The organism is Luteibacter sahnii (assembly GCF_034063545.1).
Lineage (GTDB): Bacteria > Pseudomonadota > Gammaproteobacteria > Xanthomonadales > Rhodanobacteraceae > Luteibacter > Luteibacter sahnii.
This window is the reverse complement of record NZ_JAQLOK010000004.1, coordinates 173,015-229,936: the sequence shown is the minus strand read 5'-3', so window position 1 is coordinate 229,936 and position 56,922 is coordinate 173,015. Positions and strand designations below refer to the sequence as shown.

The 56,922-nt window shown below is 67.8% G+C and carries 50 protein-coding genes and 1 pseudogene (1 of these 51 running past the window's edge); 20 read left to right on the top strand and 31 right to left on the bottom strand.

The window, feature by feature from the left end; all coding sequences use genetic code 11:
- On the bottom strand, positions 1-382 hold the 5' portion of the coding sequence (locus PI246_RS13760; protein ID WP_320551878.1) for a glycoside hydrolase family 3 protein. 2,102 nt of this gene lie to the left of the window's left edge; only the first 382 of its 2,484 coding nucleotides appear in the window; it begins with the start codon at positions 380-382; its stop codon lies beyond the left edge, outside the window.
- Between the two features lie 201 nt (positions 383-583).
- Positions 584-1,606: a LacI family DNA-binding transcriptional regulator gene (locus tag PI246_RS13755; protein ID WP_320551877.1), complete on the bottom strand. Its 1,023-nt coding sequence runs from the start codon at positions 1,604-1,606 to the stop codon at positions 584-586.
- 292 nt (positions 1,607-1,898) lie between these two features.
- On the opposite strand from PI246_RS13755, the gene PI246_RS13750 reads away from it, so the two are divergent.
- The 4 genes from PI246_RS13750 (at position 1,899) to PI246_RS13735 (ending at position 6,991) form a co-directional block, all read left to right on the top strand.
- A complete protein-coding gene (locus PI246_RS13750; RefSeq protein ID WP_320551890.1) occupies positions 1,899-3,329 on the top strand; it encodes an MFS transporter in 1,431 nt (476 codons plus the stop codon).
- Between the two features lie 191 nt (positions 3,330-3,520).
- The gene (locus tag PI246_RS13745) at positions 3,521-5,161 is read left to right on the top strand and encodes a S53 family peptidase (protein WP_320551876.1); all 1,641 of its coding nucleotides are present in this window, start codon (positions 3,521-3,523) and stop codon (positions 5,159-5,161) included.
- A 274-nt stretch (positions 5,162-5,435) separates the two neighbouring features.
- Entirely contained in the window at positions 5,436-6,272 is an 837-nt protein-coding gene (locus PI246_RS13740) for a DUF2167 domain-containing protein (RefSeq protein ID WP_320551875.1), read from the top strand.
- Positions 6,273-6,277: 5 nt separating this feature from the next.
- Positions 6,278-6,991 (top strand): hypothetical protein, encoded by a 714-nt coding sequence (locus PI246_RS13735; RefSeq protein ID WP_320551874.1) that lies wholly within the window; start codon positions 6,278-6,280, stop codon positions 6,989-6,991.
- 14 nt (positions 6,992-7,005) lie between these two features.
- On the opposite strand, the gene PI246_RS13730 is transcribed toward PI246_RS13735, so the two are convergent.
- A complete protein-coding gene (locus PI246_RS13730) occupies positions 7,006-7,398 on the bottom strand; it encodes a VOC family protein (protein WP_320551873.1) in 393 nt (130 codons plus the stop codon).
- Between the two features lie 70 nt (positions 7,399-7,468).
- Complete coding sequence (locus tag PI246_RS13725; protein WP_320551872.1) at positions 7,469-8,257, bottom strand: helix-turn-helix domain-containing protein; 789 nt, start codon at positions 8,255-8,257, stop codon at positions 7,469-7,471.
- Between the two features lie 141 nt (positions 8,258-8,398).
- Between PI246_RS13725 and PI246_RS13720 the strand changes: the two genes are divergently transcribed.
- On the top strand, positions 8,399-8,860 hold the full coding sequence (locus PI246_RS13720; protein ID WP_320551871.1) for a hypothetical protein: 462 nt from the start codon (positions 8,399-8,401) through the stop codon (positions 8,858-8,860).
- A gap of 71 nt (positions 8,861-8,931) precedes the next feature.
- Here the strand turns inward: PI246_RS13720 and PI246_RS13715 are convergent, their stop codons facing one another.
- Entirely contained in the window at positions 8,932-9,144 is a 213-nt protein-coding gene (locus PI246_RS13715) for a hypervirulence associated TUDOR domain-containing protein (RefSeq protein ID WP_320551870.1), read from the bottom strand.
- Between the two features lie 62 nt (positions 9,145-9,206).
- Positions 9,207-9,434 (bottom strand): helix-turn-helix domain-containing protein, encoded by a 228-nt coding sequence (locus PI246_RS13710; protein ID WP_320551889.1) that lies wholly within the window; start codon positions 9,432-9,434, stop codon positions 9,207-9,209.
- Between PI246_RS13710 and PI246_RS13705 the strand changes: the two genes are divergently transcribed.
- Positions 9,433-9,588: a hypothetical protein gene (locus tag PI246_RS13705; protein ID WP_320551869.1), complete on the top strand. Its 156-nt coding sequence runs from the start codon at positions 9,433-9,435 to the stop codon at positions 9,586-9,588. The two genes, PI246_RS13710 and PI246_RS13705, sit on opposite strands and share 2 nt — an antisense overlap.
- Before the next feature lie 4 nt (positions 9,589-9,592).
- Positions 9,593-9,727: pseudogene (locus tag PI246_RS18495) on the top strand (XapX domain-containing protein); the annotation flags it as partial.
- 31 nt (positions 9,728-9,758) lie between these two features.
- Here PI246_RS18495 and PI246_RS13700 read toward each other — a convergent pair.
- Positions 9,759-10,637, bottom strand: coding sequence for a LytTR family DNA-binding domain-containing protein (locus PI246_RS13700; protein WP_320551868.1), 879 nt, complete (start codon positions 10,635-10,637; stop codon positions 9,759-9,761).
- A gap of 138 nt (positions 10,638-10,775) precedes the next feature.
- Here PI246_RS13700 and PI246_RS13695 point away from each other — a divergent pair, with 138 nt between their 5' ends.
- The 3 genes from PI246_RS13695 to PI246_RS13685 all read left to right on the top strand — a co-directional run bounded on the left by PI246_RS13695 (position 10,776) and on the right by PI246_RS13685 (position 13,565).
- The gene (locus tag PI246_RS13695) at positions 10,776-11,996 is read left to right on the top strand and encodes an acyltransferase family protein (RefSeq protein WP_320551867.1); all 1,221 of its coding nucleotides are present in this window, start codon (positions 10,776-10,778) and stop codon (positions 11,994-11,996) included.
- A 77-nt stretch (positions 11,997-12,073) separates the two neighbouring features.
- Entirely contained in the window at positions 12,074-12,865 is a 792-nt protein-coding gene (locus PI246_RS13690) for a hypothetical protein (RefSeq protein WP_320551866.1), read from the top strand.
- Positions 12,866-12,983: 118 nt separating this feature from the next.
- Positions 12,984-13,565: a DUF2878 domain-containing protein gene (locus tag PI246_RS13685; RefSeq protein WP_320551865.1), complete on the top strand. Its 582-nt coding sequence runs from the start codon at positions 12,984-12,986 to the stop codon at positions 13,563-13,565.
- Here the strand turns inward: PI246_RS13685 and PI246_RS13680 are convergent.
- Complete coding sequence (locus PI246_RS13680; RefSeq protein ID WP_320551864.1) at positions 13,534-14,040, bottom strand: hypothetical protein; 507 nt, start codon at positions 14,038-14,040, stop codon at positions 13,534-13,536. The two genes, PI246_RS13685 and PI246_RS13680, sit on opposite strands and share 32 nt — an antisense overlap.
- 267 nt (positions 14,041-14,307) lie before the next feature.
- Between PI246_RS13680 and PI246_RS13675 the strand changes: the two genes are divergently transcribed.
- Positions 14,308-15,468 (top strand): glycosyltransferase family 9 protein, encoded by a 1,161-nt coding sequence (locus tag PI246_RS13675; protein ID WP_320551863.1) that lies wholly within the window; start codon positions 14,308-14,310, stop codon positions 15,466-15,468.
- A 7-nt stretch (positions 15,469-15,475) separates the two neighbouring features.
- Here PI246_RS13675 and PI246_RS13670 read toward each other — a convergent pair whose 3' ends face one another.
- The gene (locus PI246_RS13670) at positions 15,476-16,681 is read right to left on the bottom strand and encodes a DUF2252 family protein (protein WP_320551862.1); all 1,206 of its coding nucleotides are present in this window, start codon (positions 16,679-16,681) and stop codon (positions 15,476-15,478) included.
- Positions 16,682-16,880: 199 nt separating this feature from the next.
- Here PI246_RS13670 and PI246_RS13665 point away from each other — a divergent pair, with 199 nt between their 5' ends.
- Both PI246_RS13665 and PI246_RS13660 read left to right on the top strand, forming a co-directional pair.
- On the top strand, positions 16,881-17,735 hold the full coding sequence (locus PI246_RS13665) for a tetratricopeptide repeat protein (protein WP_320551861.1): 855 nt from the start codon (positions 16,881-16,883) through the stop codon (positions 17,733-17,735).
- Between the two features lie 197 nt (positions 17,736-17,932).
- Positions 17,933-18,802, top strand: coding sequence for an SDR family oxidoreductase (locus PI246_RS13660; RefSeq protein ID WP_320551860.1), 870 nt, complete (start codon positions 17,933-17,935; stop codon positions 18,800-18,802).
- A gap of 88 nt (positions 18,803-18,890) precedes the next feature.
- Here PI246_RS13660 and PI246_RS13655 read toward each other — a convergent pair whose 3' ends face one another.
- The 4 genes from PI246_RS13655 to PI246_RS13640 form a co-directional block, all read right to left on the bottom strand.
- Positions 18,891-20,372, bottom strand: coding sequence for an efflux transporter outer membrane subunit (locus tag PI246_RS13655; RefSeq protein ID WP_320551859.1), 1,482 nt, complete (start codon positions 20,370-20,372; stop codon positions 18,891-18,893).
- Between the two features lie 3 nt (positions 20,373-20,375).
- Positions 20,376-23,471, bottom strand: a complete 3,096-nt coding sequence (locus tag PI246_RS13650; protein ID WP_320551858.1) for an efflux RND transporter permease subunit — start codon at positions 23,469-23,471, stop codon at positions 20,376-20,378.
- A complete protein-coding gene (locus PI246_RS13645; protein ID WP_320551857.1) occupies positions 23,464-24,579 on the bottom strand; it encodes an efflux RND transporter periplasmic adaptor subunit in 1,116 nt (371 codons plus the stop codon). The genes PI246_RS13650 and PI246_RS13645 overlap by 8 nt, the downstream gene beginning before the upstream one ends.
- A 330-nt stretch (positions 24,580-24,909) precedes the next feature.
- Positions 24,910-25,125, bottom strand: a complete 216-nt coding sequence (locus PI246_RS13640) for a hypothetical protein (protein ID WP_320551856.1) — start codon at positions 25,123-25,125, stop codon at positions 24,910-24,912.
- 445 nt (positions 25,126-25,570) lie between these two features.
- Between PI246_RS13640 and PI246_RS13635 the strand changes: the two genes are divergently transcribed.
- Positions 25,571-27,283: a M1 family metallopeptidase gene (locus tag PI246_RS13635; RefSeq protein ID WP_320551855.1), complete on the top strand. Its 1,713-nt coding sequence runs from the start codon at positions 25,571-25,573 to the stop codon at positions 27,281-27,283.
- A 128-nt stretch (positions 27,284-27,411) separates the two neighbouring features.
- Positions 27,412-28,173 (top strand): alpha/beta hydrolase-fold protein, encoded by a 762-nt coding sequence (locus PI246_RS13630; protein WP_320551854.1) that lies wholly within the window; start codon positions 27,412-27,414, stop codon positions 28,171-28,173.
- Between the two features lie 13 nt (positions 28,174-28,186).
- On the opposite strand, the gene PI246_RS13625 is transcribed toward PI246_RS13630, so the two are convergent.
- A complete protein-coding gene (locus tag PI246_RS13625) occupies positions 28,187-29,104 on the bottom strand; it encodes a M14 family metallopeptidase (RefSeq protein ID WP_320551853.1) in 918 nt (305 codons plus the stop codon).
- 144 nt (positions 29,105-29,248) lie between these two features.
- Here PI246_RS13625 and PI246_RS13620 point away from each other — a divergent pair, with 144 nt between their 5' ends.
- Together PI246_RS13620 and PI246_RS13615 are read left to right on the top strand one after the other, a co-directional pair.
- Positions 29,249-29,455 (top strand): DUF2795 domain-containing protein, encoded by a 207-nt coding sequence (locus PI246_RS13620; protein WP_320551852.1) that lies wholly within the window; start codon positions 29,249-29,251, stop codon positions 29,453-29,455.
- Positions 29,456-30,177: 722 nt separating this feature from the next.
- Positions 30,178-31,077 carry a manganese catalase family protein gene (locus PI246_RS13615; protein ID WP_320551851.1) on the top strand — a complete coding sequence of 300 codons (900 nt, stop codon included), beginning with the start codon at positions 30,178-30,180 and terminating at the stop codon, positions 31,075-31,077.
- A 3-nt stretch (positions 31,078-31,080) separates the two neighbouring features.
- Here the strand turns inward: PI246_RS13615 and PI246_RS13610 are convergent, their stop codons facing one another.
- The 7 genes from PI246_RS13610 to PI246_RS13580 are packed head-to-tail and all read right to left on the bottom strand — an operon-like array spanning position 31,081 to position 39,388.
- Positions 31,081-31,878: a methyltransferase domain-containing protein gene (locus tag PI246_RS13610; RefSeq protein WP_320551850.1), complete on the bottom strand. Its 798-nt coding sequence runs from the start codon at positions 31,876-31,878 to the stop codon at positions 31,081-31,083.
- A gap of 9 nt (positions 31,879-31,887) precedes the next feature.
- On the bottom strand, positions 31,888-32,979 hold the full coding sequence (locus PI246_RS13605; protein WP_320551849.1) for a CgeB family protein: 1,092 nt from the start codon (positions 32,977-32,979) through the stop codon (positions 31,888-31,890).
- Positions 32,976-34,079, bottom strand: coding sequence for a CgeB family protein (locus PI246_RS13600; RefSeq protein WP_320551848.1), 1,104 nt, complete (start codon positions 34,077-34,079; stop codon positions 32,976-32,978). Before PI246_RS13600 ends, PI246_RS13605 begins: the two co-directional genes overlap by 4 nt.
- Positions 34,076-35,191 (bottom strand): CgeB family protein, encoded by a 1,116-nt coding sequence (locus tag PI246_RS13595; RefSeq protein ID WP_320551847.1) that lies wholly within the window; start codon positions 35,189-35,191, stop codon positions 34,076-34,078. The genes PI246_RS13600 and PI246_RS13595 overlap by 4 nt, the downstream gene beginning before the upstream one ends.
- Entirely contained in the window at positions 35,179-36,258 is a 1,080-nt protein-coding gene (locus PI246_RS13590) for a glycosyltransferase family 4 protein (RefSeq protein WP_320551846.1), read from the bottom strand. Before PI246_RS13590 ends, PI246_RS13595 begins: the two co-directional genes overlap by 13 nt.
- Positions 36,258-38,276: an NAD-dependent epimerase/dehydratase family protein gene (locus PI246_RS13585; RefSeq protein WP_320551845.1), complete on the bottom strand. Its 2,019-nt coding sequence runs from the start codon at positions 38,274-38,276 to the stop codon at positions 36,258-36,260. Before PI246_RS13585 ends, PI246_RS13590 begins: the two co-directional genes overlap by 1 nt.
- The gene (locus PI246_RS13580) at positions 38,273-39,388 is read right to left on the bottom strand and encodes an NAD-dependent epimerase/dehydratase family protein (protein ID WP_320551844.1); all 1,116 of its coding nucleotides are present in this window, start codon (positions 39,386-39,388) and stop codon (positions 38,273-38,275) included. Before PI246_RS13580 ends, PI246_RS13585 begins: the two co-directional genes overlap by 4 nt.
- Positions 39,389-39,595: 207 nt before the next feature.
- Between PI246_RS13580 and PI246_RS13575 the strand changes: the two genes are divergently transcribed.
- On the top strand, positions 39,596-40,633 hold the full coding sequence (locus PI246_RS13575; RefSeq protein WP_320551843.1) for a UDP-glucuronic acid decarboxylase family protein: 1,038 nt from the start codon (positions 39,596-39,598) through the stop codon (positions 40,631-40,633).
- Here the strand turns inward: PI246_RS13575 and PI246_RS13570 are convergent.
- The 6 genes from PI246_RS13570 to PI246_RS13545 form a co-directional block, all read right to left on the bottom strand.
- Complete coding sequence (locus PI246_RS13570; protein WP_320551842.1) at positions 40,621-41,613, bottom strand: Gfo/Idh/MocA family protein; 993 nt, start codon at positions 41,611-41,613, stop codon at positions 40,621-40,623. The genes PI246_RS13575 and PI246_RS13570 overlap by 13 nt on opposite strands.
- Positions 41,610-42,593: an MDR/zinc-dependent alcohol dehydrogenase-like family protein gene (locus PI246_RS13565; protein WP_320551841.1), complete on the bottom strand. Its 984-nt coding sequence runs from the start codon at positions 42,591-42,593 to the stop codon at positions 41,610-41,612. Before PI246_RS13565 ends, PI246_RS13570 begins: the two co-directional genes overlap by 4 nt.
- A 28-nt stretch (positions 42,594-42,621) precedes the next feature.
- Entirely contained in the window at positions 42,622-43,893 is a 1,272-nt protein-coding gene (locus tag PI246_RS13560) for an NRAMP family divalent metal transporter (RefSeq protein WP_320551840.1), read from the bottom strand.
- A gap of 97 nt (positions 43,894-43,990) precedes the next feature.
- On the bottom strand, positions 43,991-44,353 hold the full coding sequence (locus PI246_RS13555; RefSeq protein ID WP_320551839.1) for a response regulator: 363 nt from the start codon (positions 44,351-44,353) through the stop codon (positions 43,991-43,993).
- Positions 44,350-45,024: a sensor histidine kinase gene (locus PI246_RS13550; protein ID WP_320551838.1), complete on the bottom strand. Its 675-nt coding sequence runs from the start codon at positions 45,022-45,024 to the stop codon at positions 44,350-44,352. The genes PI246_RS13555 and PI246_RS13550 overlap by 4 nt, the downstream gene beginning before the upstream one ends.
- Positions 45,021-46,316 (bottom strand): sigma-54-dependent transcriptional regulator, encoded by a 1,296-nt coding sequence (locus PI246_RS13545; RefSeq protein WP_320551837.1) that lies wholly within the window; start codon positions 46,314-46,316, stop codon positions 45,021-45,023. Before PI246_RS13545 ends, PI246_RS13550 begins: the two co-directional genes overlap by 4 nt.
- A 167-nt stretch (positions 46,317-46,483) precedes the next feature.
- Here PI246_RS13545 and PI246_RS13540 point away from each other — a divergent pair, with 167 nt between their 5' ends.
- Both PI246_RS13540 and PI246_RS13535 read left to right on the top strand, forming a co-directional pair.
- A complete protein-coding gene (locus tag PI246_RS13540; protein WP_320551836.1) occupies positions 46,484-46,753 on the top strand; it encodes a hypothetical protein in 270 nt (89 codons plus the stop codon).
- A gap of 60 nt (positions 46,754-46,813) precedes the next feature.
- Positions 46,814-49,837, top strand: coding sequence for a two-component regulator propeller domain-containing protein (locus tag PI246_RS13535; RefSeq protein WP_320551835.1), 3,024 nt, complete (start codon positions 46,814-46,816; stop codon positions 49,835-49,837).
- 7 nt (positions 49,838-49,844) lie between these two features.
- Here PI246_RS13535 and PI246_RS13530 read toward each other — a convergent pair whose 3' ends face one another.
- The 4 genes from PI246_RS13530 to PI246_RS13515 form a co-directional block, all read right to left on the bottom strand.
- Positions 49,845-51,242: a family 4 glycosyl hydrolase gene (locus tag PI246_RS13530; RefSeq protein WP_407069820.1), complete on the bottom strand. Its 1,398-nt coding sequence runs from the start codon at positions 51,240-51,242 to the stop codon at positions 49,845-49,847.
- A complete protein-coding gene (locus PI246_RS13525) occupies positions 51,232-52,179 on the bottom strand; it encodes a carbohydrate kinase family protein (RefSeq protein ID WP_320551833.1) in 948 nt (315 codons plus the stop codon). Before PI246_RS13525 ends, PI246_RS13530 begins: the two co-directional genes overlap by 11 nt.
- Positions 52,158-53,510, bottom strand: coding sequence for an APC family permease (locus PI246_RS13520; protein ID WP_320551832.1), 1,353 nt, complete (start codon positions 53,508-53,510; stop codon positions 52,158-52,160). The genes PI246_RS13525 and PI246_RS13520 overlap by 22 nt, the downstream gene beginning before the upstream one ends.
- A gap of 91 nt (positions 53,511-53,601) precedes the next feature.
- A complete protein-coding gene (locus PI246_RS13515) occupies positions 53,602-56,355 on the bottom strand; it encodes a TonB-dependent receptor (RefSeq protein WP_407069821.1) in 2,754 nt (917 codons plus the stop codon).
- Positions 56,356-56,922: the final 567 nt, after the last annotated feature.

Here is a 56,922-nt window from a genome sequence, read left to right as displayed (position 1 = left end):
ACAGCGTGCTTCCGACCAGGTTGTTGTGGCCGTGCACGGCATCGATGCCGAACAGCACCGGGATGGCAAGCCGTCCGTGGGAGGTGTCCATGGAGGCGCGGTAAAACGCATCCGACAACGCTTTCCAATCCGAGGCGTCCGGAAACGGATGTCCCGGGGGCTTGGAGTTGCCGCCGGCCAGCACCGAGCCCAATCGGTATTGACGTACATCCTCCGGCGTGACGCTCTTGATGTCGGCCTGGATCATCTGGCCGACCTTGTCTTCGATCGACATCCTGGCCAGCAACGCCTGGATGCGGGATTCGATGGCGGGATCGCGTGGCAGCGGTGACGCCGCTTTCGGCCAGGATTCCGGATGGGCGGTGGCCATATCGTCTGCCATGGCGGGAACGGTCATCAGCAAGGCACCCGTCATCGCGAGCGCTACGGAAAAGCGGCGCGACAAAAGGCCGGACGAAGACGGCGATGACACGGCGAGGCTCCCTGCGTGCGTACCGGCAGGTACGCTCTTGAACGCGGATATTGGCACGAATGACAGCGCTGTCAATTTGCGCTGCAGCAACGCCGTCTCGCGGCGCGCTGGTTACGTGTCCTTGGGCGCCACCCCGGTCGAGCCTCGAACCTGCAAGGAAAACGGTATGTCGACCAGGCGTCCGCTGCCCTGTCCGCGCAAATGCGTCAGAAGCTGCTCGGCGGCAATCTTGCCCATCTCGCGGCTGGGTTGCTGGATCGTGGTCAGGGCCGGCCACAACTGGCGAGACAGGGGCGTGTCGTCGAAGCCACACACCGACACGTCCCGCGGCACCTTCAGCCCATACTCGCCCGCCGCCCACATGACGCCGGTGGCCATGTCGTCGTTGGCGGCGAAGACGGCGGTCGGTCGCTTCCGCAAGGCGAACAGTTGCCGTGCCGCCTCCACGCCCGAGGCGAAGGTAAAGGCGCCCTGCACCACCCATGCCGGATCCTCGGACAGGCCCGCGGCGGCGATGGCCTCGCGGTATCCCGCAAGCCGCCAGCGGCTCGCGCCGTGGTTCGCGATGCCGATCACGTGGGCGATGCGCCGATGGCCCTGTTCGATCAGGTGTTCGACCATCGCGCGCGCCGCCTGCTGTTCGTCCATCGCCACGCCCAGGATCTTGCCGCGCCGGGCGGGCGACACGCTGGCGTACGGCACGCCGAGTTCGCGCAGACGCTTCAGCAAGGGCGCGTAGTCGGTGATGGGTGGCGTCAGCACCACACCGTCGGGATGATGGTCGGCGATCAGGGCGTCGACGCGACGGATGAAGTCGCTGTCGCGCATACGCAGCGGGCGCAGCATCATGCTGTAACGATGCGCGTCGCAGGCTTCCAGCACGCCATCCTGCACCTCGGCCAGATAGGTCGATGCCGGGTTGTCGTTGTTGTCGTAGAGCATGGCGATGACGAACGAGCGATGACCCGCCAGGCTGCGTGCCGACGGATTCGGACGGTAATCCATCGCCTCCATAGCGGCGCGCACGCGCTCGCGCGTGGCATCGGTGACGTTGGCCTCGTCGTTGAGTACGCGTGACACCGTCTTGGGCGATACGCCCGCCTTACGCGCCACATCTTCGAGGCGTACCCGCATGAAATCTCCGCTGTCGTCGCGCTGGCGAGCGACTATGCCGCCAGCGTCGGCCGCTTTTCAAGGGCGGCCTGGGCCGTGGATGCTGCGAATGCAGCATGCGGGATCGTCCCCGCCATGACATAACGGAGGTCGGAGGGACGATCGATGAGCTGCAACCACCACGGCGTGGGCCGGTCACGTGCGGGCTGAGCGCATCCCTGACGCGGGTCGTTACGCCGCGGGGAACGGCGTGCCACGCGCGCTGGCACCGTTGACGAGCCGGCCGGCGCTGTCGTTCTGGCAGATATGGAACATGTGCTTCGGCTTCCTCGGCCTCCAGTTCGGCCTCGCCCTGCAGAACGCGAACGTGAGCCGGATCTTCCAGACGCTGGGCGCGGACGTGAACGACATTCCCGCCCTCTGGATCGCCGCGCCCCTGACCGGGCTGATCGTGCAGCCCATCGTCGGACATTACTCCGATCGCACCTGGAACCGGTTCGGGCGACGGCGACCGTATTTCCTGCTGGGCGCCGTTTTCGCTTCGCTGGCCTTGCTAGGCATGCCCAACTCGCCGTCGTTGTGGATGGCGGTCGGGTTGCTGTGGATCTTGGACGCCTCCATCAACGTGTCGATGGAACCGTTTCGCGCCCTGGTCGGCGATCAACTGCCCACCCGGCAGGGTCCGGCGGGCTTTGCCATGCAGAGCTTCTTCATCGGCGTGGGCGCGGTGGTCGCTTCGCTGTCGCCCTGGTGCCTGGCCAAGCTCGGCGTCGCCAACGTTGCGACCAACGGTGGCATCCCGGACACGGTCAGGTACGCCTTTTACCTCGGCGGCGCGGTGCTGCTCGGCGCGGTGCTCTGGACGACGCTGACCACCCGAGAATACACGCCTGTCCAGCTGCGATCCTTCGCGGACGCGGTGCCCGAGAGGCCACCGGCCGACGTGTCGCGCGCGGCCAGGCCTGGGGTATGGCTCATGCTGGCCGGCACGGCGGTGCTGGTGGCGATCGGACACTTCGCCCTGGAAAAGGAGGTCTACCTGTTGGCCGGCGGTCTGATCGCATTCGGCGTGCTGTTGACCTGGCTCAGTCGCACGACGAGCCGTGGGATGCTTCGCGAGATCGTCGGTGACCTCTATGGCATGCCCGACGCCATGCGGCGGCTCGCGGGCGTGCAGCTGTTCTCGTGGTTCGCCCTGTTCGCGATGTGGATCTACGCCACGGCCGGCGTCACCCAGACGATGTACGGCACCTCGGATACGAGCTCGGCGCTCTACAACGAGGGCGCCAACTGGGTCGGCGTGCTGTTCGCCGCTTACAACGGTTTCGGTGCGCTGGCGGCGGCGGTGATCCCCTTCATGGTCCGTCGCTGGGGGTTGCGCACGAGCCATGTCGTGAACCTGTGCCTGGGCGGCGCGGGGCTGCTTTCGTTCGTGTACATCCGCGACCCGCGGTGGCTGCTCGCCTCGATGGTGGGCGTCGGTTTCGCCTGGGCGTCGATTCTGTCGTTGCCGTACGCGATGCTTTCGGACCACTTGCCGACGGCCAAGATGGGCGTCTACATGGGGATCTTCAACGTCTCCATCGTGGTCCCGCAGGTGCTGGCGGCCAGCATGCTCGGGATGCTGCTGCGGCTGTGCTTCCACAACCGGCCGATCTGGGCGTTGGGGCTCGGGGGGATCAGCCTGCTGATGGCGGCGGTATGTACGCTTTATGTGCGCAAGCCGCAGGCCACTCGCAAGTAATAGCGAGTATCGTCAATAACTTGCGTATCACCGAAGCCGCTTTTGCGCAGCTCGCGCGATATCTCGCTGATAGCGTCATGCGACGGTTGCGGCACACGACCCGAGAGGTCGTCAGCACGAGTACGACATACGCGACCGTCGACCGCCGGCATTCGCCGTCGGATTTCCCATTGAGAGGAAGGATGAAGCACATGTCGAAGACATCGAACTGGGCAGGGTTTCTGATGACTCGTAACGTACTCGCGGCAGCGTGCGCCATGGCCGTCATGCCGGGTGCCGCCTTTGCCGCCACCGCATCGCTGGCGTCGACCTGGGCCCCGACCCAGACGCATGCCCTGGCCATGCACACCCAAGACAAGGTCACGGGCCTGACCGCCATCGACCAACCGTTGCACATCGCGGTCGCCCTCAAGCTGCGCGATCGCGACCAGCTCGACGCGTTCGTGGCGGCACGCCGCCAACTGGCCGCCACCGGCGCGCAGCTTGCCGCGCCGATGACCGCGCAACAGGTCCTCGAACGCTATGCCCCGACCGCCGACCGCGCCCAGGCCGTCGCGGACTACCTGGCCAAGGCCGGTTTCTCGAACGTGCAGATCGAGCCGAACCGCCTGCTGGTGACCGCCGACGGCAACGTCGAGGCCGCGCAACGGGCGTTCAACACCACCTTCGTCAACGTCACGCGGAACGGGCGCAGCGCGTACGCCAACGACAAGGACGTGGCGATCCCCGCCAGCCTGCAGGATGACGTGCTCTCGGTCGTGGGCCTGCAGGACGTGCACCAGATGCACACCATGAACGTCCGCGCCGATGCCGCGGCGAAGCCGGCGCTCAAGACGCAGTCGGTCACCGGCCATAACCCGACGACGTTCTCGGCGATCTATGGCGGCAGCGGTGTCCCCACCGCGTCCACGGTGACCGTCGGCATCATCGCCGAGGGCAAGTTGACCCAGACCATCGCCGACCTGAAGACGTTCACCAGCAAGAACGGCCTGAGCACCGTCACCACGCAGATCGTCGGCCCGGGCAGCAGCGACACCAGCGGCATCGGCGAATGGAACCTGGACAGCCAGGACATCATCGGCATGGCCGGCGGCAAGGTCGCCAAGATGATCTTCTACGACGCATCCTCGCTGAGCAATTCGGCCCTCACCAGCATCATCAACACCGCCGTGTCGGCCAACGCGGCAAAGGTCGTCAACGTGTCGCTGGGCGAATGCGAGACCGACACCATGCAGGACGGCTCGATGGCCGCCGACGACCAGTTGTTCCAGACCGCCGAGGCACAAGGGCAGACCTTCTCGATCTCTTCCGGGGACGACGGCGCGGACGAGTGCGGCGACGGTGGCGTCACGCCGAGCTATCCGGCCAGCTCCCCTTACGTGATCGCCGTGGGCGGTACCACGCTCAACACCAGCGGCAGCACCTACACCAGCGAAACCGCGTGGAGCGGCAGCGGTGGCAGCCCGAGCACGGTCGAGCTTCGGCCGAGCTGGCAGACGGCCGTGACCGGTAAGTATCGCGTCGTGCCCGACGTCGCCTTCGACGCCGATCCGAACTCCGGCGCGATCATCATCGTCAACGGCAGCAACGCGCAGTACGGCGGCACCAGCCTCGCGGCTCCGCTGTTCACCGCCTCGTGGGCGCGCCTGCTCGCCGGGCACAGCACGCTCGGTTTCGCCGGCCCGCACATCTACAAGCTTCCCGCGGGCGACTACCACGACGTGACCAGCGGCAACAACGGTGGCTATAGCGCCTCCAGCGGCTACGACTACGTCACCGGCCGGGGCAGCTTCAACCTCGGCACGGTGAACGGCAACATCAGCTCGTACTGAGCCAACGGGCGTCGCGCTTGGTGCGCGGCGCCCTTTCTCGCTCGATGAAGCCGGGGACATGGCCAAACGCCATCGCGACGTACCGGTGACGCTGCAGTAGCACGGGCGCGCGCCGCGCGTGCCAGGCTGCCGCAAGTTCTTGACGAGTTCCCCTGACCCATTCAGACTTTTCGTAGCCGCGCCAGGGGATCTGGCGGCACACCGAGGCACACGAGGTTCGCCCCACCGCGGACGTGTCGCGGCGTGTCTTCTTGCTCGTCATAAGGAACCCACCATGTTGAAGTTCGCCCGCCGTATCGCGGCCCTGGTCGCGTTGTCGTTCGTCGCGCTCGTCGCGCACGCCCAGGACATCAAGGAACTGCCCTGGCAACGCGGTCCCACCGAGGTTCGCCTGGGCGGCGAAGCCACGCTCAAGGTGCCCGAAGGCTACGCCTTTCTCGATCCCGCTGGCACGCGTCGCCTCGACACACTCATGCAGAACCCGTCCAGCGAGGGCGACAGCTACACCCTGGCACCGGACGACCTGGCGTGGTTCGCCTTTTTCACCTATGACGATATCGGCTACGTGAAAGACGACGACACCCTGGATGCCAACGCGTTGCTGTCGTCGGTGACCAAGGACAACGAAGCCTCCAACGAGGAACGACGCAAGAGCCACTGGTCGACCGTAAGTATCGCCGGGTGGAAGACCAAGCCGCAGTACGACACGACGTTCAAGTCGCTGACCTGGGCCTTTATCGTGCGCGACGACCAGACCCACGAGGACACGGTCAACTACAACGCCCGCCTGCTCGGCCGGACCGGCGTCATGAGCGTGGACGTCGTCGCCGACCCGGCCGGCGTCGATTCGGCCATCGCCCAGTTCAAGGACGTGGTGCGCGGCTTCGCCTTCAATCCGGGGCAGTCTTACACGGACTTCCGCGCCGGCGACCGCATCGCCGAATACGGTCTGGGCGCGCTCATCGTCGGCGGCGCCGCGGCGGTCGCGGCCAAGAAGGGGTTTTTCGCGGTGCTGCTGAGCGCACTGGCGGCGGGGTGGAAATTTCTGCTGATGGGCCTGGCCGCGGTCGGGGCGTTCTTCAAGCGACTGGTCGGTCGCGGCAAGCGCTGACGCCGATGCCCGAGCACGCATGGTGGCTGGCCCTTGGCGTGCTCGTCATGTACGCCTACGACGCCGTGCATCTGCTCTACGACAACGAAGTGGTGATGCACGAGGGGGCCGGCGGGCGCTGGACGTTTTCGCTCGGCGCCGACGTGCAGTTCGCGGGGCGTCACGTCTTCCTGCCGCCATGGCTTGCGCCCACGCGGGGACTGTTGCGCCTTCGCTGGACATGGGGACGCCTGCCCAGCGCGCAGCAGCCGTTGCGCGGGCTGCGCGCGTGGCGCGTCGCGATCGCCGCCTGCGCCTGGCCGGTGTGCCTCGTTGCCTGTCTGTTCGCCATGACGCCGGCCGCGGTCTATGCGCCGCTGCCGGTCTTGCTGGCGTGGATCGGTTCGCTCTACCTCGCCATCGCCGTGGCGGTGCGGCGGCTTTGGCGCGTGCGCCGGGTGGCGGGCCTCACCCGCAGGGAGGCCACCGGCATCACGTCGGACGCCCTCTTCTGCCCGCCTTACGCGTTGAACCTCATTCGCAAGCAGGGCGCGCGGGCGGGGGATCGGTTCGATCTCATCGCGGTGGCCCACGCGCTGCTGGATGCGCCTGAACGCAAGCGACTTGCGCAAGCGATCCAGACACGCGTGCAGGGGCGGATGCAGTTGGAAGAGGTCGACAGCGACCGTCACGCGCAGCTCGAGGCGTACGCCGCGTACATCGGACGCGCGCTGGCCTGAGCGATCGAGGGTCGTCAGGCGCCGCCCATGGGTGAGCAGATCTCCACCAGGCAGCCGTTGAGATCGCGCACGTACGCCACCCGCTGCCCCCAGGGCTTACTCTCCACCGCCTTCACGGCCAGCGCCCCTTCGCGCACCGCGTGCGCGAAGCCCTCCTCCGGCGATTCGGTCACCAGACAGATCTCGAACCCCGCGGCCACGTCGCGGCGGCTGTTGGGGCGGATCGCGAGGCCGTTCATGTCGGCCATCGGCTCGCCGGCGAAACCGAGCGTGGTGTCGCCCGTTTCCATTTCCGCGTAAAGGCCGCTCTCGTGGACGAACCGGCGCCGCAATCCGAACGCCTTTTCGTAGAACCCGACGGTGGCCTCGACATCGGGCACGTAGAGGATCGTGTAGCCAAAGCGCATAGGTCTTCTCCCTTGGTGTGGGCGCAGCCTAAACGCCTCGCGATGGTGACGCTTGAAGAAATCGGCCAGCTCAGTCGAGGGGCATCCCAACGAGGACCAAGGGCGGCACACGGCCGGGGGTGAAGCCGCCATGCCGCCGGAATTCACGCGTCATGTGGGCCTGGTCGCTGTAGCCACCCTCGATCGCCGCGTCCACCGGATCGAGCGGCGCCGAGGCCTGGGTCAGAAGGCGCATGGTGCGCTGAAAACGCAGGACGGACGAAAACGCCTTGAACGACAGACCGACGCCGAGGGTCAGGTGTCGCCGCAGGGTACGTATCGGCACATCGGCGATCCGTGACACCTCGTCGAGCCGCAATCGGCCGCCGCTGGCATGGATCAGCCGGAGTGCGTACACGATTGTCGGCGCCGGGCCCAACGCGCACGCCGCGCGTCGGTGGACCACGCCGTGTAGTGCCTCGACCAGCGCGTGAGGGGTCGCCGCCGATCCCAGCCTCGTCGCGTCCTCGCCAAGCAGGCGTTCGAGCGGCGGCCCGCTGAGCGAGTCGTCCACGATCGACGCCGGATCGACGCCAAGGACGGCCCCGCCCCACCCTGGACGAAAACGCACGCCGACAAAACGATCTCCGCGTGCCACGGGTACCTCGGCCCATCGCTGTGACGGACCGACGATGAGCGGCTGGACGTCACGGACCGGCGCGCCGTCGGCGCCGCGGAAGGCGACGATCAGGTCCATCCGGCCGTCGGGGAGCACCACGTGGATGCCATCGGTGGAGGCTGTGAACGTCCACGCCGCTTCGACCGCGGGCGAACGCGGTGCGGCTAACGCGTGCTCGTGATAGTCGGAAGGCCATGGCACGGGCCGTGATTCTGGGTCATCGACGGGGATCGGTCGACAGGCGCCGCCGTTCGCGCGCCGGCATCCTATGCACGGCGATCACGGCCGATAGGTCATATCCCGACCTCACGCATTTCCCGAGCCGTGCCGCTGGAGACCTTCATGAAGCCGTTCGTTTCGTCGTTTGCGATCGCCGCCTCGTTGCTGCTCGGCGCCGGCCTGCCGGCCGTGCATGCCCGCCCAGCGCCCCCCCCGTCGCCCATCGGCATCTACGGTCTCAGGCCCGGCATCTTCGTGGCTGAAGGTACGGACTGCGGCAGTCCGCCCAATGCGGCGATCAAGCAATACGACGGCAAAGGCATCGCGACGGCTCACACGCACGCCTGCGAAGCCAGGGTACTGTCGCGACGGAACACCGCCGACGGCATCGTGTACGACGTGAGCCAGACCTGCATCGACGGGGGCGAAGGCCCGGGCAAGCCCTTCACCGAGAAGCACATGGTACGCGTGCGCGACCCCGAGCACGTCGCGATCACCTCGGACGATGCCACCGTCTATCACTACTGCCCGATTGGCACGCTTCCGCCTGACCTGCGCAGCGCGGTGCGGAAGACGATGCCCTGACGTCTGTCGGGCTCCCACGCCATCCATCGCGCGGCGCGGTCGATGGCGTGGGCCCGCTGAGGCGATGGGGTTTACCGCGTGTGCGACAAGGCGCTCGCCTTGTGCGCAGCCACATGATCGGTCTTGTCGCTCTTGACCTCGTACTGCGGCTCGTCCGAAGACGCCCGGCGCGTGCGGCCCATGAACTCGAAGTCGGCCTTGTGCACCTTGGTCACGGTGCCCGTGACGTGTCCGGCTTCCGAATTCCAACGAACGTGGTCACCTACCTTGAACGACGTGGTCATGGCTTGCTCCGGTTGGGGGGGGCACTCGACGGTGCCACCGGTGGGAACAACACGGGGTGAAGCTAGGCCAGGGCGGTGGACGCGGCGTGGCGACGGCGGTCGTCGTCCCGTTGCGCCAGGTAGCGTCGCGGCGGCGCGCCCACCAGGCGGGTAAACAGCGCGGTGAAACGGCTCGCGCTGGAATACCCCAGTTCAAGGGCGGTCTCGACGATGGAACGACCGCGCGAGAGGCGGTCGACCGCCACGACCACGCGCAGGTGCTCGCGCCAGCGCGAGACCCTGGCCTCGATGCAATGCCGGCTGGTGCCGCTGTCCGAGATCGTGTTCCCCCACGTCGGTCAGAAAGTGGCCGACGGCAAGCTCGTCGCCCCGGCATCGCTGTCGTTCCTCGCACAGCAACGCGAGCGCTTCTTCGACGACGCGCTGACCGCCGGTCGGGCCTGACGCCATGGAACAGGTCATCGCCCTCGTCGCGGGGCTCAGCGTCGGCCTGCTCTTTTCGTGGCTACGCCTGCCCTTGCCTGCCCCGCCCACCCTGACCGGCATCCTCGGCGCGTTCGGGGGTATTCCTGGGCAGCGTGCTCTTTCGGCTGCTCGTGAAGTGAGCCTCGGCGTCAGCCGTCCAGACCCGCATGCCGACGCAGCACATCGCGATAACGGCGGCTGCACGGCACCGTGGCGCCGCTCGCCAGACGCACCAGCGCGTCACCACCGTCTTCCGGCTCGATGGACGACACGTAATCGAGGTTGACCACGTAGCTGCGGTGCACGCGGACGAACCGCTGGGGATCCAGCCGCTGCTCGAAGCCCGACAACGTGGCGCGCATGGGGTATTCGTGCCCTCGCACCAGCAGGTTCACGTAATTGCCCGAGGCTTGCACGCGCTCCACCTCGCGGGCGTTGATCAGGAATTCCTTGCCCAGCTTGCGGACGAGGAAGCGATCCGGGCGGTCCACCGGCTCCACCGGCGGACCGTCGTCGGGCGGCGCCAGCAGGCTGGCCTCGCCCTGACGACGCCGCTGGACGAAGTCATACAGGCACACCACGCCGACGATCAGGAACCAGGTGCGGACATCCTTCAGGTACTCGTAGGGCCACTGCGTGAGCCAGGAGCCGAAATCGTAGGATGTTCCGGCGGCGGCATAGGCGGCCTTGCGTAGCCCGACCATGATCAGCACGTGGGCGAGCGAGAAAGGCACGCTCAGCCCCAGGTGCACCCCGATCGGAGGGCAGGCCTCCGCCAGCCGGAACGGCCATCGTCGCGCGGCCCGGACGCCGAGCGGTACGAGCAGGGCCACGCCGATGGCGCTGCTGATCTCCCAGACCCACGGTTCGACCGCGGCCGCCGGATGCTCCCGCCCCCGGTTGTCCGCCGTGGCCACCATCCCGTTGAAGACCGTGTTGACGGTCAGCACCGCCAGCCACGAGCCGACCTCGACGAGGCGGCGCCAGCGCCAGGGCGCGGAGGGGGACGTGGGCAGAGAGGCTTCCATGGCGCGGGAGTGTATCCGGGATGGATGCGGCCGTCCCCGTGGGGTCACCGTTCGTCCCCAAAGCCAGGCGCACCATCACTTTCGACCGCCGGGACCGGCGCCGAGCGGGCAACCTGCGGTTTTCCAGGGAGACCCGCCATGCACCGTCGCCACGACATCGATGCCCTACGCGTACTGGCCTTCGGCCTGCTCATCCTCTATCACCTGGGCATGCTTTACGTCGGCCCGGTCGACGACTGGCGCTACCACCTCAAGAGCAGCTACCTCACCGAAGCCCTGGCTATCCCCATGCTGAGTTCGGGCCTGTGGCGCATGGACCTGCTCTTCCTCATCTCCGGCCTGGCCTTTCACTTCCTCGGTCGCGGCCGTTCCCTCGGCGCCCTGGCCGTCCAGCGCACGCGCCGTCTGCTCCTGCCCCTGGTCTTCGGCATGGCGGTGGTGATCCCGGTGCAGCCCTACGTGCAGGCGGTGGCCAACGGCAGCATCGCGCCGGGCTTTTTCGCCTTCCTTGGCCACTACTACACCGGCGGACCGTGGCCCCGGGATGCGTTCGACGGCTGGCAATACGGTTTCACCTGGAACCATCTGTGGTACCTGCCGTACCTGTGGCTCTACACCATGATGCTGCTGGCGTTGATGCCCGCGCTGCGGTCGCGGCCTGGCCAGGCGCTGCTCGCCATGCTGCAACGGACGCGCGGCGCCACGCTGGTGATCGTCCCTGCCCTGTTCTTCGCGCTGCTGCGCACCACCCTGGAACCGCGCTTCCCGATCACGCACGCTCTGGTCGGCGACCTGTATGCCCATGCCCGTTATCTCTCGGTGTTTCTGATGGGCTTCGTACTGGGCACCCATGAGGGCCTGTGGGCGGAACTGGCCCGGCTGCGCCGGGTGACGCTGGGCCTGGCCGCCGCCAGCTTCGCGTTGTTCTGCCTGATCGACCACGCAGGCGCCTGGATCGACGTGGACGCGGTCTCCCCCGCCGTGGCCCATGCGGTCGCCGACGTCGCGCAGTTCGGACGGATCGTCTACATGTGGACGATGCTGCTGGCGGTACTGGGCTGGGGCCACGTGCTGCTGAACCGGCCGTTCCGCTGGCTGCCCTATGCGCGCGAAGCCGTGTATCCCTGGTACATCCTGCACCAGAGCGTGCTTCTGGCCGCCGCGGGCTGGCTGCTGCCGATGCACCTGGGGCCGGTCGTCGAACCGCTGCTGGTGCTGCTGGCGACCGTGGGCGGGTGCGCCCTGCTCCATGAAGGGGTGATCCGCCGGGTGGGTTTCCTCCGGCCCTGCTTCGGACTCGAACCCAGGCCGGCGACGCGTCGCGACGTGCGCCTCGCGCAGGCCCCCGCCGCCCCGTGACAGGAACGGCGCATGCATCCGAAACGGTGTTTCATCCGTAAGACTCTGTAACCAGATCGCTGGCAGAGGTCCTTCGCATGCGCTATCGCCCGATCGGCATGTCTTTCGCCGTGGCTGCCGCCCTCGCCGCCGCCACGGCGGCCCGGGCATCCACCCTGACGACATCCCACTATTCGGGCGTCGCTTACGCCGCCGGTTCGCAGACGGTTCGCTACCGGGAGGAGCACTGGGTGTTCGACGATGGGGGAGCCCGCGAGCGTCTCGTGCTCTACCGTTGTCCCGACGGACGGCCTTTCGCCCGCAAGAACGTTCGCTACACGAACACGGCCTGGACGCCCGACGTCGACTACGACGACGCACGCAGCGGTTACCGGGAAAGCGTCAAGGTCGACGGCCCACGCCTGTCGACCACCGTGGTCAAGAACGCCCGCGCGACGGCGGATTCGACCACCCTGGACGTGCACCCGGACACGGTCGTCGACGCGGGTTTCGACGACTTCGTCCGGGCGCATTGGGACGCGATCACGCAGTCCAAGGGCCTCACCGCGCGGTTTGTGGTGCCAAGCCGCGGAAGCGATCTCCGCCTGAACATCCGCCCGGATGGCGACGCGGACGCGCCATCGGTGCGCCGGTTTCGCATGGCGCTGGACGGCTGGCTTGGGGGCATCGCGCCGACGGTCACGCTCCTTTACACCGCGGACACCCACCGGCTCGTTGGCTTCGAGGGCCTCAGCAACGTGAAGGGCGACGACGGCAAGAATCAGCAGGTGCGTATCGTCTTCACCCCCCGCGACGACCAGCCGCCGGTATCGCTCGATCAGGTGGCCGACGCGCGGCGCCTGCCGCTGGTCGAGCGATGTGCCCGCTGACGCATCCGATCGGGCAGGTTTCGCGTAAGCGTATGTATCCACGGTAAGGAAACGACGATATGCCACGTTTTGCGTTGCGCGTTCCCTCGTCGCACCGTTTGCGACCGGACCCCGCGCAATGACGGTCGGCCGCGCCACCGTCGTCAGGTGGTTCAACGCGATCGGCTACCAGGCGATCTGGTTCGCGCTGGTCATCGGCGCGTCCCACGGCGACACGGGCTGGGCGCTTGTCGCGGGAGGTGTGTTCGTCGTCGCGCAGGTGGCCTTGGGCGGCCATGTCGTCGCGGAGGCGAAGCGCTTGGGCATGGCGCTCCTGTTCGGCATGGTCATCGACGGCGTGCCGTCGATGCTTGGCTGGTGGCACTACGCCTCGCCGTCGCCCGCGCTGCCACCGGGCGGTGCGCCGGCCTGGATCCTCATGCTCTGGCTCTGCTTTGCCACCACGCTCAGCCGATCGCTGTCGTTCGTGCAAGGCCGGCCGGCCCTTGCCGCGCTCCTCGGGGCCATCGGCGCGCCGATGGCCTATCTCGCGGCGGCACGCGGATGGCAGGCCCTTTTGCTGCCCGCATCGCCCATGTTTGCCGTGGCGTGGCTCGCGGCGACCTGGGCCGCCGCGCTCCCGGTGTTGGCGTACATGGCCGCCGACGCCGACCGCTTATCGCATCGCGTCAACGTGCCCGATCGAAATACGCCGGCTTGATCACCGCCACGCCGTTCTGGCCCGGATACACCGCCGTTTCGACCAGGTGCCGGCCATCCGGCGAGGCGCTGTAGACACGCGTCGACATCAGCACGCCGCCTTTCATCAGCGCCATCACCAGCACGTTCGGCACCGGCTGCCGCAGTTGCACGTGGTCCGCCTCGGGGCTGCTGTCGACCGGTGCCGGTGTGCCGTCGAGCGTGGCGGTGGCGATGGAATGGACCTCCTGGCCCGGCGAGTAGACGATGTCGACGCGGATGGTCCAGCGCGAGGCGCCGGCGTCCGCGAAGGAAAACCGTACACTCCTGGGGCGTTGGTCTGGCGGCATGGGCAGGCGCGAGGTGTCGAGCGACCACGCGCCGAGCAGCGGCGACGGCTGGCCGCCCGAGGGTGCGTCGGCGGCGCTCGCCGTCACGCCGACGAAGAGAAGACTGGCAAGGCATGCGGCCGTGCGCGCGGTGATCCGGATCGCCATCGGTTGATTACTCCGGTGAATGGGACCGCCGGGCCAAGGCGGGTGTCCCGGACTATAGCGTGGGTCCGTCGGCAGGCGTCGCGCCGAACGCGGCCTCCCTGTCAGGGTCGCGGCCCGCCACGATGTCCGCGCGCCCAAGGCTAACCCGACCGGGGGCCCGGTGGCGCGTGCCCTTGGGTCGCGAAGCTGTCATTCGTGCCGATTACCGTGTCCGCGAGCGCCCGTGCCGCACACGAACGCTTGGTCCGTCCACAGAGGTGATGACCCATGGGCAAGCGATATACCGCACCGACCGGCATCCACGGCGTCCGACGACGCTGGATGCGATCCCTGCTCCATCGGCTCAGTCCCCCCGTCATGGCTCGCGGCGAACGCCTGCCTGTCCTGGGCGTCCATCGCATCCTGGTCTGCCGCACCAGCCACAGCCTCGGCAATACGTTGCTGCTTACGCCCCTGCTGGCCGAACTCGAACGCATCTATCCCGGTGCGGAAGTCGACATCGTCACACAGAGTCCGCTGGGCGAAGCGCTGTACGGCAGCTGGCCGTCGGTGCGGCGGATACTTCGCCTGCCGTCGCGGTTTCCGCCGCACCTGCCCTGGACGCTACGTGTGCTTCGCCAGATGCGCGCGGTGACGTACGACCTGGCCATCGATCCCGATCCTCAGTCCAAGACAGGACGACTCCTGTTACGCATGGCGTGCGCCACCCGAAAGCTGGGCTACGTGAGTGCGGAAAAGCACGGTGACGTCACCCACGGTGTCGAGGTAGGCACAGCCGCAAGACATGTCGGCCAGGTGCCCGTGTTCCTGCTGCGGGCGGCGACGGGACGGCGGATCGACCACGCGTACCCGCGAGCCGATATCCGGCTGGACGCCGAGGAATCGGCGATGGGATATGGCCGTCTGCAACGCGTGTTGGGTCGACCCGATGAGGGTGTCGCGGCGCGCCCTGTCATCGGCGTGTTCGCCAACGCCACGGGCGCCAAACGACTCGAACAGGCTTGGTGGTTTGCGATGCTCGATCGCCTTCAGGCCTTGCTGCCCGGCCACGACATCGTCGAGTTCATCCCCATGCACGGCGCGTCGATCCTGGACGACCGCTTCCCCGCCTTGTACAGCTGCAACCTGCGCCGCTTCGCCGCCTGCGCCCGTCACCTGGATGCGTTCGTGAGCGCCGACTGCGGTCCCATGCACCTGGCCTGGTCCACCGGCACGCCCACCTTCGGCGTGTTCGTGACCACGGATCGGGACGAATGGGGGCCCTTCGGCGACAACGGGCAGGTGATCGACGGTGGAAAGCATACGCCCGAGGACGTCGCCGCCATGATCGCCCGCGAGCGCGGGCGAGCCGCTACCGAACGCCCCGTTCCGACGTCGGCGGAGGCGGCGCACGCTTACGGTCGGATCCTGTCCCAGGCCAGGCGATAGCCTGGGGTTAACGCGCCTGCGTGATGGCGTAACGGCGGCAGTGCTCCAGGTAACCGCCTTCGTGCGCCTGCACGAGGGCGACGACGCTGTTCCATAGCCACGACGGTGCGTCGATCGTCTTCGGGCGATTGCGCTGCAGGTCGGCGAGCCAGGCCTTGCGGGTGGGCCAGTCCAGCTGGGTGGCGTGCGCGCGTCCCACCACATTGCCGAGATAACGGGCGACGCGCATCGCTTCGACCTCGTCGAGCTGGTCGAGATCGATCTTGAGATCCTGCGGGCGGAGTTCGCGCACGAACACGGAGCGTCCGCGCACCCGGCCTGTCATCATCCGGTCGCCCAGGTTGGGTGCAAGATGCAACGCGCCCTGCTTGACCCGCTCGGCGTTGTTGCGTGGCATCTCGCCGTGCGGGCTGCGAGGCGCGGCCGCCTTGAGGGCTTCCTTGACGTCGACCAGGCAGATCTCGTCATCCTCGTTCTTGGTGACGACCCGCAACAGCAACGCGTAGCGCAGGTTGCCCAGCGAGCTGCAGCCTTTGACCCAGTATTTCGCGTCGAGCAGTTCGAGGCGCGCGGCGTCCGAGCGGTAGACGAGCTGGGTCACCAGGTGTCGCATCGCGTCGGTGTCCACGAGGGCCTGCAGGTCGGCCTGCTCGTCGGGCGTGATCGGCCAGTAGCGCTTCCCTTCGGGGATATGCGGCGTGAGCCCCTTCATGCGCTCGCGGGCCAGGTGCTTCCACCGCCGCTTGAGCGCGGCTTTCATCACCAGCCGGATGGCATCGGGACGGTCGACCACGCGGTACGCCTTGCGTCCGCCACCCATGGCGCGTTCGTAGCCATCGATCAGCTGCTCCACCATCCGCGCGGTGATGACCCCGGGCAGGTCGTTGCCGCGCGCGGCGGTGGCGAGGGATACGCCCAGGCGGACGATGTCGTGCGCGGGGTTACCTACGACGGCCTGGTCGAGGTCGCGGATCTGGATATCGATGCCGCCGTCGCGATCCGCGACGGGGCCGATGTTGCTCACGTGGCAATCGCCGCAGATCCACAGGTCCGGGCCGAGCGGAAGCGTGCGGCCGCCGTCGTTCAACCATTCGTAGAACTGCAGCGTATTGCCGCGAACGTAGGCATGCGCCGAGCGCGCCATCTTGAGGTTGCGCAAGGCGGTAAGCCGTCCTTCGCGGTCGCCCGGCGCCACCGTCGTGTCACTGGCCATGTCGTAAGTTCCTGCGATTCGGATCGTTGATGGGATAAACCGACGAATCGTGGCGAGCCCTCGGTGAAATCCGCGCATCAGCGCCGCGCGCGATCATTGGTTAAGCCGTGCCTGAATCGCCATGGCGCGAAGAAAGCCCACGGAAAATGATGCAGCGGTAGGCTGTGCGCGGCGACGTCGCCGATACCAAAGAGCCTCCATGAAGAAGCTGATCGTTTGTCTCGCGTTGCTTTGCCTGTCCTTCGCGGCCGCCGCGGCCGACTCTCCGAAGGACGTGCAGGCGCTCATCGACCGCGGCGATTTCTCCGGTGCCGAAGTCATGCTGCGGCAGGCCGTCACCGAACACCCCTCCAGCGCGAAGGCGCACTACGTGCTCGCCGAAGTCCTCGCGCACGAAGGCAACATCGGCGAAGCGAAAACCGAGGCCAACAAGGCTGCGTCGCTGGATCCCGGTACGCATTTCACCGACCCGGCGAAGTTCCAGGCCTTCCAGCACAAGCTCGATGCCGCGCTCGGTCCGGTACAGGGGGCGCGCCGCCCTTTGGCATCGGCGGGGGACGCTGACGCTCCCCGTGCTCCCGCCGAGGGCGGTCATTCCTCTCACATCGTCGGCGTCGTGGTCGTCCTGGCGATCGTGATCGGCATCATCGTGCTCGTTCGTCGTCGCAGCGCGCCGCAGGCCAATGCGTATCCGCCGGTGCCGCCCGTGAACAACGTACCGCCGCCGTATGGTGGTTACGGCAACGGCGGCTACGGAAGCGGCCCCTACGCCGCACCGCAGCCTCCGCGCTCGGGCGTCGGCTCGGCCGTCGCGGCGGGTCTGGGTGGCGTCGCCGCGGGCGTGTTGCTCGACGAGGCGTTCCGCTCGCATGGTGAATCCGGCGGCATGCGTTCAAACGACGCGTTCGATGCCCCCAGCATGCCGAGCGATCCGACCGGCCAGGCGTATGACGATCTTCGCGATGAGCCGATCGACATGGGCAACAACGACAGTTCGTGGGACGACAGCGCCTCTGGCGATAGCGGCTCGTCGGACGACGACAACAGCTGGTAAGAAGCGGTCATGACGAAAGAAGCCATGCGGCCGGTACGGGCGCATGGCTTCTTTCGTTGGGGAGAGCCTGAGGGTTCGCCCGAGCAGTTCGCCTCAGGCGTCTCATATTCGGGACGTGTCGTCTATATTATCGGTCTATCGCGCCACATATGAGTCGATAGCATAGCCAGTGTCTTCCCACCACTGGAGTGCTTGCCATGACTATTCTTGTGACCGGTGCCACCGGCCGCGTCGGCCGCCACGTCGTCGACCAACTCGTGCAGCGCGGCGCCCCCGTGCGCGTACTGACCCGCGATGCCTCGAAAGCCCGCTTCCCTGACGGCGTGGAGGTGGTCCAGGGCGATCTGCTCGATGTCCCTGCCCTGCGCCAGGCATTCGAGGGCGTGAGTACGTTGTTCTTGCTCAACGCGGTGACAGGCGACGAGTTCACCCAGGCGATCGTGACCCTCAACGTGGCACGGGAAGCCGGCGTGGACCGGGTGGTGTACCTGTCGGTGCTGCACGCGGACCGCTTCGTCAACGTGCCCCACTTCGCCGTGAAGTCCGGCGCGGAGCGGATGCTGGAACAGATGGGGTTCGGGGCGACGATCCTGCGCCCGTCGTACTTCATCGACAACGAACACATGGTCAAGGACGTGATCCTGGGCCATGGCGTTTACCCGATGCCGATCGGACAGAAGGGGCTTGCGATGGTCGACGCGCGGGACATCGCCGACGTCGCGGCACGCGAACTGATCCGCCGCCACGATGCCCCTGCCCGCCTGCCGGTCGAGCGGATCAACCTGGTCGGTCCGGAGACGCTCACGGGGCCGGAGGTCGCGGCGATCTGGTCCGAGGTGCTGGGGCGTCCGGTGGTCTACGGCGGCGACGATCCGTCGGCGTTCGAGCAGAACATGGCGACGTTCATGCCACCGTGGATGGCCTATGAGATGCGTTTGATGGCGGAGCGTTATGTCAGCGACGGGATGATTCCCGAGGCCGGCGACGTGGAGCGCCTGACGCGGCTGCTGGGGCGTCCGTTGCATCGCTATCGGGACGTGGCGGCGGATATCGCTGCAGCGAGGTGAGTGCGTTGACGGGAGGTCTGCGCGAAAACCGGGAACCGGGGCCGTACGTACCGGCCTGCGCCGGTGCGAGGGCCCCCACGTCAACCGCTCACCGGGACGATAGCTGCGCCGGTACATCCTCCCGATGCCACCAGCCGCCCCCCAGCGCTTGGAACAATGCCACCGTATCGGCGTAGCGCGCGGCGGAGGCCTGGATGCGGGTGAGGCTGGCCTGTTGCCATGTCAGTTCCGCCGTAAGCACCGCCGTCTGGGGAAGGTCGCCGAGGGCCAACTGGCGCCTGGCGATGGCGAGGCTACGCGACGCCGCCTCCTCCGCGCGCTCCGCCGCGACCAGCGCGTCGGCGTCGGCCTGGATCGCATGGAGGGTGTCCGCGACGTTCTGCATGGCGACGATCACCGTGCCACGGTATTGCGCTGCCGCCTGGCGATAGGCCGCCTCCGCGGCACGCTGCTTGTGCTTCAGCGCGCCGCCGTCGAAGAGCGGTTCGGTCACGCTTCCGGCCAGGTTCCAGAATCCGGTGTTGCCGGTGAACAGGCGACTGGCCTTTTCCGACGCACTGCCGAAGCTCGCGTCGATCTGGATGTTCGGCAACCGGTTGGCGATCGCCACGCCGACCTGCGCGCTCGCCGCATGCAGCGCCTCCTCTGCCGCGCGCACGTCGGGCCGCTGGTCGAGCAACTGGGCCGGCAGGCTGAGCGGAAGCGTTTCCGGCAGGTGGAGGTCGTCGAGGTTAAACGTGGCGTCCAGCGGCTGATCCGGCGTGCGCCCGGCCAGGGCGGCGAGCAGGTCGCGTTGCTGGAGCAACTGCTTACGCAACGGCGGCAGCGCCGCGCGACTCTGTTCGAGCGTCGCGACCTGCGCGGCCACGGCGGCGTCCGCCACGTCGCCGAGCGCGTACTGCTTTCTGACCGTGTCCAGCACCTGGCCCTGCATCGCGATGATGCGCTGCGTGGCGTCGAGCTGGGCGCGTAACGACGCTTCGCCGATCGCCGCGTTGACCAGGTTGCTGGTCAAGGTGAGATAGGTCGCCTCGGTCTGGAACCGCTGCGCCTCGGCCTGCGCCACCAGCGACTCCACCTGGCGGCGGTTACCGCCCCACAGGTCGGGCGAGTAAGCGATGCTGACCTGTGCCGTGGTCAGGCTGTAGAGGCTACGCCCCGACGCGGCCGAGCTGGCGACGTCGTTCGCGACGTCCTGGCGGGTCGGGGTCACGCCGGCCGTAAGCGAGGGAAAGTACGCGCCGCGCTGGGCATAGACGTTTTCCCACGCCACCTGAAGCGCCGCGTTGGCCGCGTCGACATCGGCGTTGTGCGCGAGCGCGTCGTCGAGCAACGCATTGAGCGACGGCGAACGGAACAGCGTCCACCACTGCCCGGGCAGGTCCATGGCGGAAACGAAATGCTGCGAGGTGCCGGCGGTATCCGCCGTTGTCGCGTCGGGCGTGAACGCCTTGGCCTCGGGTGCCGCCGGACGATGGTAGTCGGGCCCGACGGCACAGCCGCCCAGCACCAAGGCGATGCCCGCGACGAGGCAACGTACGCCCCGACGACGATGGTTTGCGATACCCATGGCTCAGCTCTCCTTGATCGGCGCGACGGGCCGGCGACGGCGTTCGACGAAACGCTCGAGCACGTCGTACAGCGCGGGAAGAATGAATAGCGTCAACAGCGTCGCGATCACCAGGCCGCCGACCACCACCGTGGCCAGGCCACGTTGCACGTCGGTGCCGATGCCGGTGGCCATGGCCGCCGGCAACATGCCGATGCTCGCCACCGTGGCGGTCATCAGCACGGGACGGAAACGCTCCGCCGCGCCGAGCAACACCGCATCGCGCACGTCGTGTCCCTCGCGACGCAGGCGGTTGACGTTGGAGACCATGATGATGCCGTTTTGCACGGCCACGCCGAACAACGCGATGAAGCCGACCGCGGTGGCGATGTTGAGTGTTTCGCCCTTGATGTGCAGCGACACCAGGCCACCGAGCGCGGCCAGCGGTACGACGCCCAGCACCAGCAGTGCCTGGCGCAGGTTGCCGAGTTCGGCGAAAAGGAACACCGCCATCACCGCCAGCACCAGGCCCATCACGACCACGAGCCGGGCCTGCGCGCGTTGCTGGTTCTCGAACTGGCCGGCCCATTCGAGATGGTATTTCGCCGGGTCGAATGTCACCTTCGCGGCGATCTCGGCCTGCGCCTGGGCGAGGTAATCGGACAACGCGCGATCGCGGTTGTCGATGCGCACGGTGAGCTGGCGTTCGGTGCCCTCGTGCGAGATGGTGCTCTCGCCCGTCTGCAACACGATGTGGGTCACCATCGCCAGCGGCACGCGCGCGCCCGAGGGCGCGGTGAGCACGAGCTGTCCTAGGGCTTCGGGATCGGCCGCCACCCCGTGAGGCACGCGCGCGGTCACGTTGTAGACGCGATCGGCGACGTAAGCCTGGGTGATCGGGGCGCCGCCCACGCCGGTCTGGATCAGCGTGTTGATGTCCGCCACGTTGATGCCATAGCGCGCGGCCGCGTCGCGGTCGACCGTGACCGTCAGCTGGGGAATCGGCGGCTCCTGGAAAATCGACGCGTCGGCGGTCCCGGGAATCCCCTTGAGCACGTCGACGATCTCGCCGCCGATACGGCGCAGCTCCTTGAAGTCTTCGCCGTAGACGCGCAGCACCAACGGGCTGTGCGCACCGCCCACCATGTCGTTTTCGCCGTCGATGATCGGCTGGCTGATGCCGACGCTGATACCGGGGATCCGCTGCAGCCGATCGTTGAGCCGGCGGACGAACGCCGCCTTGGTCTCGCCCGACGGCCACTGGTCGTAGGGCTTCAGGCCCACCCCGGACTCGATGTGAGACGGGGTCCACGGATCGCTGCCGGTATCGTTGCGGCCGAGCTGGGTCACCACGTAGCTCACCTCGGGAAACTGCCCGACCACATGGCGGTACTCGCTGGCCATTTCACTGGCCTTCTCCATCGACAGGCCGCTGGGCAACTGCACCTGCACCCACAGCGAGCCCTCGTCGAGGTCGGGAAGGAACTCGCGGCCGATGGTGGAGCCCAGGGCGATCACCGCGATCAACGCGGCGCCCGCGATGGCGTACGTCACCATGGGACGGCCAAGCAGGCGCTCTAGCATGCGGTGATAGCCACCCTGGAGCCGCTCCAGCGGCTTGTTGTGGAACATCTTCCGCGGCTTGCGTAGCGCGATCCAGGCCAGCGCGGGCACGAGCGTGATGGCGCATAACAGCGCGCCCAGCAGCGCGTAGCCCACCGTATGGGCCATGGGCGAGAACAGCTTGCCCTCCGCGCGCTCGAAGGCCAGCAACGGCGCGTAGGCGGTGATGATGATCAACGTGGCGAAGAAGATGGGGCGGGCCACCTGCCCCACCGCGCCGAGCACGTCGGATTCGTGCAGGTAGGCGTCCGGATGCGCTTCCCGTTTGCGCAGGATCGCCTCGGTGACCACGATCGCGCCGTCCACGATCACGCCGAAGTCGATCGCGCCCAGCGAAAACAGGTTCGCCGGCATCTTCGTGAAGTGCATGACGATGAACGTGGTGATCAGCGCGAACGGGATCGTCACCGCGGCCACGAGCGCCGCCCGGGGGCTACCCAGGAAAAGGATCAGCACGATGCAGACCAGCAGCACGCCTTCGACCACGGTGTGCCCGACCTTGCTCACGGTGGCCTGCACCAGTTGGTCGCGATCCAGGTACGGCACGATGCGCACGCCCTGAGGGGCGAGCTGGCGGTTGAGCTCGTCGACCTTGGCGTGGATGCCCTTGAGCACCATCGAGGCATTTTCGCCGAGCAACAGGTCGACGATGCCCTCGATGGTGTCGGGGTTGCCGTCCTTGCCGAGGATGCCTTCGCGGATCTGGTGGCCGTATTGCAGCTTGCCCAGGTCGCCCACCCGGACCGGATCGCCGTTGTGCTGGGTGACCACGATGTCGCCCATGTCCTTCAGCGAGCGCATGAGGCCCTCACCACGGATCACGTACGACTGATCGCCGCGGGACACGCGTCCACCGCCCGCATTGGTGTTATTGGCGCTGAGCGCGTTGATCACGTCATTCATGCCGACGTTGAACTGCAGCAGCTTGCGCGGGTCGACCTCGAGCTGGAACTCCTTGGTGAAACCGCCGAAGTTGTCGACGTTCGCGACGCCCGGCACCTGTTGCAGCGCCGGGATCACCTTCCAGCGCTGGATCTCGGACAGCTCCATGAGATTGCGCGTGTCCGATGCCAGCGTGTAGCGGTAGATCTCGCCCGCGGGTCCGGAAACGGGATCGAGTCCCGGCGTCACGCCCTGCGGCAGCGTGACATTGGCAAGGCGTTCGGTGACGCGTTGGCGCGACCAGTAGATCTCCGCGCCGTCACGAAACACCAGGGTGATGAGCGACAGGCCGAACGTACTGCTCGAACGCATCGAGGCCAGGCCGGGCGTGCCGGCCAGCGCGCGCTCCAGCGGCGTGGTGATCTGCTGCTCGATTTCCTCGGCGGCGAGGCCGGGCACCTGGGTGGTGACCTGCACCGTCACGTCGCTGAGTTCGGGATAGGCCTCCACCGCCAGTTGGGTCCACGCGTAGTGGCCGTAGACCGCGACGAGCAGGGCCACGCCGAACACCAGCCCGCGCTTGTGCAGGCACCAGGCGATGATCTTCTCAATCATTGATCAGCACCCCGCCGGCGACCACGACGCGGTCGCCCGCCTTCAGGCCGGACACGATGCGCGACTGCTCGCCTTCGTCGGCGCCCAGTTGCACCACGCGACGGCGGAACGCCCACGGCGATACCTCGACGAAGACGGTCACGCTGTCGTTGTTCATCAGCAGCGCCGACTGCGGCACCAGCACGGCTTTTGGCTCCGGCACGGCGAAGGTGGCCGTGGCGAACATGTTGACCTTGAGCGCGTCGTCGGCGTTCGACACGGCGATGCGTGCCTTCACCCGGCGCGAGTCGGCGTCGAGCACGTCGTTCACCGACTGCACGGTGCCGTGCACGTGGCGCCCGGGCAGACCGGGCAGCACGATGTCGGCCGGCAGGCCAGGCACGATGCGTGATGCCTCATCTTCGGCGACGTTCGCGGTGACCCAGACGTGGGCCAGGTCGGTGATCGTCATCAGTGCGGCGGTGGGGTCGTTGGCGAATGCGCCGACCGCGACGTTGAGCGCGCTGACGCTGCCGTCGGTGGGCGAGACGATGTCCATGCGACGGTCGCCCCCATGCGGCACGATCGCGCCAGCGATCGCACCGAGCCTCGCCTGCGCGCGGTCGCGTTCGGCGCGCGCCTGCACGAAGGCGCTGCGCGCGGCCTCCAGATCCTTTTGCGCGGAACCACCGGCCTGCTCCACGCCTTCGGCGCGATCCAGGGCGGTCCTGGCGAGGGCGAGCGCGTCGACCGCTTTTTGTTGGTCGGCCATCGCCTGCGCGTAGTCGCCCGAGGCGATCACCGCGAGCACCTGGCCGCGCTTGACGTGATCGCCGAGCCGCACCTTTAGCTCGAGGATGCGCCCGGTCAGCGGCGCGGTGATGTTGAGCGTATGGGTGGGATCGGCTTCGACGCTGGCCGGTGCCGACAAGGCGTGCGGCAGGTCGCGTGCGGCGACGGCCTGTACTTTCAGGCGGCTTCGCAGGGGAGAAGACGCCGGCACGCGCAGCGTGCCGTGATCGTCGACGAACGCCGGTGCCGCTTCGTGCGACTGGCTGGCGTGGGAGCAGCCGCCCAGCAGCGGCAGGAGGGTCAGGGCCGCCAGGACATGGCGAAAACGGAACAGCATGGAAAATTCCCTGGTGCTTGGCTATGGAACACCGTCGCGGGCGAACCCACGAACGGATCGGGCACGGAGGGAAAGCGTCTCGCCGGCCTGGCGGCGATGGGTTCCCGTCCGCGGTGGACCAGCCCGGTCCACCGCGTCCGGGTGCCCGTCAGGGCGGCGCGGAAACGGCGGCCGGCATGGTCGTCGATGGATGGAAAGGGCGATCGCTGGTTGGGTCTGGGTCCAAGGTGTCGGTCCTCCTCAAGGGTTCGGCGATCCGCAGGGATCGGCCGAGACCGTGCCGCGCCACGCGCGGATAACGAAATACCAGCCGAAGCTGACCGTTGCCTTTCAGCGCGACGGCTTTTCGATGTGTTCGTGCCAACGCGCGACCGGACGCGACTGGCCGCTCTCACGGTGCCAGTGCATGTCGAGCGCCACGGTCGGGGTCCGGGTCTGGATCGGAGCCGGGACGGTCACCGTCCAGACGTGACGGTGCGCCGCGCGGCGGCGCAGCGTGGAACGCCCCGCGGTGCGCAGGCGGATAAAATCGCGAAGGAGCTTCATGGCCCATCTCCTCGTAACGGCCTCGAACGGCCGCCGGGGAATGGGCCGGTCTTCCCTAGTCGAGGAAAGCGCCGGCCGACCGTGGACGGTCGCCAGAGGCGATCAGGTTGTGATGCGACGTCGTCATCCGATGCGTGCGGATGTCGACGTGGCGACTAGGGTGAACGTCCATATGCCTTGGTGAAGTCGGACAGGAATGCCGCGGGCGTCGTCGCCCGGGCGGGGGCATTGTCTTGACGCACTGCCGCAGAGTCAATGCCTTGCCGAGCGAAAGTTCATGCGCTGCGCGACGGCCCTGCGCCTAAGCCCGCCAGCGTGTCTACGATGCCCGCCGTCGACCTGACCATCGGCACATGCGCGGGCGCACCGAACGTTCCATGGTCGTGCGTTGGCCCCGCCGCTCGCATGGCGGCGGGATCCATCGCTGTCCGGGGGTCACACGATCATGCGCTACACCGTACTGCCAGGCGCCTGCCTCGCCCTCTGCCTTGCCGCCTGTTCACCGTCGGCGCCGCCGGCACCGCCCCCGCTTACCGATTACACGGCTAACTCCGGTGCGCCGCGGGTTCCCGAACAGCTCGCGGTCGTGTTCGAGCATGCCGATCTGGGCTTCCGCGTCGATCCCGTCGCGCGGCGCCTCGACGGCGATGCCACGCTGACCTTCCGGCTCACGTCGCCGCTGCGGCGCGTCGTACTCGACCTGGACAGGAACCTGCCGATCGATGCCGTCCAGGTCGACGGTGCGTCGCTACCCCGTTCGGCGTATCGCAACGACGACGGCCACCTGGTGATCGACCTCCCGCATCCGCTCGGTGCCGGCGCACGGACCCGCGTGCGCGTGGTCTATCACGGACGGCCGCACACGGCGGTGCATGCGCCCTGGGACGGCGGCATGGTGTGGTCCAGGACACCCGATGGCCAGCCCTGGATCGCGACGGCGGTTGAAGGCGAAGGCTGCGACCTGTTCTGGCCGTGCATCGATTACCCGACCGGCCGGCCGGAACGCGTCGACGAACACGTGACCGTGCCCGCGCCGCTGGTGGCGGTGGGCAACGGCGTGGCCGTGGGGATGGACGAAAAGAACGGCCTGCGTACCTACCACTGGCGCGCCCACGACGTCAGCACCTATGGCGTGTCGCTCAACATCGGCCCTTACCGCGAACTCACGGCGACCTACCGGAGCCGTTTCGGCAACAGCTACCCGATGCACTACTGGTACGTCGACGACGAAACGAAAGCACGCGCGCTGTTCGCCGAGTTTCCGCCGATGCTCGACTACCTTGAAGGCACGATCGGGCCCTATCCCTTTGGCGCGGAAAAGATGGGCGTGGTCGAGACGCCGTTCCTGGGCATGGAACACCAGACGGTGAATGCCTACGGCAACCACTACGCGAAAAACCCCTACGGCTACGACGACCTGCTGCAGCACGAGCTCTCCCATGAGTGGTTCGGCAACCAGATGACCAACCGCAACTGGGACGACATGTGGTTGCACGAAGCCTTCGCCACCTACATGCAGCCGCTCTACGCGGGCGCGCTCGGCGGCAAGCAGGCGTATTTCGCCACGTTGATGCACCTGCGCACCCTGCTCGGCAACCGCAACGCGATCGTCTCCGGCAAGCCTCGCCGCGAGGAGGACGTTTATAACGACGATCGCGGCGGGCCGGGACAGGACATCTACAACAAGGGCGCGCTGATGCTGCACACCCTGCGCCAGACCATCGGCGACGATGCGTTCTACCGCGCCGTGCGCCTGCTCGTCTACGGCACCGAGCATCCGGTGCCCGGCCAGTTCGCCCCGCGCTATGCCACGACCGGCGACTTCATCGACGACGTGAATCGGGTCACCGGCAAGGATATGCGTTGGTTCTTCGACGTCTATCTCTACCAGGCCCGGCTGCCCGAGCTGAAGGTCAGCCGAGACGGGCAAACGCTGCGCCTGGCGTGGTCGGTGCCCGGCAACGGTGCCTTCCCCCTTCCGGTGGACGTGCAGGTCGGCGATCGCGTGGTGACGCTACCCATGGCGGACGGGCACGGTGAGGTCACGCTGCCCGAGGGGGCGCTGTACGTGGTCGACCCGGAATCCCGACTGCTGCGCCAGGATCCGGCAATCGACGCCTATCGCGAGTACGTCAAGGCGCGTGGCACGGCGAAATGAGGCCTCACGTCCACTAGAGGATCGCGGCCGGATACTCGTGGCATGGCGTCACGCCCGGACCGACGGAAAACGGGACCAGCGTGTGTCGACGGCTACCTGTTTTCCTCCCACGTGGATGCCCCCAACCGATGAAGACCCTCCCGTGCTGTCGCTGGATCGCCCTGCTGGCCACGGCGGCGCTGCTTGCCGCCTGCTACCCCGTGCGCGACACCTCGCGCCCGCCGGCCACGAAGACGCTGCCGGGCGACCGGCACGCGACGACGCTCGTCATCGCCCTTCCGGGTATCGCCGACAACCTCGCCTCGCTGGAAGCGGGCGGTATCGGTAACGCGGTGCATGGGGCATGGCCGGATGCGGACGTGGAACTCGTGGAGCTGACGATCGGCTACTACAAGGATGGACGCGCCCTGCCCGCGCTGCACGACCTCGTCGCGACGGCGCGACGCGAGGGTTACCGCCACGTATGGCTCGCCGGTGCCTCGCTGGGCGGCATGGGCGCCCTGCTCTACGACACGGCATGGCCGGACGACGTCGACGGACTGGTGCTGCTGGCCCCTTACCTCGGTGACGAAGCGATCCTGAAGGATATCCGCGCCGCGGGCGGCGTGGTCCGGTGGCAGGCACCGCCCGCCGCGATGCCAGGACCGGAGAACTGGCAGGCACAGCTATGGCGAAGGGTGAAAGCCTGGTCGGCGCGTCCAGGCGGCGACTCGCGCGTATGGCTGGCGTATGGCGACAAGGACAAGTTCGCGCCGAACATGCCCTTGCTCGCGCCGGCCGTGCCGGCATCGCACATCGTCACCGGCCCGGGCGTGCACGAGTGGACGACGTGGACACCGCTGGCCGCTCGCGTTTTCGCCAGGGCGCCGCACGGCGCCGCGACACCCTGACCAGAAGGATCCGTTACGCGTGTGCGAGCGCGTGATCGATGGCGGCGTGGATCGCCGCCACCTGCGCCTCGTTGCACTCCTCAGGCGTGGTGCGCGGGCTATCCGGGTACACCTCGGTGGTCGTCGTGTAACGCGCCGGGGTGATGCCCGCGCATAACCCGAGCGCCTTCAACGGATAGGCGATCACGCCCGGGGCGATCACCGGTGACCCGATGATCTCGCCGTTGGCGTCGGCCGGAGCGATGTGGGTGACGCGCGCCACCGCCTCGATCACCGCGTGCTGGAATGCCGGTTGCAGGTTTTCCGTGTCGTCGACGAGATAGAACCCGTCGGGTATCTCACCGGGCTCGTACGGCTTGCCGTCCCGCGCGGCCAGCGAGGGGCGGAATTCGGTCTCGTCGGAGTCCGTGGTCTCGTGAAGGTCGATGTGCATGCGCACGCGATCGCCCAGCGGCGCGAGCAGGCGCACGAGCGCCGCCGACTCGGCGGCCGGGCTGTCCGCGCGGAAATGACGGTTCGGGTCGATCGCGTCGGGGTTCCAGCGGTGGATGCGCTCGTATGCCCAGGGACTCACGCACGGTACGACGAGCAGGTTCACGCGCCCGGTGGCGTCGTCGTACCGTTCAAGGAACTGCAACGCACCGAGCACACCGCTGGTTTCGTAGCCATGCACGCCGCCGGTCACCACCATCACGGGGCGGTCGTCGCGCCAGTGGCGGCTGCGAACCGCCATGAAGGGATAGCGCACCCCGTCATAGGTGACGGCGCCGTATTCCTCGACATCGAACCGCTCGCGCAAGGCATCGACCCGCGTCAGCACGTCGACCGCGTAATCGCGCCGCTTCAGCTGCCTCGATCGCCACGTCGCGATATCCGCGGCATCCCAGGGCCGGCCGGGGGTGCCGACACGTTCGAACGATGCGGGTGCCATGGGCGCTCTCAGCAGGGGAAAGCCGCCATTGTAATGGCGGCGGTCGGCTTCAGTATCGTGAACCGCCCGCGCCTAAGCGCGCCACCTCGCGCCCACGTCGGCTACGGCACGCTCGGGTCTCTTTCCATCGCATGAGGAACCGCCATGACCCGAGGTGTCGGAGGCCGCTCGCCGGCCCATCTGCAGACGTATCTCGAAGGCGTCAGCTACCCCACCGATAAAACCGGATTGCGCGATGCCGCCGAACGCAACGACGCGCCGGACGAGATCCTCGACCTCATCGAGGAACTCGACGACCGCCAGTACGGGGGTCCCCAGGATGTGATGAAGGCCTATGGCAAGGTCGAGTAGACCCACGGCGTGATGCCATGAAAAAGCGTCATCGCGGATGACCGGGGCCATCCAGGCGCTCGACCTGACGATGGTTCGGCCCGTCCAGCCGCAGTGCTGTCGCGACCTTGTGGCGCCAGAGCGCGTTGCACCGGGGCGTTTTTTCGCGGGAAACTTGGTGTCCACCCTCGCTGCTCGGGCAAGTCCTCCGCGCTCGACAAGGCAGGCCGCTGACGCGGCCCGTGTGTCTAAGTGGGCCTTCGACCGCTCTCTTGTGCGGAACGCGCTTCGAGGGTGGACACCGAAGGCTCCCTCATCACCGCCTCACCGCCCCACCACGTCACCGTCCGGACCGGCGGCGACGCGTCTCCATTCAGTGCCCGGACCTGCCGTGAAGCGCCTAAAAAAAGACCCCGGCCGCCGGAAGGCGGTCGGGGCTTGCCTGCCCTGCACGAAGGGGGACAGCGTGAGGGGTGGCAGGCAATCAACCGGGGAGCGCCGATCGCCGCCCGGGCCGTCCCAGAGGAAAGACGGCCCGGGCCTGCGAACACGGCCGTGACTCCGCGCTCGACGCCACAATGCCATGCCATCCGCACGTGACGCGCGCCGGTAAGGCGAAGGCGATGTCACGAAGCTGAATCCCTCATGCCGTTCATCCCCGTGCAGGGCCCGTCACGCGTGATGTCCGGGCTGGGCACGAGGGGACCGACAGACTGCGCACTCCCCCACAGGAGGAGCGACCGGTGTTCAATCACAACAAACGTCTGCAATACACGGTGCGGGTCAGCGAGTGCAATCCAGCCCTCGCCAACCTCATGCTCGAGCAGTTCGGCGGTCCGCAGGGCGAGCTTGCGGCGGCGATGCGCTACTTCACGCAGGCGCTGGCCGAGGAGGACCCGGGCCGCAAGGACATGCTCCTGGACATCGCCACCGAAGAACTCTCGCACCTGGAAGTCATTGGCTCGATCATCGCCATGCTCAACCGCGGCGCGAAGGGACGGCTGGCCGAGGGTGTCGACGAGCAGGCCGATGCGTTTCGCGCCCTGCAAGGCGCCGGCAACGACAGCCACGTCACCCAGGTGCTCTATGGCGGCGGCCCGGCGCTGATCAACTCCGGCGGCCAGTTGTGGAACGCGGGCTACATCGACAGCATCGGCGAGCCGACGGCCGACCTTCGATCGAACATCGCCGCCGAGGCGCGCGCGAAGATCGTCTACGAGAGGCTCATCAACGTGACCGACGACGTCGGCGTGAGTGATGCGCTCACCTTCCTCATGACCCGCGAGATCGCGCACCAGAAGTCGTTCGAGAAAGCGCTTTACTCTATGGATCGCAACTTCCCGCCCGGCAAGCTGCCCGGCGATCCAAGGTTTACCGACGTCTACGTCAACACCTCGCGCGGCGAGGGCGACCGCACCGGCCCGTGGTGCGAAGGCCGCGGTTTTTCGACGGTTGTCGTGCCGGATGAAAGCACCCTGCCCGTGGACGGCGGCGACGGCCATGCCGACGTACGCCTCGGCGCCGAAGAGACCGCGGCGGTCCAGGCATTCGCCTCGCGCCTGGCCTCCGACCCGACGGTCGATCCGGTGACGGGCGCGGAGCTGGGCATGCAGTCGCCGACCGTCGCGGAGGACGACGACTAGGCCTCAACGGCCGGACCGCAGCCCTTCGACGAGGGCGGCGGTCCGTTCGTCGGCGTGGACGGCGCCGCCGGTACGCCGGGCGATATAGACGTCGCCGCTTTGCGCCTGGGGGGCGAACCCGCACGAGCGCACCATGGCCTCCATGCACGACGGGTTGGGCAGCCACCAGTTGCTCGGGTCGCCCGCGAACTCTCCCTCGACGAACGCCATCTTCGGCCAGCCATCCTCGCGCAGCCGATCCCGGCCGAGATAGCCCGGATCGCCCGTCTCCACCCCTGCGGGACCCTCGATGCCCAGGCTCTGGAAGACCAGCGTCTCACCGCAGACCGACGCCGCGAGGTCCAGGCCGAGCAGCGGATGGCGCAGGTGATAGAACACTCCCATGAACAGCACGATGTCGTACCGCTCGCGCACGCCCGCGAGCGCGTAGACGTCTTGCCTGCGAAAGCTTACCCGCGACGCGAGACCCAAGTGGCGCGCCGCCCAGCTCGCCTGCGCGAGGTAACGCGGATCGTGGTCCATCGCGACCACCTCGGCGCCCAGTCGGGCACATTCGAACGCGAAGAATCCCGCGTTGCAGCCGATGTCGAGCACACGCAATCCATGCATGTCGCCCGGCAGGCATGTCGCCAGGGCCTTCCATTTGAAAGATGGGTAGTCGCCCAGCGGATGATCCGGCGCGGTCTGTTCGCCGCCCGGCAGGTGCAGGTTGTGAAACCAGGGCGCGAGCGCGCGGATGTCGTCGGCCAGCGCACCGGTGGCGCCAAGACCTGGCGACTGCAGCGTTTTCAGGGTAGACATGCGATGTCCTCAGGCGGGATCGCGCACGCGGCGGAGCGTCGCCTCGGACAGGAGCTCCGGCAGCTGCAGCGCACGATGGCGAGCGGTGTGGCCGGACATCACGCGCTCTCGCGCGCGCTGGGCGATCGCCAGGCGCTCATGGTCGGTGACGCCGGTGAGGTACGTGCGAACGTCGTCGGTGCCATTCGCGACGAGGATGTCCTCGCCGGGGCAAAAGATCGTATCCAGCCCGTCCCAGGCGTCGGAGATGATCGGCACGCCGCAGGCCGCCGCTTCGAACAGGCGAACGCTCGGCGAATACCCCGCAGCGATCATGTCGTCGCGGGTGACGTTGAGCGTGAAACGCTGGGCGGTGTAAAACGCCCGATGGGCGGACGGCGGCACGTGCTCCGTGCGTTCGACGTTGGCCGGCCAGTCGACCTCGCCGGGATACAACGGACCGGCCACGGTGAAGCGCCTCTCAGGCATCGCACGCGCCGGCTCGATCAGCATCGAGGCCACCCTCGGTTGGCGGTCGATGCTGTAGGTGCCGAGGTACCCAAGGTCCCAGCGCGTGGCCGCCGTCGGATCAGGGTGATACGCCCCGGGATCGAACGCGCAATAGAACGCCCTGGCGCACGGCGAACCGTACTCCCGCTCCAGCCGGTCGAGCGTCGGGCCGCCGGTGAACGACAGGTACAGATCGAAACCGGGGATCAGTTCCGGGCTGAGGTAGGCGTGGTCCCCTGCGCGCAACCTGGCCAGGGTGACGGGCGTATCGATGTCGTAGAACGCGGTCACGCCGCGGGCTTCCATCTGCACCCATTCGCCCACGGCGACGCCATCGGGCACGTAGGAGCCGACGATCACCGCGTCCGCCGCGCGCACGAGCGGCGCGAAGCGCCGCCGCAGGTCGTCGAGGCTCACGTAGAGATGCGTGCGGCCGTAGGGTGGCTCGGGAAGGTCGCGCGCGCAGGCGTACCAGGGCACGTCGCGTTCGAGGAACGTCACGCGGTGCCCGAGGCGAACCAGTTCCCGCACCAGGCCCCGGTAGGTGGTGGCGTGTCCGTTGCCCCACGACGAGGTGATCGACAGGCCGAGGATGACGATGTCCATGCTCATGCCCAGTTACCCGCCCGCCGGGGAGCGGCATCGCCGGCCCGCCCGTCGAGCAGGGCTTCCAGTTCACGGGCACGGTGGGCGTACGTGTGTCCGGCCAGGACGCGGCGGCGCGCCGCCTCACCGATCGCGCGCGCACGGCCTGCCATCACCGCATCCAGATGACGTGCCACCTCATCGCCGTCGTGCGCCACCAGCACCTCCCTCCCCGGCTCGAGGAACCGTTCGATACCTTCCCATGCGTCGGTGATGAGGCAGGCGCCGGCGCCCGCGGCCTCAAACACGCGCGTGGCCGGTGAGAAGCCGTAGCGGGCCATCGATTCGCGGGAGACGTTGAGCACGGCGGCCGGGCTGACATTAAAGGCGTTGTGTTCGTGCGAATACACATGGCCCAGCGAACGCACGTTCGCGGGCAGCGGCTTGTCGTCCCACCCGCTGCCGCCCAGCAGGAACCTCGCCTGCGGGCGTGCCCGTGCGGCCGCGACGAAAAAAGCATCGACCCGTGCCTCGCGGTCGGGCAGGCGGTTGCCCAGGAAGCCGAGGTCGGCGTCGAAACGGGGTGCGCGAGCCACGGGATGGTGGGTGTCGGGGTCAAGCGCGTTGTAGATCGGCTGGCACGATCGTGCCCCGAAACGTCGATAGGCATCGACGACGGGGGCACCGCCGCCGTAGGTCAGCACCAGGTCGAAGCGTGGCACGAGTGCGCGAAACGGATGATCCGCATCGGCATCGAGGCCGTCGAGGGTCGCCGGCGCGTCCACGTCCCAGAAGATGACCGTGTTGTGCGGGCGCTTCAGGCTCAGCACGCCTTCCTCCAGCGTGCGGTCGAACACCCCCACGCCGCTCGTCTTCACGATCACGTCGGCCGTGGCCGCGGCGTCGAGTGCCATATCCACGGCCTGGGTGGTCGGTTCGTACACCACAACGTTGGCCCATGGCGGATCGGCGATGTCGCGATGGGCCTGCCGCCCATAGGCATCCGGTTCGTAGAAGGTCACCTCGTGGCCACGCGCATGCAGTTGGCGAATCAGGCCACGGTAGTAGGTGGCCGCGCCGTTCCAGTAGGCGGAGACGAGGCTGGAACCGAAGAAGGCGAATTTCATGCGTAGATCCTCCGCGTGGCGGACCCGGTGAGGTCGGCGTGGATGGCAAGCAGTTCATCGACACGGTGGCCGCAGGTGTGGCGTTCGCGGATGCGGGCAAGCCCGTTCGCGGCGAGTTCGGCGGCCATCGCCGGGTCATCGAGCACGCCGCGCATGTGCCGGCGCATGGCGGCGCCATCCGGCGCCAGGAGGTAATCGGTGCCCGCCCGGAACAGGCCTTCGAGGTCGTCCCATGGCGCGCTGATGAGCGGAATGCCGCAGGCCATCGCCTCGAAGGGCCGGATCGTGGGAATGCCCGGCAGGTCACGCACGTAGGGGCCTCGTGGCACGTGCACGGTGAAGCGGTGGCGGGCGAAGACGGCCGGCGCCTCGAAGTTCGCCAGCCAGCCGCGGTAGCGCAGTCCCGCCGCGTGGACCACGTCGATGGCGTCGTCCGGATAGCGCACGCCGTAGACGCTGCCGCGCAGACGCAGGTCCGCGGCGGGCTCGAAAAGAAACTGGCGAAGCTCGGCCGTGCGCTCGCCGTCGCCCCAGTTGCCGACCCACACCAGGTCACCCTCGTTCGGCGGGTCGTCTCGCGGGCGGAAGACGCGAACGTCGGCGGCTTCGTGCCAGGTCCAGCTACGTTGGGCCCAACCGCGCTCCAGGTAGAGATCGCGGATGATCCGGCCGAACGCGAGCACGCCGTCGTAGTGCCGCAGGTCGTAGGCAGCCATGGCGGTCGGATCGCTGACCGCGCGATGATGCGTGTCATGGAACAGCAGGCGATAGCGCCCGCCATCGCGGCGATGCTCGCCGATGCGACGCACCAGGTGGTGGTCGTTCCATTCGTGCACGAGCACGAGATCGGCGTCGTCGAGCACCTCGTCGAGGTCGATCGTGGGCAGGTCGTACGCATGGCTCGATAGCGCTGGATACGCCGCATGGAAAGCATCGATCGCCGCCGGGCCCGCGTCGGCCAGCAGATGGTCGACGCTCCAGCCCGATCGTGGCTCGTGCACCGTCACGCGGTGTCCCCGGGCCAGCAGTTCGGTGGTGACGCCGCGCAGGAAATGCGCGTTGCCATGGTTCCAGTCCGAGACGAGCGAGTGGTAGAACATCACGACGTGCATGGCTTTCGATCTCCTCTGAGCAAGGCGCTGTAAGCGTGCCGCCAGCCGGACACCATGCGCTCGGCGGTATAGCGCGACGCGTGGCGACGCGCCCTGGCACCCCATTCGCGTAGACCGCGACGATTGGCGGTGAGCATGTTGATGCGATCCGCCATGGCGTCCGGATCGTCCGGGGATACATAGACGGCCGTGTCGCCCCACAGCTCGCGCAGCGAGGGAATGTCGCCGAGCACCAGGGTGCAGCCGGCGAACGCCGCTTCCACCACCGACAGACCGAAGGGTTCGTAGCGCGCCGGCAAGGCGTAGATCGCCGCCCGTGAGTAGTGGCTGGCCATGGCCGACGGGCCGAGGGCACCGAGCAGCTCCACGTGGGTGAAGGCGACCCGCCCTCCCTCGGGATGACGCACGCTGCCGGCGACCCGGACCGGCCAGACGATCGACGCCGCCGCGCGATCGAGCGTGGCCACGTTCTTGGCGTCGTCCCAGACCCTGCCGGCGCAGAACACGAATGGCTGCTTTCGCGTCGGCGCGGTGGACGGCCGTTCGCGTCCGTTGTGGATCACTATAGAGCGAAAGCTAACGTCGTAAATCCGTGACAGGTCGGCGAGCATGGCATGGGTCGGCGCCACGACGAGGGTCGCCCTGGCGAGGCCACTGGCGACACGACGGCGATACGGCGCCCATTCCGGCCCGGCGGGCGTGCCGCGCACGGCCTCGTGCCAGGTGCCTACGCAGGAGTGGGCGACCACCACCGCCGGCACCCCCCAAGGCAGGCCGCCGTGGCCGAAGTGGTTCAGATGCACGACGTCCGGCCCGAAGCGCGTGGCCAGGTCCAGCAGCCACTCCCCGGCGGCGGCCTGGTTGTCGTCGTTCGCCTCCCGCATCCACTCCAGGGGGTAGTCGCCACAGACGACGCGCACGCCGGGCAACGCCTCGGCGGCCCGCAAGCGGCCGCGGTCGGGCGCGGGACCAAGCACCGCGATCAGCACCTCGACGCCGCGCGCCGCCAGACCCGCCGACAATTCCATCGTGAAGGTCCAGACGCCGCCCACGGCATCTGTGCTCATCAATACGCGGCGGACAAGCATGCGGGCGTGCCGTCGCCGGCGTCGTGGTTCATGTCACGAAACGCCCGCAGCCACGTGTAAAGCCGGCGTACGCCCTCCTTTGCGTCAACCGAGGCTTTCCAGCCGGTCGCTTCGGTGAAACGGCGGGTGTCCGACACGTAGTAGCGCTGGTCGCCGGGCCGCCAATCCGCGAACGTCACGTCGGGACGACGCCCCGTGAGGTCGCCGATCCAGTCGAGCAACTGGCGCAGGCTGATCGTGTTCGCTGTGCCGCCTCCCAGGTTGAAGGCGCGGCCGCTCAGGTCGTCCAGCCGGCGCGAGGCAAGCAGATAGGCCTCCACGGCGTCGTCGACGAAGAGCACGTCACGTACCTGCCGGCCATCGCCGTACAGGGTGATGGGCTGGCCGTCGAGCGCGCGCAGGAGGAAATGGGCCACCCAGCCCTGGTCTTCGGTACCAAACTGGCGGGGCCCATAGATGCAACTCATGCGGAACACCACCGAAGGCACGCCCATGCACCGGGCGTAATCGACGATGTACTGGTCCGCGCCGCCTTTGGAACAGCCGTAAGGGCTATGGAAATCCAGCGGCCTGTCTTCGCCCACGCCATGATGAAGCCACTTTCGATCGACGGGCTGGTAGCGGTCATCGACCCTCTCCAGCGCGATGTCGTCCAGGCCGCCGTAGACCTTGTTGGTCGAGGCGAAGATCACGCCCGGCACGCGCCGCTGCCGGCGCGCCGCTTCGAGCACATTCACCGCGCCGCCGAGGTTAACCTCGAAATCGGTCAACGGATCGACCAAGCTGGTGGTCACGGCCACCTGCGCCGCGAGGTGGAAGATCTCCGTCACCCCGTCCAGCGCCTCGGCGAGTCCATGACGGTCGCGCACGTCGCACGGGATGAACTCGATGCGGTCCGCGAAGCGCTCGCGCAGCCACGACAGGTTCGCCTCCACACCGGGTCGGGCCAGGCTGTCCACGATCCGCACGCGACGGCCGTCGCCCGCCAGCCGCGCGGCGATGTTGCAACCGATGAAGCCGGCCCCGCCCGTGATAGCCGACACGGGCGCATCACGGCGCAGCGGCGTCGGCCAGCCCGCCGCGTCCCGTACGCCAGCGAGGCCATGCGTCGACCATAGGCGATAAAGCAACTTGTCGCGCCCGTCGGCATGCTTCATGCCGAAGTGATAGTCGCGTTCGTCGTTATGGAAGCCCGCCTGCGACGACCGCTCGGGCGCAAGGTCGCGCAGCGACAGCACGTACATGCGCGACACCGGCAGGGCATGCGCCGACGCGATCAGCCTGACCTGCTCGAACTCATCGTGGCGCCAGGTGGAATAACCGGTTTCGGTCATCCATATCTCGCCGGGATGCCCATGGGCACGCAGCACGTCGGCCACGCGATCGATGCGCGTGGCCCACGACTGTCCGGGAATGTCGTAGCTGCCGGGAAACCCGTGCACGCCGACCACGTCGATATAAGGCATGAGGCCGTTATCGAACATGGTCTGCAGCCAGTGGGCGTCGATAGGCGACATGCCGCCGAGCACGGTCTTCTTGCCGCGCCGCTTCGCCCACGCGGCGGCGTTGCCGACCATCTCGCTGAATTTCAGCCACGACCGGTCGAGGCCGTAATTCCACTCGATCAGGTTGTTCGCTTCGTTCCACAACTCGACGTATTCGAAGTGTGCACCGTAGCGGTCGATGCAGACGTCGAGGAAGTCGGCGTAGTCCTTCAGGCGACGCGGCGGCGACGCGGTGCTGGGGACTTCGCCGAGCGATGGCGGCGTGTAGAGGAAGCACGGCAGCAGTTCGAAATGCGCCGCCAGACGTGGCACCAGCCAGTCGTACCACGCCGGGCCACCCTCGCGGAAGAAATCGGCCCACGAGATGCCGAAGCGAAGGTGGCGAACGCCCAGGGCGGTCAGTTCGTCGATGGCCGCATCGGCGAGGGCTCGGTCGCCCATGGCGAACCACTCGAGCACCCCGACCTCCGGATGCGCAGGCCGGACGTTCACAGCGTCAGCCCGCGGCGGTGCAACTCGTCGCTGGCTTCGGCCACGCGATCGACGGCGATCGCGCCCGGGAGCCACGCTACCAATTCCTCCAGGCCTTGTTGCAGGCCCACGTTGGGCTCGTAGCCCAAGTCCCGGCGGGCCAGCGAAATGTCGGCCACGCAGTGGCGAATGTCACCGACCCGATACTTGCCGGTGATCTCCGCTTCCAGCGGCGTGCCCACCGCGGCGGCGAGCCGCTGCGAGATGTCCGCGATCGTATGCGACTGGCCGCTGCCCACGTTGTAGACCTTGCCCGCCGCATCGGGGTGGTCATACGCGAGCCGGCAGGCCCTGGCCACGTCGTGCACGCTGACGAAATCGCGCCGCTGCAGGCCGTCCTCGAAAATCGTCGGCGACCGGCCGTTGAGCAGGCGCGACGCGAAAATCGCCAGCACCCCGGTGTAGGGATTGGACAGGGCTTGCCGCGGCCCATAGACGTTGAAAAACCGCATGGCCGTGGTCGGAATGCCGTAGGCTTCGCCGACCATCAGGCACAGGCGCTCCTGGTCGTACTTCGACAGCGCGTAGACCGACGAGAGATCGGGCGTCTTGTCTTCGGTCGTACCTATCGGTTCGAGCAAGCGCCCGGTTGCATCGTGCAGCTCCCACATGCCGTGGGCGAGCTGTCCACGACTGCGCCGCTGGCCGGTCACCCGCTGACCGTCGGGGTCGCGATAAAGCCCCTCGCCATAGATGCTCATGCTCGACGCCACGACCAGCCGCTCGACCGGGCGATCGATCAACGCCTCGAGCAACACCGCCGTACCGAGGTTATTGATCGACGTATAGCCGGCGATCTCATACATGCTCTGCCCTACCCCCACCGCCGCGGCAAGGTGGTAGACGCCGTCGACGCCGTCGAGCGCCTTGCGCACCGATTCCGGATCGCGCACGTCACCGCGCTGCAATTCGACGTCCCGCGACAGATACGCGGGTGAGGTCGCTCCCGGCCCATGGACCTGTGGGCTCATCACGTCCAGCGCGCGCACGCGATGCCCCTCCGCGAGCAGCTGGTCGGCGAGCCATGAGCCGATGAAGCCGGCGCCTCCGGTGATGAGTATCGTCTTTGCCATCGATGCATCTCACGTGGAACGGAGCGTCCACTGTCGGCGCCGATTCGAAGAGGACGCGTGAATCGTCGACGTATCGGCGACGACGTTGCTTAACACGGGTGTCGCCTTTGGTTTTGTGCACGCACGTCGCGCGACGCTTCACTCCTTTCGCACCGAACCGCCTACATGCTCCGACGCCACCAGGTCGCAAACGACGAGGGCTCCATCATGGCAAAGCTTTTGCGCGCATCGTCCGACGGATCCGCCGCGCGTCGTCCGCCGAGGGCGTTGATCGCGGGCGCCGCGGGGTTCATCGGCAGCCACCTCGTCGATCGACTGCTGATCGAAGGCTACGAGGTGATCGGGATGGACGACCTCATCACCGGTCGGCCGTGCAACCTCGCTCACCTCCAGGGCCATCCGCGTTTCAGTTTCGTTGAACACGACATCGCCCGGCCGTTCACCGTCGATGGCCCGCTGGACTGGGTGATGCACCTGGCCAGCCCCGCTTCCCCACCCAAATACCAGCAGTGGCCGGTGCAGACGCTCGAGGCGAACAGCTTCGGTACGCACCACCTGCTCGACCTGACTCGCGCGAAGGAAGCGACGTTCCTCCTCGCCAGCACCAGCGAGGTGTACGGCGACCCGCTGCACCATCCCCAGCAGGAAGAGGACTGGGGCAACGTCAATCCGAACGGCCCGCGTAGCATGTACGACGAGGGCAAGCGTTATGCCGAGGCGGCGACCATGACCTACCACCGCCACTATGGCCTCCCGGTGCGGATCGTGCGCATCTTCAACACCTACGGCCCTCGCATGGACCTGCACGATGGCCGCATCGTCACCAATTTCATCCGCCAGGCGCTGTCGGGCGAACCATTGACGATCTTCGGCGACGGCAGCCAGACGCGCAGCCTGCAATACGTCAGCGACCTCCTCGACGGCATCGTGCGCTACATGGCTTGCGACGACTGCGGCCCGATGAACCTCGGCAATCCCGTGGAACGCAGCGTGAGCTCGATCGCGCAGATGATTCTCCACCTGACCGGCAGCGCATCGCCGATCGTCTACCGCGACCTGCCCCAGAACGATCCACGCCGGCGGCGCCCGGATATCTCGCGCGCGCGTGCCCTGCTCGGCTGGCAGCCGCGCATCGACGCCGAAGAAGGCCTTGCACTGACGATCGCCGCCGCGCGCGAGGCGATGATGTTACCGCCGGAGCCCTTCGAGGCCGCCGTAACACCCCGCGTGGCTCAGGGCGCGTAGATCGCGTCCATGATCCGGGCGACGTCCACGACGGTTTGGACGCCGTCGTCATAGGCAGGGGAACGCCGCACGTTCGATGCCCAGTCGACGATCGCCCGGCCGCCCCATGCGTCGGGCGGCGACGCCAGCGTCGTCCGCTGTCGTCCGTCGAAGCGCTCCAGCACGAAATCGAAGAACGACCCGTCGACGTTGCGCAAACCGATGCCACCGCCGGTACCGTAGATACGCATGCCGATCTCGGCGTCTTGCCCGACGGGGAGGTTCCACGAACAGGCCAGGTCCACCACCGTGCCGCCGTCCAGCCGCAAGCGCGCCGTGGCATAGTCCTCGACGGCGTCCGGCAGGTCACGGAGCGGGCGGCCCTGGCTGAAACAATCGCCGCGCACGTCCAATACGCGTGGCGCGCCGAGCAGCCAAAGGGCGAGGTCGACCAGATGGATGCCCAGGTCGATCACGCACCCGCCACCGGAAAGCCTGCGGTCGTAGAACCATGGCTTGCCTGGCCCATACGCGTTATGGAAGGTCAGCTGCATCGCATAGACGTGTCCCAGGTCGCCGCGGCGTAGCAGCTCGTGGACGTGGTCCATCCCTGCCAGGTGCCGGTAACTGAGATCGACGCCGAGGCGGCGGTCGTTCCTGCGCGCCGCCTCAACGGCCGCGGCGGCTTCATCGCCATGACGACCGAGCGGCTTCTGGCAAAACACCGGCAGCCCCCGCTCAAGGGCGTCGATGCACTGCATGGCGTGCGCCGCGCTGGGAGTGGCGATCACCACGCCGTCGATGTCGCGGGCGCACAGTTCGTCGAACGAGGCGCATACCGTGGCGTCCGGCGCGATGCCCCTGGCGTCGTCGAGACATCCGGTATCCGGATCGAGCAGGGCTACGGCGTCGGCGAGCCCGGCGTCGAGCAGCGCCTGCATGCGGTGCCTTCCGATCCAGCCGACGCCGGCAAAGCCAAGTTTCAGGGGACGGGGCGTCATGTGGCCTCCTCCATCTCCACCACCGCCTTCACGAAACCGGGCGGCCGCGCCCTGACGTAACCCATGGCTTCGCCGATGCGCCGCAAGGGAAAGCGATGAGTGATCAGCAACGAGAGGTCGAGCCGACCGTCCACCACGGCCTCCACGGCGAGACGGATACCCTCGGTGGCGATGGCCGGATCGCGCTCGTGCGCATTGATGACGTCGATGCCTCGCCAGTTCCATAGCTGCACGTTGACCTGTCGCATGCCGTCCTGGTGGAAGCCGGCGATGACCAGCCGCCCACGGGCCCCGGTGAATTCGCCGGCGAGATCGAGGGGCCAGTTCTTGCCCGTGCATTCGAAGACCCGCTGGCAAAAGTCGCCGTGCGTATACGTGGACATCGCCTCGAGGAGGCGTTGGTGATCGTCCATCACCAACGTGTGCGATGCCCCGCAGCGGCGGGCCAGGTCCAGGGCCGCCTCGGTACGCGCCACGGCCACCACGCGCGCGCCAGCACGGGCCGCGAGCTGGATCAGGGCTGCGCCGAGGAAGCCCACCCCCACCACCGCCACCGTGTCATCGGACCGGACGTCGCCACGACGGTAGATGTTCATCGCGCAGCCCAGCGCCTCCCCGGGAAACGACTGTCCGGCGAGCGAGGGCGGTAGCGGCACGACGTGCGCGGCGTCCGCGAGGTCGTAATCGGCATAGGCACGATACGAGAGCACCGCCACGGCGTCGCCGCACCGCACGGAGGTCACGCCGTCGCCGACCGCGTCGACGGTGCCCCAGCCCTCATGGCCGAGATGGCCCGGCTCCATGGGATAGTCGAACCACGGCCTGCCTTCAAAGGCCGGCAGGTTCGACGCACATAAACCGCTGCCCTTCAGGCGCACGCGCACCTGTCCTGGCCCGGGTACGGGCAAAGGCGCGTCGGTCACGTCGAATGCGCCGGGCGCGGTCAGCACCGCGGCGCGCATGCCTGGGGAATCGTTCACGCAAGGCTCCTTGAGGAGTGGGAAAGGGTCACGCGTCGCCACGCGCATAAAGCACGAGTAGTACGACGGTGGCGGCACCGGTGGAGGCGGTGGTGGCCCATCCGAGGAAGCGCACGAGGCGGCCATTGACCTGGTCGCCCATCATCCGGCGGTCGCCGGTCATCTTCATCATGAGGCACAGCAGCGGCGGTACGGAGAATCCTTGCACGAGCCCCGACCACACCAGCGCGCGCATCGGGTTGACGCCAAAGAGGTTGAGCGCGACCGCGACGGCCGCCACCCCCGCGATCGTCACGTAGAAAAGTGGCGCCTCCCTTGGCTTCGCATGCAGACTCGACGGTTGGCGAAACGCCTGCGCCAGATCGTAGGCGGCGCCCGTGGTCATCACCGGCACGGCGAGGCAACCCACGCCCACCACGCCGAGGGCGAAAAGCCAGCGAGCCGCGGGGCCAGCGAGCGGTTCGAGCGCTGTCGCCGCCTGCGCCGCGCTGTGGATCTCGTGCTGACCCGCGGCATGAAGGGTCGCGCCGGTCGCCATGATGATGAAATACAGTATGAGGTTGGAGAACACGACGCCCACGGCCACGTCGCGGCGCAGCCGCCTCATCTGTGAGGATGACGCGCCGGGATGGCGCCATGGCTGGGCTTCGCCGTTTGCGATTCGCTCCTCCACTTCCTGGTTGGATTGCCAGGTGTAGACATACGCCGAAAGCGACGTACCGATGCAGGCGACTAGCATGGCCATCCAGCGGGTGTCGAACGTCACCGACGGCACCAACGTGCCGCGTATCACCTCGCGGATATCCGGCCGTGCCAGGATAGCGGCGCCCACATAGGCGAACAACGCCAGGGCGAGCCAGCGGAACACGCGGCTGAGCCACACATAGGAGCCGAACCACTGCATGGCCGTCACGCCGATCGCCACGACGACGACGATGCTCCACACCGGTGCGGGCAGCAGAAGATTCACCGCGACGCCGATGCCGCCGAGGTTGGCCGCCGCCTCGATGACGTTGCCGATGAACGCGCCCGCCATCGCCGGCCACACGACCCACCGTGGGAAGCGGTCGTAGATCGCGCCGAACAGGCCCTTGCCGTAGACCCTCCCGAGCTTGCCTGACAGATACACCACGATGAACATCATGGGCAACAGGGCCGGCGCGATCCACAGGAATGCCAATCCAAACGCCGCGCCCGCGCTTGCATACGTGCCGATCGCCGACGGGTCGTCGTCTGCCGCTCCCGTCACCACACCCGCGCCGAGCAGGCGGAATACGCCACGGGGTCGCCGCTTGCTCATGCACGATATCGCAACCCGTCCAAGGGACTCTCCGGTGGATGACCGGAGGCGATCTTCCCCATCGGCGCCGCATGTCAGGCTGGCGGCGCCCGTGAATTCACGGTGACATAGATGAACCCAACCCCAGCGCCTCCAGCACGCGCGCTATGCGAACGGGCTTCTGCAGGCACGTTACGCCGGCGTAACGGGCCGGAAGGCTCGATGCGTCGTAGCCGGTGGTGAAGACGATCCGCACCCCGAGTTCGAGCAGACGATCGGCAAGGGAAAACACGCGCTGCTCGGCCAGATTCACGTCGAGGATGGCGCCATCGGGCCGTGGTTCGTTGTCGAGCCAATCCAGCGCCGGTCGAACCGCCGGATACGGACCGATGACGACGATGCCCGATGACTCGAGCATCTTGCGTACCGCGTGGGCGATGAGGAATTCATCCTCCACCAGCATGATCCGTGGCGCCGTCACGAAAGGTACCGCCCTGGCGACGGGAGGCGGCACTGGACCGTGAAACCGGCCGGGACCGACGGCAACGCCACGCTGCCGCCGGCCCACCGCGCCATCGCCTGCACGAGCCAGAGCCCCAGGCCGGTGTGCGTGCCAGGCGTGGTCGAGACGAACGGTCGCAGTGCGCCCTCGCCGGTCAGTCCACGCAAGCCTTCGCCGTCGTCATGCACGCTCACCACGGTATCACCCGCGTCGTCTTGCGCCGTGACGTCGACGACGGAAGCGCCATGGCGGAATGCGTTGTCGAGGCAACGCCGAAACCATGCCGCCGCCATCGGCGCGCACCAGGGAAGCACCACGTCACCGCCGGTCACGCGAACGGTCATCGTCGACGAGCCCACGTCGTGCATCGCGTCATCGACGGTGTCCCCGACAGCGGATCGGCCGGGCTGCCACGTATCGAGCTCATCCATCGCCGCGAACGCGTCGCGCAGCATGCGGGCGCAGCGTTCGCCATCGTCGACGATGCGCGTCGCCGCGTCCGCCGCGCCGCCGGCCTCGCGACGGACGAGCAGCTGGGTCAGCTCGGCCTGGGCCATGATCGCGCCGAGCGGGCTGTTCAGTGCATGCAGGCTGCGCGCGCGAAGTTCACGGCGCAGCGCGGCGGCGACGTCAGGGGTCTCACCGCTCATGGCGTCTTGCCGGCCACGTGTCCCGATGTGCGGTAGCTCGCCAGCTTGTTGTAGATCGTGCGCAGGCTGATGCCGAGCCGGTGCGCGGCTTTCGCCCGGTCGCCACCGCAGGCGTCCAGCGCGGCCAGGATGGCCTCTCGCTCGACCTCGACCATCCGCCGGATGGGAGCGACGAAGGCGCCGTGTCGTTCGTCCTCCAGCGGCGGCGGCAGATAGACCAGGCCGCGGCTGCGCACGTACGCGCGCTGCACGTGTTGTCTGAGCTCGCGCACGTTGCCGGGCCAGGCGTGGCGTGCCACGGCGTCGAACGCCCCGGGACCGAATGCCTTGAGCAGGCCCGAGCTGTCGTTCATCTGCGCGAGCATCCGTTCGGCGATGGGCGGTACGTCTTCGCGTCGCTCGCGCAACGCAGGCATGCGTATTTCGTAGCCGGCCAGACGGAAGTACAGGTCGGTGCGTATGCGGCCCTCGCGCATCGCCTGTCGCGGCGGCCGGTGCGTGGCACTGACGACACGTACGTCGACGCGGCGCCCGCGCGTGGCACCGACCGGCACCACGTCGCGCGTTTCGAGGAAGCGCAGCAACGCGACCTGCACCGGCTCGGGCATGTCGCCAAGCTCATCGATGAACAGGGTGCCCCCGTCGGCGGCTTCCGCCAGGCCGATGCGGCGCTCGTTGGCGCCGGTAAAGCTCCCCTTGAGATGGCCGAACAACTGGCTGGCCAACAGCTCGGGCGACAGCGCCGCACCGTTGAAGGCCACGAAGCGTCCCCGACGGCCGCTGGCCCGATGCAGTCGCCGTGCCGCGAGCTCCTTGCCGGTACCGCTTTCGCCGACCAACAGCACCGACACGGGCAATCGCGCCACGTCGTCGATCTCTCGCCGGGCCTCGCGCATCAGCGGCGAATGGCCCAGCAGTTCGTCATCCGCCGCGTCGGCCCGGGCCGGCATCAAGGCCGCCTGCAACGATGCCGGCGTAAACGGCTTGCCGAGGCATCGCGCGCCCGGCAAGACGTGATCGAGCGACGAGGCAAGCGCCTGGTCGCCGCTGACAATGATGGTGCGCCGAAGCGACGCGAAGCCGGGCTCGCTTAGCAGGTCGAGCCCGCATCCGTCGGGCAGGCCGATGTCGATCATGGCCGCGTCGAATTCCCCGTCGGCCACGGCCTGACGCGCTTGCGCGCAGTTGGCGGCAACCTGGGCCTCCATGCCGATCGCGCGCAGCCAACCGCATGTCGCCTGCGAGAACGAGACGTCGTCATCGAGCACCAGCATGCGTTGAATGAAGCTCATGGGCTCTCCGTCAACTTCAATGACACAGATTAGGCCAGAAGCGTCCGGCAAATGTCGAAGACGTGTCGCGGTTCGTGCACGCGTGCATGCAAATATTGCATTCGCGCCTCTCAAGCCGCCCTGCGGCGCGGCGCGCGAGGTGGCACGGTACGTGCTGATACCCCTGCATGAATCGCAAAAAACCCGCGTTGCCCTCTCCGACGACCTTGTACCTTCCGCATGCGGTCGACGGTCCTTTCCCCTGGCGGGTGCTCCACGAGCAGCACCGCGTGGGCGCCTACGCGTCCCAGGACGAAGCCATGAAGTTCGCGCTTCACCTCGCCGCCAGCATTCATCGCAACCACGGCGTCACGGTGCGCATGCGCTTCGAGGACGAGAACGGGCACTGGGAAACCGTGGAGGCCTACAGCGAGACCGAGAAGGCGTCCACGGCTTAAACGCTTCCGGCCGCGCCCTTCGGTTTCCGGTGTCTCACGGGGATATGCGATCATCCCCCGATGCAGGGTCACGGCCGGATCGAACACCGCGGAAGGCATTCGCGCGGACGCGCTCGCGTCCGCGCGTGCTGGCTCGCGTGGTTCACATGCTGCCTTGGACTGGCCTGGGCCCAGGCGCGCGCCAGCGTCACCGAACTCCTCCAGGACACGCTCCTGCATACGGCCTTCCGACGACAGGACGGCGCACCGAGCGGCGTGTGGTCGATAGCCCAGACCGACGACGGACAGCTGTGGTTCGCCACGCGCACGGGACTCTACCGCTACGACGGTTTCGACTTCACCCGTATCGAACTGCTGCCACCCGGTTCGCTGCATACCATGGCCGTGCAGGTACTGTACGCCGCCCCGGATGGCGATCTTTGGATCGGCCAGGCCAACGGCGGCGCGATACGGATGCGCGGTGGGCGGATCCAGCGCTACGGCGATGCGGAGGGCCTGCCGTCGCATCCGTCCGTACAGGCGTTCGCGGCCGATGCCGATGGCCGGGTCTGGGCGACGGTCAAGGGCACGCTCTACCGTTTCGATGGCACACGCTGGCGCGCGATGGCGGGTATAGCCTCCGACGTGGACGACCTGGTCGAAGACCGTCGGGGCGACGTGTGGATCGCACGCGATCACCAATGGCGTGTGCTTCGTCCGCACGCCGAGGCGTTCGAGCCATCGGGCGCCCGCTACGACGAGCCGGGGTCCCTGGTCGAAGACGCCGAAGGGCGACTGTGGCAACTCGACGGGACCGGGGGCGCGCTTTTCCCCGGCGAGTGGGGGCAGCCCCACGCCAACCCGCCCGCGCGACGCGCCAACAGCAGCGACACGGTGATCGATCATAAGGGCGCGCTATGGACCGTGGCCTGCGAGATCCCGCTGTGCCACGACGCGGGTTTCGTATCGCGCGGAAAACCCGCCGCCGACTTCCGCCGGTCGAACGACCTGCCCGCCATGGAGATGTCTTCGCGCCTGGTCATGGTCTTGCTCAAGGACCGCGACGGCAACGTGTGGCTGGGCACCAAGGGCGGCGTCGACCTGCTGCATGACGGCGTGCTCGCGAAGGTGCCCGTCCCCAATGTGTATTACTCGCCCGTTGTCGATCGCGACGGGCAGGCCTGGGCGGGGACCAGCGGCCAGAATCCCGCACCCGACCGCGTATGGAAACTGGGGGGCGAGCCGGTGCCGGTCGACGGTTTCGAGAACCCGGTCACGATGACGTACGCCGATCCCCGCGGCGGCGTATGGTTGGGCGGCAGAGGCCACCTGTGGCACATGGACGGCGGGCGGATCGAAGCGCGTCCCTTCCCGGCCAGCCACAGCGGTTCGCCCGGCGTGGTGCAGGCCATGGGGCGCGATGGCCGGGGCCGGCTCTGGCTCGCCGTGACCTTCCAGGGCATGTACCGCTCCGATGCCGGGGGGCACTGGGAGCCGGTGGACGATCGCTTTCCCGCCGGCGTGCCCTCGGTGATCCATATCGACACCCGTGGCGACGCATGGATCGGTTACCTCGATGGCAGCGTGCTCAGGGTGTCGGGCGATGCGGTCACGCGACGTTTGCCCTCGGCATCGGCGCCGATCGGTGCCATCACGGCGATCGCCTCGCGGCCGGGTGCCGTTTATATCGCCGCCGAACGGGGGTTCGCCGTCGATACCGGCGACCGCGTGGTGGGTCTGGTCGGGTCACCCGAGGGGGCGCTGGACGGCGCCACCGGCATCGCCGTCCGTCCGGACCACACCCTCTGGGTCAACAGCGAGGCCGGGATCGCCTGGTTTCGCGACAGCGACGTGCAGCGTGCCCTCGCCGCCCCCGGTCACGCGCTCGATCTCAACCTGCTGACCGCCGACGATGGCGTGGTCGATGGCACGCAAACCGTGCGTCCCCTGCCCTCCGCCGTCGCCGGCATCGACGGTACGGTGTGGTTCGCCCGCGCGGAAAACTTCCTTCGCCTTCCGGCAACGGGCGTACCCCCGTCGCGGTTACCCCCGGCGGCGATCATCCGCTCGGTCACCGCGGGCAACGAGACGCTCCCGATCGAAGGCGCGCGGCTGGACGCGGACCATCGCGACGTGACGGTGCGCTACGCGGCGATCTCGGTCGCCCGACCGGCCAGCGTGCGTTTTCGCTATCGCATGGCGCCCGGGATGGATCAGTGGCTGCCGCTCGACGGCGGGCAGCGGGAGCTGCGTTTCACCCAGATGCATCCGGGCGACTACCGCCTTCTGATCCAGGCCTCCTATGACGGGCGCGCGTGGGGCGCGACCGCCGAATCGAGCGTCACCGTGGTACCCACGTTCATCGAGGGCCCTTGGTTCAAGCTGGTGTGCGGCATGCTCGTGGCCCTGGCGTTCTGGATCGCCCACCGCCTGCGCGTGCGCGGCCTGACCCGCCAGGTACGCCTGCGCCTGCGCGAGCGCTACCGTGAACGCGAGCGTATCGCCCGCGAACTGCACGACACCCTGCTCCAGGGCGCCCAGGGCTTGATCCTGCGGTTCCAGTCGGTGGTGGACCGGCTTCCCGACGGTGACCCGGGCCGGCCCTCGCTCGAACAGGCGATCGATCGCGCCGAGCGCCTCGTCACCGAGGGGCGTGATCGCGTGCAGGACCTGCGGGAGCACGGCGCGCGCGACGAACCGCTCGCCGAACGGCTGACGAGCCACGTCGCCGACCTCGAAAGCACGGGCGTGGCGACGACGGTCGAAGTCACCGGCCTGCCACAGTCCCTCGCGCCGCTCGTGGAGGACGAGCTCTACTACATCGGCCGGGAGGCGTTGCTCAACGTGCAGCGCCACGCGCAGGCCCGGCGCGCCACCGTTCGCCTGGACTTCGACGCACGCCGGTTCATCCTCGTCATCCGTGACGACGGCAAGGGCATCGGCCACAACGACGTCGAGCGCGCGGACGCGCGCCACTGGGGTCTTCGCGGCATCGAAGAGCGCGCCCGGCGCAGCGGCGGCCGGGCGCGGATCCGGCCCGGCGACGACGGCGGCACCGAGGTGCGGGTCGACATCCCGGCGTCGCGCGCCTATCGCAAGGCCTGATCGGGCATCAACGCCGCATCGGTCCGTGGCACAGGCACTCGCCGTCCTCGTCGGCATGGCCGAGCAAGGCGTCGAGCAACTCGGCGGACGGCGACCACTCGCCGATGGCGGGATGGATCAGCATGGCCTTGCGTGCGTCCAGGCGACGACGATCGAGCACGGAGGCGATCGCCGCCCGCTCATAGGCCTTCACCGAGCGCACCAGGCCGTTGACGGCATCCGGCAGCGGATCGACCGGCCGCGGCACGATGCTGTCCAGGCCGATGTCCGACGCGATCTCCACGATGTCGTCGTGCGGCAGGTCCGGTACGGCGCCGCGGTTGCGCGTATTCACCACGATGCGCGCCGGCCGCGCACCGGTCAGCGCGCTCATCACGTCGATGGCGATGCGGTGGTAGCCCGTGGCCACGCGGAACGGATCGCCCTGCAGGCTCACGCCCTGGTCGAAGGCCGATCCGCCTTCGGCCTCGAGCTTCATGTAGGAGCCCGAGCGCTGGTTGAGGTAGGCCGCATAGACATCCACCGCCCCATGACCATCGCCCGCATCCAGGCGCGATCGCAGCGTGGCGAGCAGGTCGTCGTTGAGCCGCTGGATCTCCGCCCCGCGGCTGCCGCCCTGGCGACGCTGGTTGGCCAGCGCGCGTGAGCGCTCGTAGTAGAAGAACAGGTATTCGGTGGGAATGAGGCGCAGGCTGCGGATCATGTCGACATCGAACAACGGGGCGAGATACAGCTGTCGCAGCATCTGGTCGCTGTCCAGCAGGCGGTCGATCACCTCCTCGCCGCGCACGCGCACGCTGCGCACCCAGCCCAAGTGGTTCAGGCCGACGTAGTCGCAATCGACCTCGTGGGCCGGCTCGCCCAGCGCCCTCGCGATGTTGTGGAACAACTCGGTGGGGGTGTCGCAAATGCCGACCATGCGCGCCTTGCTGTGATCGCTCACCGCCTGGGTGATGAGGCCGGCCGGATTGGTGAAGTTCACCAGCCAGGCGTCCGGGCTGAGGCGCTCCACCATGCGCGCCTGTTCGATCGCCACGGGAATCGTGCGCAGGCCCATCGCGATGCCCGCCGGACCGGTGGTTTCCTGGCCGGGATAGCCGTGGTCGATGGCGATGCGCTCGTCCGCCGCGCGCCCCGCGATGCCGCCGATGCGGATACTGTTGAGCACGAAGTCGGCGCCTTCGATGGTGTCTTCCAGCGAGGTGGCGCCGCGCAGGCGCAGGTCGCCGCCGAAGCGCTTCACGATGGCCTTGCCCAGGTCGACCATGACGCCCAGACGCGCCGGATCCGGATCGTAAAGCACCATCTCCGCGGCGCCGAGGTCTTCGAGCGCGTCGTTGACGCCGAACACCACCAGCGGCGCGCGTACGCTGCCGCCGCCGATCAGGGCGATCTTACGATCCATACGTCTGTTCACGTAACGTCCTCAATTGAAGGGAATCAGGTAAAGCCCTGAGCGCGCCTGGCGCCGTCGTGCACAGCGCGCCGCACACGCAGGCGCGTTCCACGCAGCGGCCGAATGGCGCGTCGTCAAGCAGGGCATCGATGAGACCGGCGTCGAACGCATCGCCGGCGCCGGTCGTATCCAGCGCGTCAACGCGAGGCGCGACGACGCGGGTGACGCCGTCGGCGTCGATCACCAGCGCGCCCTCGGCACCGAGCTTGAGCACCGCGCGCGGCAGGCCTTCGGCCCATGCGCAGCGCGCGTAGGCGTCCGGTCCGTCCTCACCGCAGAGGACGGCCGCTTCGGTGCGATTGGGCAGAAACAGGTCAACCTCGCGACAGGTGTCGAGGTTGCGCGGGTCGGTGAGCCAGTCCGGCGAGTAGCCGACGTCGAGCGAGCTCGTGCAGCCGGCCTCGCGCAGGCGAGGCAGAATCTCCGCCGCCCGCTGCCGCGGCAGCGGCATCGCGAAGTGCACGTGGCGCGCGCTCGCCAGGTCGGCCAACACCACCGGTTCACCCAGCAGGTCGGCCAGTCCGCGATTGGCGCCCGGCCAGGTGAAGAACGAACGGTCCTCGCGGGTGGATACGCTGACGGTGATGCCGGTGGATTCCGCACCCAGGCGGATGCCACCCATGCCGACGCCGAATTCGCCCAGCCGCCCCTCAAACCAGTCGACGTCGGCGTCGCCGATCAGGCCGACCAGGCGCACACGCCGGCCCAATCGGGACAGGCCACAGGCCGTGTTGACGCAGCCGCCGCCGAGCTCGCGCACGTAGCCGTCGGCGAGCACTTCCTCGCCCGGCCCCGGCCAACGCGCGAAGCCGGTGAAGACGTGGTCGGCGTAGATCTCGCCGACCACCGCGACGTCCCAGGACGTCATGCGTTCGGGAAGGGCCATGATCGGGTACTCCGTGCCTGCCAAAGGAAAACGAGGGTGCCCACCACCACCGCGCCGACGCCCACGGCGATCGACAGCCAGCCGCTGGTCGCCACGAGGTAGAGCCAGCCGACGAGACTGACCGCGATCGGCAGGGGGTACAGCGGCATGCGGAAGACGCTGGCGTCAGCCTTGCGCCGCCGCAAAATCACCACCGCGAAACACTGGGCGATGTACTGGAACAGGATCTGCACCACCATGAGGGTCGCGATGAGGCTTTCTAGCGAGAGGAAACACGCCATCGCCGAGGTGACGCCCACGAACAGCAGTGACACGGTGGGAAACCGGTCGCGTGGATGCAGCCGGGCGAACGGGCGGAAGAACTGGCCCTGCTCCGCCGCCGCGTAAGGCACGCGGGAATAGCCCAGCAACACCACCAGCGCCGAACCCCAGCTTGCGAGCAGGATCAGCAGCACCGCCAGCGTGCCACCCATGCCGCCGTGGATCGCTTGCATGAAGTCGGCCACCACGAACTTCGAGTGCGCCGCCTGCTCCCAGGGCAGCACGCCGAGAATGGCGACGTTCAGCCCCAGGTAAAGCGTGGCCACCAGGGGGATGGACAGCAGCACCGCCATCGGGATGGTGCGCCGGGGATTCTTTACCTCGCCGCCGAGCATGCACACGTTGTTGTAGCCGCCGTAGTCGTACACGGCGATGAGCGCGACGGCACCCAGGCCCAGCCAGAAACCGTGGCCGCCGTCGTGGCGGGTCTGCATGAAATGCATGGCCGTCGCGCGGTCGAAGTGGGCCATGCCGCTGCCGACGATCCACACGCAGGCGATCGCGACCACCACGCTGATCGCCAGCGACAGCTTCTGGATGTCGCCCACCTTGCGGTACAGCACCGCCGTGTTGAACAGGCACAGGCCCGCGGCGACGAGCCCCCTGCCCGTCCCGTCCAGCGACGGCACGAGGTAGCCGGCATACTGGGCAAAGCCCACCGCGGCCGACCCGATCGACAGCGGGGCCGTCAAGAGCGTCTGCCACAGGTAGAGAAAACCGAACAGGCGGCCGAATCGTTCCCTGCCATAGGCCTCGCGCAGGTAGTGGTACGGGCCGCCGGATTCGGGGATGGTCGAGCCCAGTTCCGCCCAGACCATGCCATCGCACAGGCACAGCACGGCACCGGCGATCCAGCCGAGGAACACCGACGGACCGGCCAGCGCGGACAGCGCGAGCGGAATCGTCACGAACGGCCCGATGCCGATCATGTTCAGTACGTTGGCCGACAGGCCACCCCACAGCCCGATCGCCCGGGGTGGCGTGGCGCGCGCGTCCTGCGGGGCCCTCATGCCGCGTCACCGTGCGGGACGACCGCCGACGATGCGGCGGCCGCCCCGTGGCGATGCGGCACGGAGGCGATACGCTCCCGCCCCCGCATCGTCAGAACGAGTACTTGACGGTCAGCAACGTGGTCATGCCGGCATCGACGATGTCGGAATTGACCAGGCTGTTGCGGCCGATGTGCGACCAGTACTGGTACTGCTTGGTGAGGTTGGATATCTGCAGGTCGAACTGCAGGCCGTTGGCCATCGCATAGCCCGCATGCAGGTCGACACGGCGGATCGGACGGATCCACAGGTCGTCCCACGGCTGCCCCTGGTTGAGGAAATCGTAGGTCGAGATGTAAGAGCCGGTGTAGTGGTAGCTCAGGTTCACCGAGAAGCCGTATTTCTCGTAGAAGAGTTCGGCGTTCGCCATCGTCCGCGGGGCGGCCTGGAGGCGCTCGTTGGCGAAGCCCGGGCGCCCCAGGTCCACCCGCGAGTTCTGCCGGGTGGCGTTGACGCTCACGCCGAGGCCGTCGAACGGATCGGGCAAGAACTGGAACTTCTGCCGGGCCGTCATCTCCAGGCCCTGCACCGTGCCGTCGCCGCCGTTGGTGGGCGTCTTCACCAGCACGGTGCCCGCACCCTGCGTGTTCGGGTTGGCCTGGCCACCGCCGCTGTCGTAGATGTAATCCTTGAGCTTTTTGTAGAAGCCGGAGAACGAGAAATAACCGCCCTGGTTGGTGGTCCATTCGGCCGCGAGGTCGACGTTGGTCGCCTTGATCGGGTCGAGGTTGGGATTGCCGCGTGTGATCGTGGTCACGCCGTTGGAGATGTTGATCTGCGAGCCGCCGCCGAGCTGGATGAAGGCCGGGCGCGTATAGCTCTGCCACACCGCGAAACGGTAGACCGCGTTGGAGGTCGGGCGCCAGTTGACGAAGACGCTACCCAGCGGCTCGTTGTAGACCGTGCGGTTGTTGTCGAAATAGCCCGGCAATTCGTTGCCGTCGGCGTCGTGTGGCGTGGTCCAGAACGTATTGTGGATCGAAGTGTGCTCGAAGCGCACGCCCGGGATGATCTCGACGTCACCGGTGTTGATCGTGGCCATCGCGTAGGCCGCGCTCACCGCCTCGGTACCGCGCATGGTGTTGCAGTTGTCGTTGTTGACGTAGAGCGAACCGCAGGTGTCCAGGTCGGACGGCTGCAGGTTGGCCTTGATCAGGTCGGCCACGGCGGCGCGGCTCACCTTGGGCGTGTACCACGGGTACTTGCCGGGAAAGATCGACGAATAACCGCCGTCGAAGATACCCAGGTCGCCCAAGGTGGTCACCCCGTCGTTGATGCCGGCCGTCGACCAGTCGCGGTTGGCGAACTGGCGCGAGCTGTCGCTGTACTTCACGCCGAACTTGATCGACTGCAGCGGGCCGTCCTCGAAGTCGTAGCGCATGTCGAGCTTGGCGCCGCCACGCTTCTGGCCCGAGCGGATGCGCGTCACCTCACCGTAGTCGTTGGCCCACATACTGGCGATGTTATTCACCGAATTGGCCAGTGCCGGGGTCAGCTGCGGATAGGGAAAGTGGCCGCCGCCGTAGCCGAGCAACGAAGGCTGGTTGTAGACGAAGTTGGCCTGCGAATACTTGTCTTCGCGGCCGTCGATCTCGACATGTTCGGGGCGGTCGTTGCGGCCGATGCTCCAGAACACGTTCGGCGAGATCGTCCAGCCGCCAGCGGTCTTGTCGGCACCCAGCTGGATCGTGGCCAGGTCCGCGCGTTCCGGGTTGGTCTCGAACCAGAAGCGGTTGGCGATGCGGCCGATGTTCGGCGCATAGACGCCGGGCGTCGCCGTGGGCACGTAGGTGACGTTGGCCGGCAGCAGCTGGTTGTACGTGGTGTTCTGTTCGGTCAGGGCGTACGCGTACGTCATTTTCGCGTAGGTGTGCAGCGTCGGGTCGACGTTCCAGTCCAGCGAGACGTTGCCGCCGTAGCGACGCTCGAAGCCCGAGGCGATGCCGGCGTTGGCGCCGATGCTGGCGAGGTTGCGTGCCGGGTCGTAGCCGGCCGCGCTGCTGCCGTCGGCGTTGGCGTGGGCGAAGGCCCAGGAACCGTCGTTGGATGCGCTCTCGGCCGCGCCGATCTCGCTGTTGGCGATGTTGCGGTAGTCGTAGTAGCCGCTCACGTAGACGCCGAACTGCTTTTCGCTGCCGAACTTGGTCTGCATCTCGGCGGCCAGGCCGCCACCGAGGCCACTCTCGCCATAGTCGCGGGCCCGGCTTTCCACACGGCCGCTCGCCGTCACGCTGCCGCTGACATCCTTCTTGAAGTCGAACGCGCTGGGGGTGCGGAAATCGATGGTGCCACCGATGGCGTCGCCGTCCATCTCGGCGGTGGACGTCTTGTTGAGCACGATGGTCTGCAGGCCCGACGGCGGCAGCAGGCTGAGCTGCACGCTGCGGCTGTACGGCATGCCCTGGGCGACGTTGGCGCCGTTGATCAGGTTGACGTTGTACTCGGAAGGCAGCCCGCGCACGGAAGCGAACATGCCCTCGCCGCGCGCCGCACCGTCTACGCCGCCGAAATAGCCCGTGCCCGTGGTGGTGACGTTCACGCCGGACATCAGGCCCAGCGCCTCGGCCACGTTATGCACCGCCGTGCGCTGGAGATCGGCGGCGGACAGCACGTCCACCGTGTTGGTCGAATCCATGCGCAAGTTGGTCGCGTCGTAGCGGTTGGCCACCACGCTCAACGCCTTCATCTGCACGGCCTTGTCGGCCGCCGGCTTCTGCGTCGCGTCGGCAGGCTTGTCGCTCTGGGTCGGTGCGCTCTGCGCGTGGGCCATGCCCATGCCGAGCGCGGCGCACACGGCCGCCACCATCGCCTTTTTCGTCAATACGTTCTGCTTTCCCACGTCGTGCTCCCCACCCCGAAAGTGTCGTACCGGACGCGCGCGGCGACCGCCGCGTGCGTGATGCGGCCGGCGTGGCGCCGGGACGCGTGCGTCGCGTGCCGCGCGGTGAAAACCGCACGGGATCGCTCGCACGCCCAGGGGCGTACCGGTCGTCGTTATAGGTCGATCAGAGGGAGAAACGGGGCGGTGAGTAGCCGGCGACGCACTTGCCGCGCGAGCGCAGCGCGCTCAGCTTGGCACGAGCGAGAATCGGAAGACCGTCGGCCATGACGTGCGCGAGCGAAACCCGCGCACCGGCGCAGCCTGCGATATCGCGTTGTGCTTGCGGGCAAGGCATGGTGCTGTCCCGTGATCACGGCTGCGGATGAGACCAGGCGAACCCCTTGCCTGGCACTGGCGGGAACGACCGGAGGTCGCCGCGCGAAGACTCTATACCGCACGCCATTTCACCCGTCAATCACATGTGCACGCGGAATTTTTCCTTGCTGCGCGGCAACATGGCCGAACAGGTCTGCCGAATATGTGCATGCCAAG

Bases quoted from the DNA above. Each gene is read 5' to 3' on its own strand.
- PI246_RS13755 (WP_320551877.1), bottom strand. From the start codon at position 1,606: ATGCGGGTACGCCTCGAAGATGTGGCGCGTAAGGCGGGCGTATCGCCC.
- PI246_RS13750 (WP_320551890.1), top strand. From the start codon at position 1,899: ATGTGCTTCGGCTTCCTCGGCCTCCAGTTCGGCCTCGCCCTGCAGAAC.
- PI246_RS13745 (WP_320551876.1), top strand. From the start codon at position 3,521: ATGTCGAAGACATCGAACTGGGCAGGGTTTCTGATGACTCGTAACGTA.
- PI246_RS13740 (WP_320551875.1), top strand. From the start codon at position 5,436: ATGTTGAAGTTCGCCCGCCGTATCGCGGCCCTGGTCGCGTTGTCGTTC.
- PI246_RS13735 (WP_320551874.1), top strand. From the start codon at position 6,278: ATGCCCGAGCACGCATGGTGGCTGGCCCTTGGCGTGCTCGTCATGTAC.
- PI246_RS13730 (WP_320551873.1), bottom strand. From the start codon at position 7,398: ATGCGCTTTGGCTACACGATCCTCTACGTGCCCGATGTCGAGGCCACC.
- PI246_RS13720 (WP_320551871.1), top strand. From the start codon at position 8,399: ATGAAGCCGTTCGTTTCGTCGTTTGCGATCGCCGCCTCGTTGCTGCTC.
- PI246_RS13715 (WP_320551870.1), bottom strand. From the start codon at position 9,144: ATGACCACGTCGTTCAAGGTAGGTGACCACGTTCGTTGGAATTCGGAA.
- PI246_RS13705 (WP_320551869.1), top strand. From the start codon at position 9,433: ATGCAATGCCGGCTGGTGCCGCTGTCCGAGATCGTGTTCCCCCACGTC.
- PI246_RS13700 (WP_320551868.1), bottom strand. From the start codon at position 10,637: ATGGAAGCCTCTCTGCCCACGTCCCCCTCCGCGCCCTGGCGCTGGCGC.
- PI246_RS13695 (WP_320551867.1), top strand. From the start codon at position 10,776: ATGCACCGTCGCCACGACATCGATGCCCTACGCGTACTGGCCTTCGGC.
- PI246_RS13690 (WP_320551866.1), top strand. From the start codon at position 12,074: ATGCGCTATCGCCCGATCGGCATGTCTTTCGCCGTGGCTGCCGCCCTC.
- PI246_RS13685 (WP_320551865.1), top strand. From the start codon at position 12,984: ATGACGGTCGGCCGCGCCACCGTCGTCAGGTGGTTCAACGCGATCGGC.
- PI246_RS13680 (WP_320551864.1), bottom strand. From the start codon at position 14,040: ATGGCGATCCGGATCACCGCGCGCACGGCCGCATGCCTTGCCAGTCTT.
- PI246_RS13675 (WP_320551863.1), top strand. From the start codon at position 14,308: ATGGGCAAGCGATATACCGCACCGACCGGCATCCACGGCGTCCGACGA.
- PI246_RS13670 (WP_320551862.1), bottom strand. From the start codon at position 16,681: ATGGCCAGTGACACGACGGTGGCGCCGGGCGACCGCGAAGGACGGCTT.
- PI246_RS13665 (WP_320551861.1), top strand. From the start codon at position 16,881: ATGAAGAAGCTGATCGTTTGTCTCGCGTTGCTTTGCCTGTCCTTCGCG.
- PI246_RS13660 (WP_320551860.1), top strand. From the start codon at position 17,933: ATGACTATTCTTGTGACCGGTGCCACCGGCCGCGTCGGCCGCCACGTC.
- PI246_RS13655 (WP_320551859.1), bottom strand. From the start codon at position 20,372: ATGGGTATCGCAAACCATCGTCGTCGGGGCGTACGTTGCCTCGTCGCG.
- PI246_RS13650 (WP_320551858.1), bottom strand. From the start codon at position 23,471: ATGATTGAGAAGATCATCGCCTGGTGCCTGCACAAGCGCGGGCTGGTG.
- PI246_RS13645 (WP_320551857.1), bottom strand. From the start codon at position 24,579: ATGCTGTTCCGTTTTCGCCATGTCCTGGCGGCCCTGACCCTCCTGCCG.
- PI246_RS13640 (WP_320551856.1), bottom strand. From the start codon at position 25,125: ATGAAGCTCCTTCGCGATTTTATCCGCCTGCGCACCGCGGGGCGTTCC.
- PI246_RS13635 (WP_320551855.1), top strand. From the start codon at position 25,571: ATGCGCTACACCGTACTGCCAGGCGCCTGCCTCGCCCTCTGCCTTGCC.
- PI246_RS13630 (WP_320551854.1), top strand. From the start codon at position 27,412: ATGAAGACCCTCCCGTGCTGTCGCTGGATCGCCCTGCTGGCCACGGCG.
- PI246_RS13625 (WP_320551853.1), bottom strand. From the start codon at position 29,104: ATGGCACCCGCATCGTTCGAACGTGTCGGCACCCCCGGCCGGCCCTGG.
- PI246_RS13620 (WP_320551852.1), top strand. From the start codon at position 29,249: ATGACCCGAGGTGTCGGAGGCCGCTCGCCGGCCCATCTGCAGACGTAT.
- PI246_RS13610 (WP_320551850.1), bottom strand. From the start codon at position 31,878: ATGTCTACCCTGAAAACGCTGCAGTCGCCAGGTCTTGGCGCCACCGGT.
- PI246_RS13605 (WP_320551849.1), bottom strand. From the start codon at position 32,979: ATGAGCATGGACATCGTCATCCTCGGCCTGTCGATCACCTCGTCGTGG.
- PI246_RS13600 (WP_320551848.1), bottom strand. From the start codon at position 34,079: ATGAAATTCGCCTTCTTCGGTTCCAGCCTCGTCTCCGCCTACTGGAAC.
- PI246_RS13595 (WP_320551847.1), bottom strand. From the start codon at position 35,191: ATGCACGTCGTGATGTTCTACCACTCGCTCGTCTCGGACTGGAACCAT.
- PI246_RS13590 (WP_320551846.1), bottom strand. From the start codon at position 36,258: ATGAGCACAGATGCCGTGGGCGGCGTCTGGACCTTCACGATGGAATTG.
- PI246_RS13580 (WP_320551844.1), bottom strand. From the start codon at position 39,388: ATGGCAAAGACGATACTCATCACCGGAGGCGCCGGCTTCATCGGCTCA.
- PI246_RS13575 (WP_320551843.1), top strand. From the start codon at position 39,596: ATGGCAAAGCTTTTGCGCGCATCGTCCGACGGATCCGCCGCGCGTCGT.
- PI246_RS13570 (WP_320551842.1), bottom strand. From the start codon at position 41,613: ATGACGCCCCGTCCCCTGAAACTTGGCTTTGCCGGCGTCGGCTGGATC.
- PI246_RS13560 (WP_320551840.1), bottom strand. From the start codon at position 43,893: ATGAGCAAGCGGCGACCCCGTGGCGTATTCCGCCTGCTCGGCGCGGGT.
- PI246_RS13550 (WP_320551838.1), bottom strand. From the start codon at position 45,024: ATGAGCGGTGAGACCCCTGACGTCGCCGCCGCGCTGCGCCGTGAACTT.
- PI246_RS13545 (WP_320551837.1), bottom strand. From the start codon at position 46,316: ATGAGCTTCATTCAACGCATGCTGGTGCTCGATGACGACGTCTCGTTC.
- PI246_RS13540 (WP_320551836.1), top strand. From the start codon at position 46,484: ATGAATCGCAAAAAACCCGCGTTGCCCTCTCCGACGACCTTGTACCTT.
- PI246_RS13535 (WP_320551835.1), top strand. From the start codon at position 46,814: ATGCAGGGTCACGGCCGGATCGAACACCGCGGAAGGCATTCGCGCGGA.
- PI246_RS13530 (WP_407069820.1), bottom strand. From the start codon at position 51,242: ATGGATCGTAAGATCGCCCTGATCGGCGGCGGCAGCGTACGCGCGCCG.
- PI246_RS13525 (WP_320551833.1), bottom strand. From the start codon at position 52,179: ATGGCCCTTCCCGAACGCATGACGTCCTGGGACGTCGCGGTGGTCGGC.
- PI246_RS13520 (WP_320551832.1), bottom strand. From the start codon at position 53,510: ATGAGGGCCCCGCAGGACGCGCGCGCCACGCCACCCCGGGCGATCGGG.
- PI246_RS13515 (WP_407069821.1), bottom strand. From the start codon at position 56,355: ATGGTGGCGGCCGTGTGCGCCGCGCTCGGCATGGGCATGGCCCACGCG.